Origin of the sequence: Parabacteroides sp. AF17-3 (assembly GCF_003635445.1) — a bacterium.
Classification (GTDB): Bacteria; Bacteroidota; Bacteroidia; order Bacteroidales; family Tannerellaceae; genus Parabacteroides; species Parabacteroides goldsteinii.
This window is the reverse complement of record NZ_QTMM01000002.1, coordinates 536,837-594,507: the sequence shown is the minus strand read 5'-3', so window position 1 is coordinate 594,507 and position 57,671 is coordinate 536,837. Positions and strand designations below refer to the sequence as shown.

Annotated in this window: 41 protein-coding genes; 22 read left to right on the top strand and 19 right to left on the bottom strand. The window is 45.1% G+C overall.

Going from position 1 to position 57,671, the window contains the following annotated elements; all coding sequences use genetic code 11:
- Window positions 1–105: 105 nt before the first annotated feature.
- From DWW91_RS04465 to DWW91_RS04450, 4 genes are all read left to right on the top strand, one after another.
- Window positions 106–1,047, top strand: a complete 942-nt coding sequence (locus DWW91_RS04465) for an endonuclease/exonuclease/phosphatase family protein (RefSeq protein WP_009860352.1) — start codon at window positions 106–108, stop codon at window positions 1,045–1,047.
- A 40-nt stretch (window positions 1,048–1,087) separates the two neighbouring features.
- Window positions 1,088–3,565, top strand: coding sequence for a PQQ-binding-like beta-propeller repeat protein (locus tag DWW91_RS04460; RefSeq protein WP_122327064.1), 2,478 nt, complete (start codon window positions 1,088–1,090; stop codon window positions 3,563–3,565).
- 134 nt (window positions 3,566–3,699) lie between these two features.
- Entirely contained in the window at window positions 3,700–4,014 is a 315-nt protein-coding gene (locus tag DWW91_RS04455) for a nucleotidyltransferase domain-containing protein (protein ID WP_046145927.1), read from the top strand.
- The gene (locus DWW91_RS04450; RefSeq protein ID WP_046145928.1) at window positions 4,011–4,418 is read left to right on the top strand and encodes a HEPN domain-containing protein; all 408 of its coding nucleotides are present in this window, start codon (window positions 4,011–4,013) and stop codon (window positions 4,416–4,418) included. Before DWW91_RS04455 ends, DWW91_RS04450 begins: the two co-directional genes overlap by 4 nt.
- A 37-nt stretch (window positions 4,419–4,455) precedes the next feature.
- Here the strand turns inward: DWW91_RS04450 and DWW91_RS04445 are convergent, their stop codons facing one another.
- The 8 genes from DWW91_RS04445 to DWW91_RS04410 all read right to left on the bottom strand — a co-directional run bounded on the left by DWW91_RS04445 (window position 4,456) and on the right by DWW91_RS04410 (window position 21,384).
- Window positions 4,456–6,693, bottom strand: a complete 2,238-nt coding sequence (locus tag DWW91_RS04445) for a glycoside hydrolase family 3 C-terminal domain-containing protein (protein ID WP_122327063.1) — start codon at window positions 6,691–6,693, stop codon at window positions 4,456–4,458.
- Window positions 6,694–6,697: 4 nt separating this feature from the next.
- On the bottom strand, window positions 6,698–7,963 hold the full coding sequence (locus tag DWW91_RS04440) for a glycoside hydrolase family 5 protein (RefSeq protein WP_122327062.1): 1,266 nt from the start codon (window positions 7,961–7,963) through the stop codon (window positions 6,698–6,700).
- Window positions 7,964–7,968: 5 nt separating this feature from the next.
- Window positions 7,969–10,209, bottom strand: a complete 2,241-nt coding sequence (locus DWW91_RS04435; protein WP_122327061.1) for a glycoside hydrolase family 3 N-terminal domain-containing protein — start codon at window positions 10,207–10,209, stop codon at window positions 7,969–7,971.
- Between the two features lie 81 nt (window positions 10,210–10,290).
- Window positions 10,291–12,006 carry a RagB/SusD family nutrient uptake outer membrane protein gene (locus tag DWW91_RS04430; protein ID WP_122327060.1) on the bottom strand — a complete coding sequence of 572 codons (1,716 nt, stop codon included), beginning with the start codon at window positions 12,004–12,006 and terminating at the stop codon, window positions 10,291–10,293.
- Window positions 12,007–12,027: 21 nt separating this feature from the next.
- Window positions 12,028–15,243, bottom strand: a complete 3,216-nt coding sequence (locus DWW91_RS04425) for a TonB-dependent receptor (protein WP_010801081.1) — start codon at window positions 15,241–15,243, stop codon at window positions 12,028–12,030.
- A 217-nt stretch (window positions 15,244–15,460) separates the two neighbouring features.
- Window positions 15,461–17,215, bottom strand: a complete 1,755-nt coding sequence (locus DWW91_RS04420; protein ID WP_122327059.1) for a DUF6377 domain-containing protein — start codon at window positions 17,213–17,215, stop codon at window positions 15,461–15,463.
- Window positions 17,212–18,336 (bottom strand): Fic family protein, encoded by a 1,125-nt coding sequence (locus DWW91_RS04415; RefSeq protein ID WP_044215059.1) that lies wholly within the window; start codon window positions 18,334–18,336, stop codon window positions 17,212–17,214. The genes DWW91_RS04420 and DWW91_RS04415 overlap by 4 nt, the downstream gene beginning before the upstream one ends.
- 234 nt (window positions 18,337–18,570) lie before the next feature.
- Complete coding sequence (locus DWW91_RS04410) at window positions 18,571–21,384, bottom strand: pitrilysin family protein (protein WP_122327057.1); 2,814 nt, start codon at window positions 21,382–21,384, stop codon at window positions 18,571–18,573.
- A gap of 274 nt (window positions 21,385–21,658) precedes the next feature.
- On the opposite strand from DWW91_RS04410, the gene DWW91_RS04405 reads away from it, so the two are divergent.
- A complete protein-coding gene (locus tag DWW91_RS04405; RefSeq protein ID WP_122327056.1) occupies window positions 21,659–22,546 on the top strand; it encodes a Fic family protein in 888 nt (295 codons plus the stop codon).
- A gap of 232 nt (window positions 22,547–22,778) precedes the next feature.
- On the opposite strand, the gene DWW91_RS04400 is transcribed toward DWW91_RS04405, so the two are convergent.
- Window positions 22,779–23,057, bottom strand: a complete 279-nt coding sequence (locus tag DWW91_RS04400; RefSeq protein ID WP_010801076.1) for a Fic family protein — start codon at window positions 23,055–23,057, stop codon at window positions 22,779–22,781.
- 236 nt (window positions 23,058–23,293) lie between these two features.
- Here DWW91_RS04400 and DWW91_RS04395 point away from each other — a divergent pair, with 236 nt between their 5' ends.
- From DWW91_RS04395 to DWW91_RS04335, 13 genes are all read left to right on the top strand, one after another.
- The gene (locus DWW91_RS04395) at window positions 23,294–25,081 is read left to right on the top strand and encodes a tetratricopeptide repeat protein (RefSeq protein ID WP_233584403.1); all 1,788 of its coding nucleotides are present in this window, start codon (window positions 23,294–23,296) and stop codon (window positions 25,079–25,081) included.
- A 162-nt stretch (window positions 25,082–25,243) separates the two neighbouring features.
- Window positions 25,244–25,630: a DUF3244 domain-containing protein gene (locus DWW91_RS04390; RefSeq protein ID WP_122327054.1), complete on the top strand. Its 387-nt coding sequence runs from the start codon at window positions 25,244–25,246 to the stop codon at window positions 25,628–25,630.
- Window positions 25,631–25,743: 113 nt separating this feature from the next.
- The gene (locus tag DWW91_RS04385; protein WP_122327053.1) at window positions 25,744–27,048 is read left to right on the top strand and encodes a hypothetical protein; all 1,305 of its coding nucleotides are present in this window, start codon (window positions 25,744–25,746) and stop codon (window positions 27,046–27,048) included.
- 40 nt (window positions 27,049–27,088) lie between these two features.
- The gene (locus tag DWW91_RS04380) at window positions 27,089–28,771 is read left to right on the top strand and encodes an MAC/perforin domain-containing protein (RefSeq protein WP_122327052.1); all 1,683 of its coding nucleotides are present in this window, start codon (window positions 27,089–27,091) and stop codon (window positions 28,769–28,771) included.
- 16 nt (window positions 28,772–28,787) lie between these two features.
- Window positions 28,788–29,216 (top strand): hypothetical protein, encoded by a 429-nt coding sequence (locus DWW91_RS04375; protein ID WP_122327051.1) that lies wholly within the window; start codon window positions 28,788–28,790, stop codon window positions 29,214–29,216.
- A gap of 162 nt (window positions 29,217–29,378) precedes the next feature.
- Window positions 29,379–30,260 (top strand): hypothetical protein, encoded by an 882-nt coding sequence (locus DWW91_RS04370; protein WP_122327050.1) that lies wholly within the window; start codon window positions 29,379–29,381, stop codon window positions 30,258–30,260.
- Between the two features lie 344 nt (window positions 30,261–30,604).
- On the top strand, window positions 30,605–31,315 hold the full coding sequence (locus tag DWW91_RS04365) for a hypothetical protein (protein ID WP_122327049.1): 711 nt from the start codon (window positions 30,605–30,607) through the stop codon (window positions 31,313–31,315).
- A gap of 295 nt (window positions 31,316–31,610) precedes the next feature.
- Entirely contained in the window at window positions 31,611–32,879 is a 1,269-nt protein-coding gene (locus DWW91_RS04360) for an ATP-binding protein (RefSeq protein ID WP_122327048.1), read from the top strand.
- 228 nt (window positions 32,880–33,107) lie between these two features.
- Window positions 33,108–36,353, top strand: a complete 3,246-nt coding sequence (locus DWW91_RS04355; RefSeq protein WP_122327047.1) for a DUF2723 domain-containing protein — start codon at window positions 33,108–33,110, stop codon at window positions 36,351–36,353.
- A gap of 3 nt (window positions 36,354–36,356) precedes the next feature.
- The gene (locus tag DWW91_RS04350) at window positions 36,357–36,968 is read left to right on the top strand and encodes a polysaccharide deacetylase family protein (protein ID WP_009860329.1); all 612 of its coding nucleotides are present in this window, start codon (window positions 36,357–36,359) and stop codon (window positions 36,966–36,968) included.
- Window positions 36,969–37,016: 48 nt separating this feature from the next.
- A complete protein-coding gene (queG, locus tag DWW91_RS04345) occupies window positions 37,017–38,036 on the top strand; it encodes a tRNA epoxyqueuosine(34) reductase QueG (protein ID WP_122327046.1) in 1,020 nt (339 codons plus the stop codon).
- A gap of 3 nt (window positions 38,037–38,039) precedes the next feature.
- A complete protein-coding gene (locus tag DWW91_RS04340; RefSeq protein ID WP_122327045.1) occupies window positions 38,040–39,329 on the top strand; it encodes a S28 family serine protease in 1,290 nt (429 codons plus the stop codon).
- A 48-nt stretch (window positions 39,330–39,377) separates the two neighbouring features.
- Window positions 39,378–40,094 carry a DUF5036 family protein gene (locus DWW91_RS04335; protein ID WP_009860326.1) on the top strand — a complete coding sequence of 239 codons (717 nt, stop codon included), beginning with the start codon at window positions 39,378–39,380 and terminating at the stop codon, window positions 40,092–40,094.
- A gap of 15 nt (window positions 40,095–40,109) precedes the next feature.
- Here DWW91_RS04335 and DWW91_RS04330 read toward each other — a convergent pair whose 3' ends face one another.
- Genes DWW91_RS04330 through DWW91_RS04295 form a run of 8 tightly spaced genes read right to left on the bottom strand, consistent with a single transcriptional unit; the run spans window position 40,110 to window position 48,633 of the window.
- The gene (locus tag DWW91_RS04330) at window positions 40,110–40,559 is read right to left on the bottom strand and encodes a YqaA family protein (RefSeq protein WP_122327044.1); all 450 of its coding nucleotides are present in this window, start codon (window positions 40,557–40,559) and stop codon (window positions 40,110–40,112) included.
- Window positions 40,544–41,554 carry a hypothetical protein gene (locus tag DWW91_RS04325; protein WP_010801063.1) on the bottom strand — a complete coding sequence of 337 codons (1,011 nt, stop codon included), beginning with the start codon at window positions 41,552–41,554 and terminating at the stop codon, window positions 40,544–40,546. The genes DWW91_RS04330 and DWW91_RS04325 overlap by 16 nt, the downstream gene beginning before the upstream one ends.
- Window positions 41,555–42,823, bottom strand: coding sequence for a phosphoribosylamine--glycine ligase (gene purD, locus DWW91_RS04320; protein ID WP_009860323.1), 1,269 nt, complete (start codon window positions 42,821–42,823; stop codon window positions 41,555–41,557).
- A 60-nt stretch (window positions 42,824–42,883) separates the two neighbouring features.
- A complete protein-coding gene (locus DWW91_RS04315) occupies window positions 42,884–45,100 on the bottom strand; it encodes a DPP IV N-terminal domain-containing protein (RefSeq protein ID WP_122327043.1) in 2,217 nt (738 codons plus the stop codon).
- Window positions 45,084–46,682, bottom strand: coding sequence for a class I SAM-dependent RNA methyltransferase (locus DWW91_RS04310; RefSeq protein WP_009860321.1), 1,599 nt, complete (start codon window positions 46,680–46,682; stop codon window positions 45,084–45,086). The genes DWW91_RS04315 and DWW91_RS04310 overlap by 17 nt, the downstream gene beginning before the upstream one ends.
- A 25-nt stretch (window positions 46,683–46,707) precedes the next feature.
- The gene (locus DWW91_RS04305; protein WP_122327042.1) at window positions 46,708–47,607 is read right to left on the bottom strand and encodes a serine O-acetyltransferase; all 900 of its coding nucleotides are present in this window, start codon (window positions 47,605–47,607) and stop codon (window positions 46,708–46,710) included.
- A gap of 58 nt (window positions 47,608–47,665) precedes the next feature.
- Window positions 47,666–48,136 carry a hypothetical protein gene (locus DWW91_RS04300; protein WP_009860319.1) on the bottom strand — a complete coding sequence of 157 codons (471 nt, stop codon included), beginning with the start codon at window positions 48,134–48,136 and terminating at the stop codon, window positions 47,666–47,668.
- 20 nt (window positions 48,137–48,156) lie between these two features.
- On the bottom strand, window positions 48,157–48,633 hold the full coding sequence (locus DWW91_RS04295) for a pyridoxamine 5'-phosphate oxidase family protein (RefSeq protein WP_009860318.1): 477 nt from the start codon (window positions 48,631–48,633) through the stop codon (window positions 48,157–48,159).
- A 730-nt stretch (window positions 48,634–49,363) separates the two neighbouring features.
- Between DWW91_RS04295 and DWW91_RS04290 the strand changes: the two genes are divergently transcribed.
- Entirely contained in the window at window positions 49,364–51,187 is a 1,824-nt protein-coding gene (locus DWW91_RS04290) for a heparinase II/III family protein (RefSeq protein WP_122327041.1), read from the top strand.
- Between the two features lie 3 nt (window positions 51,188–51,190).
- Here DWW91_RS04290 and DWW91_RS04285 read toward each other — a convergent pair whose 3' ends face one another.
- Complete coding sequence (locus DWW91_RS04285) at window positions 51,191–52,588, bottom strand: phosphatase PAP2 family protein (RefSeq protein ID WP_122327040.1); 1,398 nt, start codon at window positions 52,586–52,588, stop codon at window positions 51,191–51,193.
- A 238-nt stretch (window positions 52,589–52,826) separates the two neighbouring features.
- On the opposite strand from DWW91_RS04285, the gene DWW91_RS04280 reads away from it, so the two are divergent.
- The 3 genes from DWW91_RS04280 to DWW91_RS04270 are packed head-to-tail and all read left to right on the top strand — an operon-like array spanning window position 52,827 to window position 56,312.
- On the top strand, window positions 52,827–53,552 hold the full coding sequence (locus DWW91_RS04280; RefSeq protein WP_009860315.1) for a succinate dehydrogenase/fumarate reductase cytochrome b subunit: 726 nt from the start codon (window positions 52,827–52,829) through the stop codon (window positions 53,550–53,552).
- A gap of 33 nt (window positions 53,553–53,585) precedes the next feature.
- Window positions 53,586–55,529 (top strand): fumarate reductase/succinate dehydrogenase flavoprotein subunit, encoded by a 1,944-nt coding sequence (locus DWW91_RS04275; RefSeq protein ID WP_009860314.1) that lies wholly within the window; start codon window positions 53,586–53,588, stop codon window positions 55,527–55,529.
- Between the two features lie 27 nt (window positions 55,530–55,556).
- Window positions 55,557–56,312, top strand: a complete 756-nt coding sequence (locus DWW91_RS04270) for a succinate dehydrogenase/fumarate reductase iron-sulfur subunit (RefSeq protein ID WP_009860313.1) — start codon at window positions 55,557–55,559, stop codon at window positions 56,310–56,312.
- A 298-nt stretch (window positions 56,313–56,610) separates the two neighbouring features.
- On the opposite strand, the gene DWW91_RS04265 is transcribed toward DWW91_RS04270, so the two are convergent.
- The gene (locus DWW91_RS04265) at window positions 56,611–57,456 is read right to left on the bottom strand and encodes a helix-turn-helix domain-containing protein (RefSeq protein WP_122327039.1); all 846 of its coding nucleotides are present in this window, start codon (window positions 57,454–57,456) and stop codon (window positions 56,611–56,613) included.
- Between the last annotated feature and the right edge of the window lie 215 nt (window positions 57,457–57,671).

Genomic DNA, 57,671 nt, shown 5'->3' with positions numbered 1-57,671 from the left:
TTACATCTTTTATTTTAGGTGTGAACTTTTGGGATATATTTTTGAATCATTTTTATCTTTCTATCTTTGCGGTTGAATTACATTTAATATTGATAAATTATATACATGAAAACACAAAGTTTTGTTAGTATTACCTTGGTAGTACTTGTTTTGAGTGTTTTTATTTCTTGCTCTGAACAGAAAAAAGAACAACAACTCACTGTCCTTGCCTGGAACGTTTGGCATGCAGGGCATTCCAAAGCTTATGGACAGCAAGCCTGTGATGGGACGATCGGTATCCTGAAAAAAAGTCAGGCTGATGTCATCTTGATGGTGGAAACATATGGAGCCGCTCCTATGATTGCTGATTCGCTCGGTTATGATTATTATTTGATATCCAGTAATCTTTGTATCTTCAGCCGTTATCCGATCATAAAGAAATATACATTTCCGGATGTGATAGATACCTTCAATTTCGGAGGTGTAGAGATTGATATGGACGGGACTCCTGTCCGTCTGTTCGATACTTGGATTCACTATTTGCCGGATATGCGCCTTGTTCCGACCGATAAATCAGAAGAAGAAATATTGGCTTGGGATGATGCCGGAACACGCGATGAAGAAATCCGAAAGATACTCGGGGCTTTGAAACCAATGATTGCCGAATCAGATAGTATCCCTATCGTCATGGGCGGCGATTTCAACAGCCACTCGCATCTGGACTGGACAGAGGCGACCAAAGATATGTATAATCACGGTGGTGCCGTCGTGAACTGGACTGTCTCCAAAGAAATGCAGGCTGCTAACTTCAAGGATAGCTTCCGTGAGATTAATCCCGACCCGGTGAAGAATATCGGGACGACCTGGTTGACGGATGCCGATTCGCTGGAAACAGTCAATCGCCAGGATCGTATCGACTTCATTTATTACCAAGGAAAGACGATACAGGCAGTAGAGTCCCAATGCTATGACAATATTCTGGGTGAAACATTTTCTTTCAAAGGGGAAGACTTCTTTTATGCTTCTGATCACGGGTTTGTGTTGACAACCTTTACGATTAGAAAATAGAAAACTTACTACTAATATTCTAAATAAACACATTAATAACATGAAGAAAACAATCTTGAGCATCGCCCTGCTGAGCGGCATCGCTTCTTTTGCCAATGCAGCCTACACTGGGCATGTCTTTGTCGATAAAAACAACAATGGAGTATTTGATAAAGGCGAGAAAGCTATGGCAGGTGTTCTCGTTTCTGACGGTCTGAACGTCGTAAAGACGGCTGGCGACGGCTCTTTCACCCTACCCGGCCACGAACGGGAACGCTTCATCTTTATCACCACCCCTTCCGGCTATAAAACAAACAATAAGCATTATCACCGTATTGATGGCGACCAAATCTCGTACGATTTCGGGCTGCAACCCTATAGCGGAGGTATAAAATCCGACGGCAGTCATAAATATGTGCATATCGCCGATACGGAGATATTCAACACCGACAATCATGGTGACTGGGTATCCAACGTACGCGATTATACCTCCAACGAGGAGGCCGCCTTTATTATCCATACCGGCGATATCTGTTATGAGAACGGTCTGAAAGCCCATATCAAATTGATGAATACGGCCAATATGAACTGCCCTATCTTCTACTGTGTCGGCAATCACGACCTGGTAAAAGGAAAATACGGTGAGGAACTGTTCGAAAGCATCTACGGTCCGGTCTTTTATTCATTTGATGCCGGTAGCGTGCATTATATTGTGACTCCGATGGCGGGCGGCGATTATCAGCCGGGCTATACGAAGGAAGATGTCTATCGCTGGCTGAAGAACGATCTGGCGCAAATCCCGCAAGGCAAGCCCATTGTCGTATTCAATCATGACTTGCTGACTTACGGCGACCAGTTTATCTTCGGTATCAACGACCAGGAACAAATTAACTTGAATGACCATAACCTGAAAGCCTGGGTATACGGTCACTGGCATATCAATTACATAAAGAAACAGGGTAACGTCTATTCTGTCTCTACTGCTACCCTGGACAAGGGAGGTATCGACCATTCTACCAGCGCTTTCCGCGTGCTGCACGTGGACAAGAAAGGTGATTTCACCTCTGAATTGCGTTACACTTATCTTGATAAAAGTATCCAAATCTCTACTCCGGCCGAAGGACAAGTTCCGGTATTGGCTTCGGGTGCTGTGCCTGTGACAGTGAATGTCTATTCGTCAGTCTCTCCCGTGAAAGAGGTTTCTTATTCTTGTCAGATAGATGGAAAGACATTTGTCAGCAATCGTAAGTTGAGCCAGGCTACGGACTGGTGCTGGAACTCCGAAGTACCCTTTACGGCTGCTCAACGTGGGAAGATGGCTACCCTGAAAGTAAGAGCACTCTTCAACAATGGCGAAGTGGCGGAAACCGAAACGGTATTCACCTATCAACCAACAAATGTAAAACCGGATTTGTCAGCCGACTGGAATAACCTGTTAGGAACTCCCGAGCATGTTGCGACTGCTTCTTCGAGCGTAAACCCGCCTCTCGAAATGGCCTGGGTGAAGAATATTGGAGCCAATATCTATATGACTTCCCCATTGGTTTACAACGGTATGATTTATGTTGCCTCTGTCGATGAGAACCTGCAAGGTGATGCTCATATTTATGCCCTGAACGGACAAACGGGCGAGTTGCTTTGGAAATACCAGACACGTAATTCCATCAAAAACACTATCGCCATTGACAATGGTCGTGTGTTGGCACAAGACGCCCAGGGATATCTGTATGCCGTAGATGCCCAAAGCGGTAAATTAAGCTGGGAGAAACAACTGCCGGTAGCCGGCCTGCCTTCTTTGATCGAAGGTCTGGTTGCCTCCGACGGTGTTGTGTATGCCGGGACAGGCAAAGGTCTTTGTGCCATCGACACTAAAGACGGACGTGAGATCTGGCGCAATAAAGACTGGGGGCAGGGCGAAGGCACCACCACCACCTTCTCCGTAGGAAAGAATATGCTGATCGCCTCTTCCCAATGGCGTGCCCTCTACGGCAACGACCTGAAGACCGGTGAGTTGAAATGGACAGCCGACACTAACGGTCTGCGTAACCGCGGCGCATCGGCAGCCGTTCATGGTGACCTGCTCTACCTTATCTCCGACAAGTCTTTCTTTATCCTCGATGCCAATACAGGCCGTGTGATTGTTCGCAAGGAACTGCCTTTCAGTGTCGATGTAACCTCAACACCGTTACTGACAGATAAGGAGATCATCTTCGGCTCCGCAAAAGACGGTTTGGTCGCATTGGATAGCGAGACGCTAGAGATTAAATGGAAGTTTAATACCGGAGATGCATTGGTATATACTTCCCCTTACTCCCGTAAAGTATCTGCAACTATCGAGACAAGTCCTGTCTTATCAGGCAATACGGTTTATGTAGGAGCTTCCGACGGTACTATCTATGGCGTGAATAAGGAGACCGGAAGGTTTGCCTGGAAGCATGCGACAGGCGCTCCGGTATTCGGTTCGGTAGCCGTTTCGGGAAATACGTTGATAGCTGTTGATTTCGGAGGAAACGTGTATACGTTTGTTGCCGCCGAATAAAAGCTTGATACTAAGCTTTGAATAGAGAGGTGCGTTTCCAAAACGGAGGCGCACCTTTTGTTTGTATATGACTGGAGGATTCTATATCTTTGCATTATTACTGATTATAACTGTATTAAAGAAACCATTGAGATATGAAACGTTCTGAAGTTGTAGAGTTAATAAAAGAGACTATACGTCGTATTGCTCCCGGTGCAAAGACTATCTTGTATGGTTCGGAAGCACGGGGTGATGCCCGTCCCGACAGCGATATCGATCTTCTTATTCTGGTTGACGGTGATACAATGACACTGGCACAGGAAGAAGAAATAACGCTTCCTCTCTATGAGTTGGAGTTACGAACAGGCGTCTCTATCAGTCCAATGATCGTTTTAAAAAAGTTATGGGATAACCGTCCTTTCAAAACTCCTTTTTATGTCAACATTATAAATGAAGGGATTGTATTATGAAAGAAATATTGGATGAAGAAAGCCGGAAAGCTTTGATAGCTTACAGGCTTCAACGGGCTTATGAGACGTTGAAAGAGGCAGAGGTCATGATACGGGAATCATTTTATAATGCAGCCGTTAACCGTATGTATTATGCATGTTATTATGCAGCTGTAGCTTTATTACTGAAATATGATATTCAGACTCAGACTCATAATGGTGTGAAAACAATGCTTGGGTTGCATTTTATTTCTACAGGAAAGCTGTCATTAAAAATAGGCAAGACTTTCTCTACTCTCTTTGAAAAGAGGCAGAGTGGTGACTATGATGACTTTGTCTATTGCGACCAAAGCATGGTCGAAGAATTATACCCACAGGCCAGCCTGTTCATAGATTCTGTAAAAGAGATACTTACCAAACCTTAAGTCGGATAAGCATCTCTTAGGGAAAGTTTGGGGGAATTTATTTCAATTTAAATGCTACTTTATTGCGAATATCTGTTGAGGAAGCGCCGATCCATGCTTCGAACTTACCCGGTTCGGCTACCCATTCATGGCGGGCGTCATCGAAGAAACTCAACGCCTCTTTTCCAATGGTGAAGGTTACCTCCCGGGTCTCTCCCGGAGCCAGTTTTACCTTGCTGAAGCCTTTCAGTTCCTTTACAGGACGGGGCAGGGATGATTTCAAATCACTGATATATAGCTGTATTACTTCCGATCCTTCACGACTGCCAGTATTGGTGACAGGTAGGGTAATGGTAAGCGTTTCATCCTGTCCCATCACTTTCTTGTCGGCTATGGCCTTCCCATAGGCAAAAGTAGTATAGCTCAGGCCATGACCGAAGGAGAACAGCGGTTTTGTCTTTTCCTTGTCCGCCCAGCGATAGCCGACGAAGATTCCTTCGTTGTACTTCTGATCCACGATAGGGCTGCCGTAGTTGCGGGGAGTACCCGGATATTCGCCCAGCTTATGCGCACCTACATCCTGCAAAGAAGCGGGGAAAGTGAACGGCAACTTGCCGGACGGATTGACATCGCCCGTCAATACCGAAGCAATGGCACTGCCTGCTTCCGACCCCAGATACCATGCCTGCACGATGGCGGGGACTTCTTTCACCCACGGCATGGCGATGGCATTGCCTGAGATATTTACTACAATCAGGTTCTTGTTAGCCTTTGCCAGGGCGGTTATTACCTTATCCTGGCCGTAAGACAGACCGAGTTCCTTACGGTCTGCATCCTCGCAGTCCTGATGCGCGCTCTTATTCAGGCCGCCGATAAAGATGACGTAATCGGCCTCTTTGGCAACGGCAACGGCTTCGGCTATCAATTCTTCCGGCGAACGGCTGTCCTCCAGGTCCTGACCGGATTTCACACCATTGTATTCACCGCTCGGGTCGCCTACATAACCACGTGCATAAATGACTTCCGCCTGGTCGCCCACCCGTTTCCGGATGCCGTCCAGCGGGGAGAGTTCGTATTTTACTTTCAGGGAAGAAGAACCGCCGCCTACAGTCATCATCTTGATGGCATTCTCGCCGATGACGGCTATTCTTTTTGCCCGGTTCAGGTCGATAGGGAGCAGGTTATTCCGGTTCTGCAACAACACGATGCCCTCTTCACCGATACGGCGGGCTGCGGCAAAATGGGCTTCCGAGCAGAGCGAGCCGTACGGACGGTTTCTATCCATCGTAGTGCGGTAGGCGAGGCGCAGGATGCGTCTTACCTTGTCGTCCAGTTCTTTTGTTCCGACTTTGCCTTCACGAATCAGTTTCAGGTAAGGATCTGCCAGGTAATAATTGTCGTAAGCGTTGCTTGCTCCGTTGGACAATCCGTTGGTCCAGCTTCCGAACTCCATATCGAGTCCGTTGGTGATGGCTTCCTGCGTGTTATGAACCCCTCCCCAGTCAGAGACGACAACACCGTCGAAACCCCATTCGCCTTTCAGTATGTCGTTCAGGAGGTACTGGTTATGGCAACCGTGCTGATTCTTGTACAGGTTGTAGGAACCCATGATGGCCCAGGCATTTCCTTCCTGGACGGCTGCTTTGAAGGCGGGGAGGTAGATTTCGTAGAGGGCACGGTCGTCTACGATGACGTTGGTCGTATGGCGGTTTACTTCCTGATTGTTAAGTGCATAATGTTTCACACAGGCAGCCACGCCGTTCTGCTGGACGCCTTGCACATAGGGGACTACCATCTTTCCGGCCAGATAAGGGTCTTCGCCCATATACTCGAAATTGCGTCCGTTCAGTGGCGAACGGTAGATGTTTACACCAGGACCCAACAAGACCGTTTTATTCCGGTAGCGGGCTTCTTCACCGATGCTTTTGCCATATAACCTGGCTATTTCCGGGTCCCAGCTGGCAGCCAGGCAGGTCAGAGCCGGGAAGGCTACGCAGGAGTCGTTGGTCCATCCCGCCTGCTCCCATTCATCCCATAAGACTTCGGGACGAATGCCGTGGGGACCGTCGGTCATCCAGAATTCGGGAATGCCCAGGCGTGCGACGCCCGGCGAACAAAACTTGGACTGGGCATGTGTCAGTGCGACCTTTTCTTCCAGTGTGAGGCGTGACAAGGCATCTTCCACACGTTCTTCAATGGGTTTGCTACTGTCCAGATAAGTGAGGACTTCCTGCTGTGCCTGCCCGAAACCGGGTAGTAACAACAGGCTGCAAGCGATGTATTTGATTAATTTCATATTGTTATTGTGTCTTTAAACCTAGTGAGCGGATATATTCGTTTTGTATGACGCATTGCTGTATACGGCTGTTCTCGATAAACTCCGTTAAAGCAGCTTTGGCTGTTTCCTGGTCCGGTCGGGCATCACGGATTTCCTGGTATGTACCCCGGGGAGCTTCGGAGAAGGCAACGACAGTGTCCCAGCCGGCCGGTGCTTTGATGCCGGCAAAGGAGGATTTGTCGATTTTCTTGTACGGCCAGAACGTCCAGCCGATATTGTTCTCTTCCATCACATGGCAGAAAGCGTTCTGCCAGGCTTCTGTGTTATGTCCGATTTCGCCCATATACATGGGGAGGTTTACCCGGTCGCGGAAGTCGATAATCTCCTGGATGGCTGCTTTGGAGGCGTCGCCTCCGTAACGATGGCAGGTGTACATGATTTTATCGTCGAAGGTGGAGTCGGTGAATGGGCTGAAGTTACCGTTCCACTGCGCGCCACCCAGCAGGATGATATGGTTGGTGTCTGCCTCGCGGATGGCGGCTGTGGCTCGTTTATACAACGGTTCCAGCTTGCCGTTCAACTCTTCCATATTGCTGAAATAGGGAGCGATAGGCTCATTTGCCAGTTCGTAGCCGAGGATAACCGGCTCGTTCTTGTAATAGGCTGCAATCTTTTTCCAGATGTTGCAGAATAGCTGCTGGCTGGCTTCGCTCTCGAATAGCCAGGGATACCCGTAGCTGTCGTCGATGTTGTCGCCGGTCTGTCCGCCCGGAGCGTCGTGCATATCGAGAATCAGGTAGAGACCTGTTTCGCGGCACCAACCGACTACACTGTCTATGCGGGCGAAACCGTCCTGATTGGCCGTCAATCCCATATAATCCTCGTCGGTGAAGAGTTTATAATGGAAGGGAAGACGGATGGTATTAGCACCGGTCGCCGCAATGAACCGTATATCGTCGCGGGTAATATAGTTATCTTTGAATGCTTTCCAGAACTTAGCGGTGAAGTCGGGACCGACCAGTTCGCAGAGCATCTGGTTGATGCGTCCCGGCGAATTTGTCTTGTTGAAGCCAAACATATACCCTTCCGGGTTCAGCCAGTTGCCAAGGTTCGTCCCTTTGATAAAGAACTTCTGCCCTTTGGGGGTAATCAGGTCGGTGCCGGAGATACGCATGAATGCTTCCGGCGGCAGGTCGGCCGTATCCGCATCTGTAGTGCCGGTGTGCTGCCGGCATCCGGTAACGGATACCAGCAGGAGCATGAGCATTAAATAGATATTCTTTTTCATGTCTGTTATTTTACTGTGAATGTTGTTTGTAATCCTTCGGCGCTGTTAGGGCCGACCCAGAGGTTAAATTCGCCCGGTTCGACTACTCTTTGCCGGTCGATGTTCCAGAAGGCCAGTTCTTCGACGGGGAGTGAGAAAGAGACTGTCTTTGTCTCACCCTGCTTCAGAGGAATCCGCCGGAAGCCTTTTAGCTCTTTGACTGGGCGGGTGATGGAACCGGCTTTGTCCTGTACGTACAGTTGCACGACTTCCGTACCGTCATACTTACCGGTATTTGTCAGGTCGAAGCTGATTTCCAGTGTTCCGTCGACAGCCAACAGATTCGTTGCCAGTTGCAGGTTGTCATAGCCGAAGGTGGTGTAAGACAATCCGTAACCGAACGGGAACAAAGGGTCGAAACCGGCATCCATGTAGAAGGAAGTACAGCCCAGGGAGGTCTGTCCGGCTTCCTGCGGGATATCGTCTATCAATGTTTCCTGGCGGGAGGCAGGGCGGCCCGTATTGTTATGTGCATAGTAGACAGGTATCTGACCTACCATCTTCGGGAAGGTAACGGGTGTTTTTCCGCTTGGTATCGCTTTTCCGAAGAGCAGGTCGGCAAGGGCCGGTCCGCCCATTGTTTCCGGATGGAAAGCATAGAGAACGGCGTCGGACTGTTCGACTTCCTGCCCGATTGTCAGCGGACGGCCTGCCATAACCACCGTCACAAGTGGTTTCCCTGTCTTTGCCAGGGCGGCTATCAGTTCGCTCTGCGCTCCCTGTAAATGCAGGTCGGCCAGTGAGTGTGCTTCGCCTGAGAGGATAGATTCTTCTCCGACGCATACCAGTACGGCATCGGCACGCATAGCGGCATTCACGGCTTTGGCGATGCCGGCTGTATGCTTGTCGCGGCTATAACCTAATCCGGGTTCGTAGATGATTCGTACTTTATCGCCATACATCTCTTTCAAAGCAGTCAGAACCGTTTGCGTATGTGCTTTTTCTCCGTCGAATACCCAGGTTCCCATCTGGTCGTGGGCGGCATCGGCCAACGGGCCTATTATGGCAAGGGTACGTATCTTATCGGTAAAAGGTAAGGTTTCGCGGTCGTTCTTTAATAAGATAACCGATTGTTCTGCCGCCTCTTTGGCTTTTGCCAGGTGGGCGGGCGCATATTTTACTTGTTGGTCTGTGTCTGTATATGGATTATCAAACAGTCCCAGGCGGAATTTAAGACGGAGGATGTTACGGACTGCTTCATCAATCGCTGCTTCCGATACTTTCTTCTCCTTGACAAGTTCTTCCAGGTTGCGGATAAACGTGCCGCTTACCATTTCCATGTCGATGCCGGCATTCACGGACTTCGTGGCTGCTTCTTTCTCGTCTTTGCAGAAACCGTGGGAAATCATTTCGGCCGAGGATGCCCAGTCTGTTACCACCAGTCCGTCGTAATTCCATTCACCGCGCAGCACATCTTTCAGGATGAAACTGTTCCCTGTCGAGGGAATTCCGTCGTTATCATTGAAAGAAGTCATGAACGTGGCGCATCCGGCTTTGGCGGCTGCTTCGAACGGAGGAAAATAGACGTTGCGCAGCTGGCGTTCGGGAATAAAGGTGGAATTGTAATCGCGTCCTCCTTCCGATGCACCGTAGCCTACAAAATGTTTGGCACAGGCTGCAACAGCCGTCGGATTGTTCAGGGAATCGCCCTGGAAACCTTTCACCATGGCTACCCCCATCACGGAGCTCAGATACGGGTCTTCACCGCAGCTCTCGGCGATGCGTCCCCACCGTGGGTCGCGCGATATATCGATCATTGGGGCAAAGGTCCAGCGGATGCCGTCGGCCGATGCTTCGACAGCCGCCACACGGGCACCGTCTTCCACCAGTTGCGGGTTGAAAGTCGCCGCCTGTCCCAATGGGATGGGGAAGATGGTTTTATAACCGTGGATGACGTCGCGCGACATAAGCAGGGGAATACCCAGGCGGGATTCTTCCACTGCAATTCTTTGCGCTTTGTTTACCAGCTCCGGGTCGGTCAGGTTCAACAGCGAACCGACATTCCCTTCCCGGATTAACCCGGCCATTTCTTCCAAGCCGCCGAAAGGGCTTAACTGGTTCATTTGGCCAATCTTTTCCTGCAAGGTCATTTGCCCTAACAAGGCATTCACCCGGCTTTCAATATCTCCTTCTTGGGTTCCCTGGGGTTCTGCGCACGATAAGAATGGCAAAAGCAGCAGGTAGACAGATAATCGTTTTATTTTCATGGCATAGTAAGATAAACAGGGATATCCTCCGGGATGAAACAGCTTATTTCATTCTTTGGATATCCCCTATTTAATAATCAATTAATATGGATTCTGAACAGTAGCTCCATGAGATGATTCAATTTCAATCTGGGGAATCGGAAGATACTTTTTGTTCTCGGTCCACTGCGGACGTTGCGGAATAGCAGCTCCTTTCCCTGTCCATTTCAGTTCGCCGTTGATAACCAGATTGAGAGGTTTTCCGTCTGCATTGGTTTTAACTTCGCCTTTCGGTTTGTCCTGCGTAACGGTACCATCCGTACAGACAAAACGATGGGCATCCTTTGTCACATAAATAGCACCGCCACCCGGTTTCAGGACTTCAGCGGCTTTATCGAAACGAACCAGGTCGAAATAACGTTTTCCTTCACCCAGTAATTCTACCCGGCGTTCCTGCATGATGGCTTCTTCGGAAATCACTTTGGAACTCAGACCGGCACGTTCGCGTACCTGATCGAAATAACCTTGTGCTTCTCCCGAATTGGTGCGCCATGCCAGTTCTGCTGCAACCAGCAGAGTTTCTGCATAACGATACAGGTGGAAGTTGTTTTCCCAGTTCAGGTCCGCATCGCCAGCCTGGTCGGCCTTACCGCCCGGACGGCCTAGATATTTGCGCAGGAAATAACCGGTGTTCTGGTAACGTCCCGTATAATTCACGGCGATTCCCCTGTTCATCATTTCTTCCTGGTACGTATCTAGATTCAGGACTGCTACATCCCGACGGATATCTCCCGGTTCGAAGGCTTCATATGCATCCCGAGTAATCACACAGAAACCCCAGCCACCTTCAAATTCGGTATACGGGCCATGTCCCGTTTCCTGACCGCCGACGTAAGTCAAACCATCCACACCAATCATAGCAGGGATGACAGTACCCCCACAGGCCCCAGCATCGCCCCAGCCGCGTTTACCACCGGCTGAGATGTAGTTGATATCGAGGATGATTTCATCGGACCATTCCGTAGCATAAGTGAACAGGTCGTCGTAGTCCGTAACCAGTTTATATTGTCCCGAAGCGATAACCTCTTTTACATAACCCAACGCTTTAGGGTAACGGCTTTCGTCTTTCTGATACATGACATAATCGGCATAGATCATGGCAGCGGCTGCCTGAGTCATTCGTCCGGCCCATGTTAGTTCACGTTTCATCGGAAGAATTTTGGAATCCAGCACCTCTTCCAGGTCGGTTACCATGTTATTGTATACTTCGTCTGCTTTCAACTGCTCTGCGATATACGGGAAAGTCAGGTTCTCCGTATAAAATGGAACATTCCCCCAGGTTTTCCACAATACCAGGTAATACCAGTCGCGCAATACCCGTCCTTCTGCGTTGTAAGACTTTTTATCTGCTTCGGAGATGTTTGCCTCTTCAGCATTGTCCATTAAGCGGATGGAGCGGTTGATGCCGGAGTAGGCAACGGTCCATGCTCCTTTTATGTCATTGGTAGGGCTACAGCCATACCAGGAGATTTCGTGAAGATAACCCTGGTCGGATGTATCGCTGCCACCCGGGTAAATATCATCGCTTGCAGCATCCCAGGCGAGGTTCAGAGGGAACCAGCCGTTATAGTAATCGAACCACTGCATCGGGTCGTAAGCGGCTGCCATGGCTTCTATCATTTTGGCATTGTCAGTATAATACCCTGTGATGGGCACACTGCTTGCCGGTTCTTCGGTTAAGAAACTGTCGCCGCACGAAACAAGTCCTGATGCAAGTAGTATGGCTGCGGCGAAAGTATATAGTCTATTCTTTTTCATATCTATTCCGTTATTAAGTGATTAGAAATTAAGATTTAAACCGACTGTGAATGTACGTGCCTGCGGATAATAGCCGCGGTCGATGCCGTTTGATTTATCTCCGGCTACGTCTGTCGCATTTATTTCCGGGTCAAGACCCTTATAGGAGGTCAGTGTCAGCAAGTTCTCGGCGGCGACATAGAGACGAAGTCTGTCGACAAAGAATTTGCGTGTCAGGTTCTTCGGCAAGGTGTAACCTATCTGCATATTTTTAATGCGGGCGAAACTACCGTTGTGGACGTATAAATCGGATACTTTCTTCCAGTTACCGTTCATATCGTCACCCGGGTAACAGAAGCGGGGCATTGTGTTGGAAGTACCTTCTCCATGCCAACGTTTCATAAACTCCTGGGGCACATTTACGGAAGACACATCCAGGCGGCGGGTTACGTCCATAATGTCCTGTCCCAATGAACCGGAAAATAAGACTGAAAAGTCAATGTCTTTATAAGCGGCCGTCAGGTTCAGACCGAAAGTCCAGTCCGGAGTACCTTTACCAATCATGGTTTTATCTTTATCGTCGATTGTACCGTCATTGTCAAAGTCTACGAATTTCACATCTCCGGGAACGGCAAGCGGCTGTAATTTCTCTCCCTTGCTGTTTGTATAAGCGTCGATTTCCGCCTGATTCTGGAAGATACCGGCAGTCTTGTAACCGTAGAAGTAAGGATAAGGCATACCGTTCTCCGCACGGCCGACATTTCCCAGGATATGTACCTGGTCCATCATCTCGAAACCGTCGGCTGTGCCTAAGTCTACCAATTTGTTTTTCAAATAAGAGAGGTTGGCGTTGACGCCGAAACGGAAGTCCTTGTGGCTATATTTATAACCGACTTCAAATTCAACTCCTTCGTTTTTCATCGAACCGACGTTCCCCCAGGGTTTGGATTCGCCCAGATAGTTCGGTATGGCCATTTCTTTCAGCATACCGTTGGTCTTCTTCTGGTAGTAATCGACCGTAAAGGTCAATGCGTTGCCCAGGAAGCCGAAATCAATACCGGCATCATACTGTTCTGATTCTTCCCACATCAAATCGGCATTAGGAGTGCCGGAAGGTTTGGAACCCATTACGATTTGTTGGCCTCTGCCGTAAGCGCCGAAAGGATAGTTATTATTCATCGATACATTCGCCGTGTAGCGGAAGTTACCGATAGCCTCGTTACCGTTCTTACCCCATGAAAGGCGTATTTTTGTATTGGTCAGCCAGTCCGGGCGTTTTTCCATAAACGATTCGTTCGTTAAATTCCATCCTAAAGAAACGGAAGGGAAAGTACCCCACTTGTTATTTTCACCGAAGCGTGATGAACCGTCGCGGCGTACGGTGAGCTGCAACATGTAACGTTCGGCGAAGTTGTAGCTTAAACGTCCGAAATAAGAAGCCAGCGAGTGCGGGTCGGTTAATCCTCCTTCGGTATTCCGGTTTCCGTTGTTCGGAAGGGAGGTCGTAAAGTCTATATTGGCCTTATCACCCATGTAGGCAATCAAATCTTTTGCCATACCGTACAGGCGACGGCCTGTGTTGCGTTCGGCAGATTGTCCTAATACCACATTGAAAGTATGCTGGCTGATTGTTTTGTCGTAAGTCAACACATTTTCAATCTGCCAGGTATAGCCGCGATTCATTTCGGACATCACGCTGGAACGTCCGTCTGCAATGGATTGGTTGCAGTTTCTGCCCAGATAATAAGGGTGGTTCCATTCGTCATATCCCCAGAATGCAAGGTCGGAGCCCCAGGAGAACTTATATTTCAGGTTATCCCAGATACCGAGTTCGGCCGTCAGGTTGGCAATGACTTTGTCTGAATTGTTTTTTCTTCCGGGCTGTGCGGACATGCGGCCCAGCGGATTCGTAATTTCGTTGAAGTTTTCCGGAATCTGCAATACCTGTCCGGTGAGCTGGTCGCGTACAGGGTCGCCGTACTTGCTGCGGATATCTGCCGTATAGCCGTTTACGTGGTCCTCATCCTGTGCATAGACTTCCATTGTCGGGTCCAGGAAAAGAGCATCTCCCAGCGGGGAACCGGTCAGGTTACCGGCGCTTACCCCTATATTGTTTATACGGGAATAAGACATATTGACACCGACGGTCATTTTTCTTAACCAGCTGCGGTTCTTCGTTTCGTCGAATAAGGTATAAAGGGTGTTACTGCGGAATGAAAGGCGTTCGTAGTTGGAACGGTCGTAATTTCCACCGATAATACCTTCCTGGTTATAATAACCGGCGGAGAAATAGTAACTTACTTTCTCGTTTGCCCCGCTGATGCTTAACTGATGGTTCTGTACGGGAGCGCCGTCGTTAAACAATACATCCTGCCAGTCGGTGCCTACACCCAGATTAGTGTTTGAAAAACGGTCGGTGCCGTTGGAATACTGCTGTGCTTCGTTCATCAGGGTCGCGTATTCGGACGCATTCAGCATACTGCGTTTTTTCCAGGCGGATTGCCAGCCATAAGAGAAGTCGTAAGACACTTTCACTTTGCCGATGGCCCCTTGCTTGGTCGTAACCAAAACAACCCCGTTGGCGGCACGTGAACCGTACACAGCTGCCGAAGCGGCATCTTTCAATACTTCGATAGAAGCAATGTCGGCCGGATTGATGTTGTCGATACCTCCGTTGATGGGCATGCCGTCTACGATATAAAGAGGGTCGGCGGTGTTGATGGTGCCTGTTCCGCGTACACGGATAACTGAACCTGTACCCGGTTGGCCGTTCTGTGTGGTCACCTGTACACCGGCTGCCAGACCTTTCAACGCATTATCGACACGGACGGGAGCTGTTTGGGCCAATTCGTCCGCACCTACTTTGGCGATGGAGGCCGTTACCACACTCTTTTTCTGCACACCGTAACCGATAACGACCACTTCATCCAGCGCCTGGTTGTCTTCCGCCAGCGTAACGGATAATGGCGCATTGCCTGAGACAACGATGGATTGGGGTAAATAACCGATAAAAGAAACGACGATGGTAGAGCCTTTTTCTACCTCATTGATGGTGAACATACCGTCCAGGTCCGTCATGGCCCCGTTGGTGGTTCCTTTTACTACTACATTGGCGCCGATGACCGGTTCGCCGAGGGCGTCTTTGACCTGTCCACTGACTGTCAGTTTTTGGGCAAACACAAATGTTGGAAATAACAATAGGCACAACAAAGGTATCATACCTTTAAGAAGCCTCTTTTTTAATAAAATGTTTTTCATAAGACGAATACATTTTTTAAAGTTAACGTACTAATTTGTTCTACACTTTTTGTACTTGCAAAAGTATAGCGCGAATAACCGGTGCCAATGGACTGGTAAACCGGATCGGTAAATCTATAAAATTGTTATATTGTTGATATATAGTGGTTTGAATATGTGGTTTGATACGTAAAAAGTAAGTTTCCGAATGTAGTCTGGGAGGCTTTTTCGAGTGGTTTCAACGCTCTATTTTCCCTAAAGATTTCACAATATCTGCAAAATGTTCTTTAGGAACGATTGCTTTGCTGCGCGTTTTCAGCCGATTATTGTAGACCGTCTGAGGGGAGCAGTGCAGGAACTCGGCAATCTTCACGCTATCGCTGATGCCGAGGCGTACCAGAGCGTAGATACGAAGTTCGGTGTTCAGCAGTTCTCCCTCTTTGGGTATGATTTGTTTGTCGGGTTGTAATAGGGCATTAAAATCCGAGACAAAGTCAGGATAGATATGCAGGAAGATGGCATCGAAATTACTGTAAAACTCTTTTAGTTCGTTGACAGCCAGCGTGGAGGAGTCTGTCATCTTTTTGACTTCGTCGACCATACCGGTCCTGATTTTCCGGTTGATATTTTTTCGGTATTCGTCCAGTTTACTGATATAGCTGGAACAGATATTGAAGACGTAACCGATATATTCTTCCTTTACATAGTTGGATTCCGTCAGCTTGGAGTTCGTGTCGAGTAATTGTTCGTTCAGTGACTGGAGCTGGCTGTTTACTTCTGCCAGTTGCGTATGCGCTTTTTCCAGTTCGCTTACATGCTTGTTCAGGGTCTGGTTGGCATCGTTCAGTTTTCTGCGGGACTCTTTCAGCCGTTTTATCTGTAGTCCGATAAAGAACAGTGCTGCCAGCAGGACCAGCGACAAGGTGCTGACGATGAACAGATACCGGCGCAAGTCGGCTTCCTGCTTTTTGTTTCTTTGTTCGTATGTCTTGTGAATGGCGTCCAGTGCGGACGAAATGCCGACCATACGTATCCTGTTTTTATAGAGTTGTGCACATCCCAGGCAGTAGTTCAGATAAGAATATGCCTGGTCGATGTAACCTCTTTCATACAAGGTTTTTCCGAGTTCTTCCAGCGAAGCGATATCGTGGTTGGCCGACCGTATATCAGCCATGGCTGATAAAATGAGGTAACGAAAATATTCATCTTCGTTACCTTCGTCCCTATACATGATTGCCAGGATATAAGCGTTCATGGCGTCTTTTCTGGAATCGAAGGAGGCGGAAGCAAGTTCTTCTTTCAATTGCTCTTTTACTTCTGCTGCTTGTGGAGTCTTGTTGTATTGCCAGCCTTTGTACCATAAACCATATGGATGGTTGTCGGGAATACTGGCGAAGATCGAATCCCGATAGGTTTGTTCTTTCGCATAGTAGAAGGTACTTTGAGCGGTGTTTTCACCGGAATATTGCCCGTAATGAGAGTAAAGATACATCATTTGTCCATAGTAGTCCGTTCTGTAATAAGGCGACAGGTTTTCGGGGTTTATTTCATTCAGGGCATCCAGTCCCTCTTTCAGAAAACCGGTGGCTGTCAGGATGAACGACTGTTCGATCTTCCACTGTGCAACCCATTGGGGATTGTTCAGTTGTTGTGCTATTTCCAGATTTTTATGGATATAACTAAATGCAGAGTCGCTGTCATAGACCATATATTCTTCATAAAACAGTTTGTTCATCCAGTATTGCTCTTCCTCTGTTGCAACTTTCTGTTCCATTTTCCTCAGGTCCTCGATTCTTTTTTCCTTGGCAATGACAAAAGTCTCATTTTTAGCCAACAACGAGTCCAGGCTGGCCAGCATTTTCTCAGTCTCAGCAGAAATAGTTTGTCCGGATATATTTCCGGATAGTATCAGAAATGGCAACAGATAGAGAATTACTCGTATGTACATTTTATTCAATTTAAGGTTCACAGGAACAAAGATAAAAAATATCATCTGAATATCTCTACATATTTTTTTAAGATATAGATTCGTCCACGTTTTCCACCTGTAATCTCTTTTAAAACATCAAGCTTCTCTAATTCTTCAATAAGTTTGTAAGAGGATGCCTGACTTATACCTGTTATAGTTGAAACCTGGGCTGCATCTATAATCGGTTTTTTATACAGTTCGGTTATTACTTTTAAAGCGTTGGCTGATCGGCTGCCTAATTGTTTTATACACTCTTCATATTCTTTTTGTAGAAGTAATATTTCCTCAAATGTTTTTACTCCGTTTTCTGCTGTTTCAATAACTCCCTGGAGGAAGAATTTAAGCCAACCTTCAATATCATTTTCAAATCTAACTTTCATCAGATTAGAATAATATGAACTTCTATGCCTTTCCAGATAATCGGATAAATATAAAATAGGACGCTTTAATATACCTTTACTTACAAGGTACAGGGTAATTAGTAATCTCCCTGTTCGGCCATTACCATCTAAAAAAGGGTGAATCGTTTCAAACTGATAATGTATCAGGGCTATCTTTAATAGTTCAGGAAAGAAAATAGAATTATTATGTACAAATTTCTCTATATCTTCCATTAATTCAGGGATTGAAGTACAAACCGGAGGAATAAAAATGGCATCGTTAATAGAAGAACCTCCAATCCAGTTTTGACTTTTCCGAAATTCTCCTGGTTGTTTATATTCACCTCTGACCCCGGCAAGTAATACTTTATGTACATTTCTTATAAGCCTTGCAGAAAAAGGCAATGTCTCGAGCATTTTAATAGCTTCATTCATCGCAGATATATAGTTATGAACTTCGGTCCAATCGTCTCTTTTATCCAATGGCAAATCTTCTTTAGACATGAGTACTTCTTCCATATTTGTTTGAGTACCTTCTATCTTAGAAGATTGAGTCGCTTCTTTCATTATGTGCATGCTAATGAAAAGATCGATATTGGGTATATGTTCTGAATACATGTCTAGTCTGCCAAGCATTCTGTCCGCTTTGCTTAACAATGTTACTATCTCCATGTTTTCAATTACCCAAGGGTTGTTAATTAAGTTCGGTTGAAAACTCTTGTAGTAACCTTGGTTTATGTATGTGCCTGATTTAAAGTTTTTCATGATAATATCGGGGGAATAAACTAATTTTAGGATTTACCATCTAATTGAAATAAGCTGATGCGTTATTTTAATTTTCGGTACAAAAGTAAAATAAGCTAATACGTTATTTTAGTTTTCGGTACAAAAGTAAAATAAGCCGAGTGATATTCCAATAAAATCGCCAAATTTAAAATAAGATAGTATCTCATACGAGTTTTGTCATATTTTAAATTTGGCGTATATGTTATATCGTTATTATGGCTCCATCACCACCTCGATACTGTTTCCCTGGCTGAGTAACTTTTTGGCGAAGGCCTGTATTTTGGCAGGAGTGATGCTGTTGACTGTTTCGACGTATTTGGTCGAACCGTCGAAGCCTTTGTAATAATAGTTATCCAGCGTGTTTAACCAGTAACCGTTCTCCTGAAGGCTTTCTGCGTGACGTTTCAGGATGTTGTCCTGCGTCTTTTTGAAATCTTCCGGGGTCGGGCCGATGTCGGAGATGCGTTTCAGTTCGTTGCGGACGATCGTGTTCATCTTTTCCCGCTTATCCGGATCGGTGTCGAAATAGGCTTGCAGGAATGTTTGTCCTTCCGGGAAGGAAGAGATGCGGGCGGATGTCTGTACGCCGTACGTTCCGCCTTCGTCTTCGCGGACCTTTTCGGTGTAAATAAGGTCGAGCACCTGCTTCAACATGGTGGCTGTAACGATATTTTCCAGGTTATAGTCCATTTGCCCGGAATAGAAATTCACGACGGAGGCTTTCGGCGTCTCCATCTGGCGTTTGAAACGGTTTACGTAGTCGCCTTTGCGGATGGCGGGTACTTCTTTCGGGTTGCCCTGCTCTATCTTGCCGTTTGCAGGTAATGTAGCCAGGTATTGTTCTACCAGTGGACGGATACTGTCGGTGTCGATGTTTCCTACGAAGGTAAAGACGAAACCGGAGGCGTCGCCGAAACGTTCCTTATACATTTCCATGATACGCGGATAGCTGATATTTTTGAAATCGGCCGGATCGATGCGCATCGCACGCGGATTGTTGTTGTAAATGGCTTTCGTCAGCGAGTCGCTGAAGGCAACCATCGGATTCAGTTCCAGGTTCTTCAGCTGCGCTTTCATACGGTTTTCGAAGGAAGCGTATGCTTCTTCGTCCATGCGCGGAGCGGTGAAACTGAGGTAGATCAGTTCGAACAGGGTCTTCAGGTCGGACGGGGTGGAGGAGCCGTTCACATTTTCGCTGTCCAGTCCCAGGGAAGTGGAGCAGGATACTTTCTTTCCGGCCAGCATCTTGCCCAGGTCGGTAGCCGAGAAATTGCCCAGGCCGCCCAGTTCGATTACCTCATTGAACACTTTCAGATTGTCGATGTCTTTGTTGCCGAACAGTGTGCTTCCTCCCGGGCTGGTAGCCGTCATTTGTATTTCATCCTTTTTGAAGTCCGTGTGTTTCAACACGACTTTGATGCCGTTGCTCAATGTCAGGACGGTAGCGCCGAAGAGCGGATCTTCCTTGCTTTCCGTGATCTTGCCGGGTGCCGGCAATGAGGGGATCAACGGTTCGTCCGATAAGGTCTCCCGGTAAGGTTCGACAGGGATCTGCTGTGCTTTCATAAAGTCGCGGAGCAGTTCTTCGTCGGTAGGATAGGAGAGGCCTTCCTTTTCCGGACCGGTCAGGCTGATCACGATGTTGGTATCGCCGATCATATCCTGGATATACTTGTTGACCTGTTCTACCGGTACAGCCTGTGCAACCTGGCTGATCAGGGCGTATTCTGTTTCGATTCCGGGGATGTAACCGCCTTCGGTAAAGTGGCGTACGTATTCCTTGGTGAATGTGCTGTTCCTTTGTTTGTCGCGGTCGTTGTAAAGGGATTCATATTGTTTCAACACATTGATGCGGGCGCGATCGTATTCCGATGGGGTGAAACCGAATTGTTTCACACGTTGCGTCTCCGTTACCAGCGCATTCATGGCCGAATCCACTTCGTTATCTTTTACCAGTGCGGCTACCGACCAGGCACCTTTCGTTTTCGAGATCATAAAATCGCCGTCGGAAGCCTGGGCGGCAACGAACGGAGGATTGGCTTTCTGTACCATCTCGTTGAAGCGTTCGTTCATCATCGTGGCTGCTACGCTCTGGATATAATCTTTCACCAATCCGGCAATCGTTCCGTACATATCCTGCGGCATCTTGTCGTGTTTATAGGAGATGGACAGGATCGTGTTCGAAGCCTCTTTGTCCGTAGCCACGGAGATCAGCGGCATGTCATTGTCGGGCACTTCAAACAGAGGTCGCGGAGCCGCGTTTACCGGTGCCGGGATGTCGGCAAAAATCCGTTTGACGGCTGTTTCTACCTGGTCGACATTGATGTCGCCTACAATGATGATCGCCTGCAGGTCGGGGCGGTACCATTTGTGATAATAATCGCGCAGTTCATCCGGTTTGAAATTGTCGATCACGTCGATTGTGCCGATCGGCATCCGGTGGGCATAACGGCTGTCCGGATAGATTTTCGGAAGCTGTTGTTCCCATATGCGGGCCTGTGCGTCCTGGCGTGTGCGCCATTCCTCGCGGATCACGCCGCGTTCCTTGTCGATCGCAGAATCGGCAAGCGTGATGAAGCCAGACCAGTCATGCAGGATCAGCAGGCAGGAATCGACCACGCTTTCGCGTGTCACCGGGGCATTCATGATCATATAGACCGTTTCGTCGAAACTGGTATAGGCATTGAAATTTTCACCCATACGCATGCCGATGCTTTGGGTAAATTCGTCCATTCCTTTGTCCGGGAAGTTTTTCGAGCCGTTGAAGGCCATATGTTCCAGGAAGTGTGCCAGTCCGCGCTGGTTCTCTTCTTCCAGCATGGAGCCTACGTTTTGGGCGATATAAAAGTCAGCCCGTTCTTTCGGTTGTTCATTATGACGGATGTAATAGGTTAATCCGTTCGGCAACTTTCCATAACGAACCTGCGGGTCGATAGGTAACGGTTGCAATTCCTGTTGCTGGGCAGCCAGCTGGAAAAGGCAGAAGAAGCTCAACAGGAATAAACTTAAAAATCTTTTTTGTCTCATTTGGGATATTTATTTATTTTGTTTTATACTGGTGTACCTGAAAAAACAGCACGTAGCCTTCCCGTTTTCCTGCCGACGGAATTGCCTGTCGACAATTATCGGCAGGAAAAAAGGTTGAGGGCAAATATACGATGCAATAGCAGGAATTGTACTCAGGGTAGGTATAATTATGGAATATTTATACTATACCTTATTTCTATATCTTGCCGATATCGGCAAGATGTGCTATCTTTGAAGTGAAAATCGGTGTAAAACTTGCCGATAGAATTTGAATATGAAATATATTTCAGTCGGAGAATTTGCAGGAAAGTACGGTGTTTCAGAGCGTACGGCACGTAATTATTGCGCTGTCGGAAAAATCGAGGGTGCATTCCTTACTGGCAAGACATGGAACATACCGGAAGATGCGGAATTGCCTTCACAGAAAAAGTCGAAAGTGAAGATTATGCCTTTGCTTGCCGTGTTGCGCGAACAAAAGCAGATGAAATTGAAAGGCGGTATCTATCACAAAACGCAGATCGATCTTACATATAACTCGAATCACATCGAAGGCAGTCGTCTGACTCATGACCAAACCCGTTATATTTTTGAGACCAATACCATCGGAGTAACTGATGAAAGCATCAATGTGGACGATATTATCGAGGCCACCAATCATTTTCGGTGTATTGATCTTATCCTTGACAGGGCTGAGGAGAATTTATCTGAGACTTTCATTAAAGAATTGCACAATATTCTGAAATCCGGCACATCGGATAGCCGGAAAGATTGGTTTGCCGTAGGCGATTATAAACGTTTGCCAAATGAGGTTGGCGGTGCTGATACAACACTGCCGGAGAACGTTCATAAGGAGATGAAGGCACTGCTGAAAGCCTATAATTCGAAAAAACAGAAATCTTTTGATGACATTTTGGACTGGCACTATTGTTTTGAGGCGATTCACCCTTTTCAGGATGGTAATGGACGTGTCGGTCGCCTGATCCTGTTTAAAGAATGCCTTGCAAACGGATATGTCCCCTTTATTATCACCGAAGAGTTGAAAATGTTCTATTATCGGGGATTACAACAGTGGAATCATATCAAAGACTATTTGCGGGATACTTGTTTGACTGCGCAGGATAATTATAAAGAGGTATTGGATAAGTATAGGATTAAGTATTGAGATTCGAATATTTTATGGAATACCGGATGGCGTAAAGTCCCTTTTCGCTATATTTCTTACAAATGACAATATGATTATTATTTAAGTGTTTTGTAAACGGATTGATATGTTAAAAAATATTACCCGCTGGGGTGTTTTTATTTACCCGGTATATTAATCCAATTTACCTGGTAGAGTAGTGACATTTTGATAATGGAGGGAATCTTTTATAAGAATTACGATTAGTTGCGATTTATGTTGTTTTGTTTGAATTAAAAACAGTCAGCCCCTTCGCCGTTAACAGGTACTTTTGTCGAGGATGCTTGGAATTATTAGGATAAAGAGGAGTAACAAAGCCCCCTTGAATAGCCGGTGTCAGATAATTAGCAATAAAAGTGGGACGATGCTTTAATTCCATTTTCTCCATTAATGTTTTTAAAGAATGTTGTTCTGTTCCAATAGCTTTTACGATTACTGAAATTTGTGTGCTAAGTTGTTCGGTTAGCTTGTTCGGTACTTGTTCGGTCAACATGCTGAGAGGGATTGATAATCATAGTTCTATTTTTCAATTCGTTATTTTCTCCCATCATCAGATTCCTGAAAAACAAAACTAAGAAACTCATATCCGGTTCAACGCCTTTTCGTATAAAAAATTGATTATTAATAGCTTTGGATTGAATTGTTTCATTATCTTTGAGGCTATAACAATTATGCCATGCAGCGATGAGATACCTATCTTACATAGTATTCTGTCTGTTCTCTTTCGCGATGTGTACTGAACAACCCAAAGAGTTATTGCCGGAACTGTCTTATGCAGAGTCGCTTATGCAACGTTGCCCGAACAGTGCCCTGGTGGTATTGGATTCAATGGAAGTACCCTCTCCGTCAGATAAATTTCAATATGCTACGTGGTGTTTGTTGATTACTCAGGCACGTGATAAAAACTATGTAAAGCATACTTCTGATTCCTTGATCAATATAGCATTGGCTTATTTTGAAAAACAGGATGATCCGGTGAGGAAAGCGACAGCGTTATATTATGAAGGACGGGTTAACCATGATATGAATAATGCGGAAGAGGCAACTGATTATTACTTACAGGCTAGGGATGTGGCGAAGAATACGACGGATTATAAACTGCTTTATTTGATAAATATTCATTTGGGGACATTATATGCTTATCGTAATTTGACTGATCTGGCTTTGGATGCCTATGTGAATGCACAGAATTATTCAATTCAATTAAAGGACAGTGCGCTCATCTCAAATTCTTATTCCTATTTAGGGCGTGTTTCAATGCTTAACAATAATCCGCAAGAGGCGTTGGATTATTATAAAAAAGCGATAGAGATTGCGGAGCAGTCAGGGAGTTTAAATGCTTTAACATTGGCTTATGGGGAAATATCGACGGTATATCAAGCCTTATCTATGCTTGATTCTTCTATGTACTATCTACAGAAATCAAAGGAGATAAAAGAGATATATAATGTTTCTGCTTTATCACAAACCTATTTGGGAATCGGAGAAACCTATTATTATATGGGATTATCTGATTCTGCTTACTGTTATTTGGAAAAAGCATTAAATACTATTAATCCTTATACAAAGCAAGATGCAGTACATATTTTGTATTATTTATGTAGGGACTTAGGAAAATATGAGGATGCGATTAAGTATAATGAGCAATATTGGGTTTATAAGGATTCTATAGATAACATAAATCGTACTTCTGAAATTGCAAAAATTCAGGCAAAGTATGATCAGGAGAAACTATTGAATATAAATAATCAATTAGAGAACAGTATATTATGGGGAGTGATTGCATTATTAATAATAATATGTGTACTGATATATAGTTATCAGCAAAAATTGGTAAAGAAAGAACGTATAATTAAAGAACATAAAGATCTGTTACAGGTGCGTTTAACACAATTACATGAAAATGAATTTATAATTCATGAGAATGAAAATCTTATAGGAGTCTTATCTTCTCAAATAGAGGAGAATATAGGTTCGCAGGAACATATAAATGATCAAATGGCGGAAATGGAACGAATCCGCCAGAATAATGCAACATTACAGACTCAAAATGAAATATTGCAGAATGATATAAAGAAATATATTTCCAGTTTGAAGGAAAAAGGAGAGGTGCTAAAAACGTATGAACGGCTGACTGCAGAAAATACTTATTTATTTGAACGACAAAGATACCTGTGCTTTCAATTAATTAAGCATATAAATATACTCGATTGTTTAAAGTCTGATCCAAAATATATAGAGGAATCTCAATGGCCTGAAATTTTTGAGTCAATAAATATCGTTTATCCGAATCTGATTGGGCGTTTGAGGAATGACTTTTCTTTAACAGATAGTGATCTCCTAATGTGTTGCTTGATAAAGTTGCAATTGAATAATTCTACTATAGCTGCATTGACTGCCATTTCTCCCTCTTCCGTAACCAAACGCAAGCAACGTTTGAAAGAACGGATCAATCAGCATCTAAAGACTCCGCTAGGGGTTGAAACATCCATTGATACTTATCTTTGGAAGTACTGAGAAAATCCTTGTCCACATTTTACCTTTGCCCCATGTTTTTAAAGTGCTTATTATTAAGCTTTAGAGTGTTTTTGCCTGTCCACCTTGTTGTCCATTAGTTTTTACCCGTATCTATTATAAACCGCATACCTTTGTAGGGTAGAAATTTATAAAATTATTGTTATGAAAAAGATCTTCAAAAAGCTTGCGTGGGCATTATGCGTATTTTTTGTTTTCAGTAGTCTATTACTGCAGAGTGTTTCGGCGGAGGGAAACAATAGTGTTTCATTTTATGGAAGATGGGAAGAATGTGCACGTTCCATTTCTTCTTCAATTCCAATCTCCGCTTTTGTTAATGATGGTGTTTTATCCATTCATAGTAGTACTCAACGTTCCGATATAACTATATGTATATTGAAAGACGGAAAGGTACTTTATGAAGAAATGATTCCGGCATCGGAGACGGATTGTGTTACAATTGATTTGAGTGAATTTGAACCTGGAACTTATTCTGTTGAGTTGAAAAATCAATGGGATGATTGCCTTGGGGGTGAATTTATTCTTGGATGAATTGATACTAAAACCATGGGATAAAATATTCCAAAGGAAAATCGCTAAATAAAATTAGTGAGTGAAAGTATTGTATAACGCTTTTTAGTAAAAAGCATAATAATATCAAAGGTATGAAAAAGAGTTTTTATTATTTTTTCGTAGTAGCCGTACTTCTTGGAATGTTTGCCTGTTCACAAGATGAAGTTGAAATCTTCCACGAGAATGATGTATCCAAAATAGAAACAAAAGTTCTGAATGGTGAGGATTCATTATCTGTTATCATTCCACTAGTTATTGATTCTAATCTAATTGAAATGGCTAAAGCAAAAAAGGCAACTGTCTATTATAATGCGGATGATCCTGATTATTCCTCCAATATGTATGCAATCAGAGAAATGCCAATATATATTCGGGCTAGAGGGAATGAAGGTTTTTTATCATCAAATGGTATAGGTAAAGAAATCACTTTATCTTCTAGGATAAACTTCCGTACTTGCCGGTTCTATTTAAAGGTGTTACCAAGTTCGTCTGGTATACCTTATCTAATTTATTCGAATGATACAGGTACACCTTTATCTGTCGGACAGTACGAAAATGACCCCAATAATAAAGTTTTATTTGCAAGATCAAATAATACCGGATCTCTAATGTCAGCCGATTGGGACCTTATTCCTTCATCGTCATATAAGGGATATTTTGTAATTGAAAGTCAATCTTATTTAGGGCAGGCAGATCCCAATAATCCATGGTCAATTTTTAATTATGTGCTTGAAACAAAGAGTGATGTAAAGCTAGGTTTTGGTCAGTATACAAAAAAACCAGAACAAGAGTTTTCTATTTCACCTGTTGATGATTTTACATTACATCACATAGAGTTTCACAAAGATGGCTCTACTGTAACAAAACGTGCTCCAATGAAACTGATTACATATGGTAAAAATCAAACAGACGAAAAGAGACCTTTTACTATTAAGGGAGCTCTTTATGCAAAAGATGAATATTCTTTTACTGAAAACAGTGCTTTAAAAATCATTCCGAATAACGCTAGTGATATGTATTATCGTCCAACAGTAGAAGCTGAGAGCCTAGTTTTACCTCTTCCTGTTGCTCCGAAGGATGACCCAGACCCTATTCGTGAAAAAACGGATATGCTTTATTCTACTACAACCCAAATAATAGAAAGAACTTTATCTTTTGATATCGAAGGTTTAGCCCCGGCTAACTGTAAAATAGAAGCAACGAGTTTTTTAGAGAACTACAATGTATCAGCTAAATATACAGCATATATGACATGTAATTATGGTGGAGGTGAAAGACTGGTTAAGATTAACGGAACATGGCGTGGAGTCATCTGTACAACATTAAGAGACGATAAATATCCGAAAGACCTTTTTAGATTCTTAGACTTGGATACAGGCGAAGAAATAAAACCCTGAAATCAGTTTTATCACGAATAATTTTTTAAGTAAATAAAGTATGAAAAATATTATTATTTCTCTGACAATATTAATGACAGCGATATTAGTATCCTGTTCTGATGAATTAGATAAAAGTAGTAATGTTCCCGGAAATCAGTCTTCGGAGAAAGAAGGGAACGTTATTATTCAGCCTAGAAACCCTAATTTACCTAAGATAAAACCTTTTGATATCAATAAATTACAGACTAAAGGAGATATATCTGGTGAAACAGGAAACTCTGACGCATTTCTTGGGCGAGCTTATAATCTTAAAAATGGAAATTACATTTTGGGAGATTTTAGTAATGTCAGTCATCCGGTGATTGACCTGAATGCTGTAAAAGCATACGACCCGAATTATGTTGATGGCATAAAATTAAATATTACCGAGACAAAGAGTTTTGCTTATGATACGTTTGAAAGATACCAGTATAATTCGACAATCACGAAAAAAATAACATCTGGTTTTTCTCTTAACTTGAAGATTTTCACATTAGGTAAAACGAAAACAACTACTGATGTCTTCAAAACGGTAATAGATAATACGAAGGAAGCAACGTATGGTGAACTTAGTATTAATTTCACGAATAGCCAGTTTTCATTACAAAATTCAGAAGCTACGAGAAAATTATTTGCCAGACAGTTTTTAACAAAATCATTTATTAGAAGTTTGTATAATTCTCCTATATCGTCAACACTTGATAGTTATGGTGATTTTGTTTTGACTGGTTATTTAACCGGTGGAAAAGCTTATGCTATTTATGCAGGTAATGCAACATCAGAAGACCGTACGGATGTTAAAGAAAAAGATATGGATAAGTCGATGAATGCATCACTGAATTATAAAGGTAATAGTACAAGTGGTAACTTGGGGATTACGGGATCTAATCATAATGATGAGACAAATACTTTTAAAAGTAACAATACCTATGTTAGTATAAAAACATACGGAGGAGTACGAGATGGAGGAGAGGCGGTTGTGAATGTTAAAGCCATTAAAGACCTGAATGTAGATTTAACATCATGGATGCGCTCGCTTAATAATGTATCAAATCATACAATGATAGATGTAAAAGATAATAGTTTATATCCATTATCGGATTTTGTGCTGGAGAAAAACTTCAAACAACGTTTTGATGATACTTTTAATGAAGTGTTGCCAACCTATACAAGTTTAGTATATCCTTATATTGAAATTGTTAGAGTAATGGTTCGAGCAACATCTTCATACGAGGCTGTATATGATGTTGCTGCCGTTTTGGTAACAAGACAAGCTGATAGGATTATACTTAGTGATGGTTTAGCAGCCACCGCTACAGATGAAGAATTAAGAAAGAATGAAGATGATGCGGTATTCATGAAAAAAGTCGAGAAGATTTCTGCTGAGAAATCTCAATTATTTAGCTCTGATATAGAAATCGGATATAATAAAAGAACGAGGTTGAATCCTAATTTGAGATCACCTCTTTGTATTAATCTTGCAGGATTCAAAGAGAAAAACTTTTACAAGTTTTATTATGAAAAGACGAGTATGCAATATATTTATGATCCGTCTACTCGTATTTGTTTTTCTTATTTTGTAGATGAAGGTGATGATGAAGTGCTTGATATATATGGGATAAGAAATTGGGTGGAATCATTGCCGGATAAAAATATCTCGATAGCGTCTTTAGCTAATTCATATAATATTATTGGGTTATAAATTAAAAAATTTCAGTATGAGACTTGTTCAGATTTTATTGTTTTTCTCATTGAATTTATTTTTATCTGGTTGCGATAGCGATGATCATAAAAATAGTCTTAACTTTAGTGCGGCCTCTCTAAAACAAACACAGTGGAAAGGTACATTCGATGAATCTTACATAGCATCGTTTGGGGAGCCTGTATCAACAACTGCAAATGCTGGGATTTTCTTTGAGTCAGAAACCAAGGGACGATATAGTCTGAAATGGGAAACTATGGATCAACCGACTGAGAGTACCTTCGAGTATCGCATTGAGGAAAAAGTTTTAATTGTTGAAAATGGAGGGGTTTTAAACGGTCATTGGTTGCTGATTCAATCAGATAAGGATACAATGGGATTGGAAAAAGGAACAAATGGAGAGGGGGCTTATAAAGGTATTTTGACTTTGAAGAGAGTTTCTTAAATCTCTAATCGGATCATAATGTGTCTGATTTGTATGTAAATAACATAATTTTAAAAGTGTAAATCAAATAATGAAATTGATCCTACTGTTATTACAGTTTATCTCGTATAATCTATAAGATTAATACATTTTATTCTAATGTAATTATAAATATCTACAATTATGAAGAGAGGCTTAATTTATTTATCGGTAGCATTAATAGGACTCCTTATGTGCCAATGCGAGTTTAATACAACTGAATCTCCTAAAACAGAAAATTCAGAAGTAACAACAGAGATCAATGCGGAAATATTGACGATTGATCAGAAAAAAAATGATGATATAAACCAGAAAAACCAAGAATCATGGCGGGAAGCTAAGAAACTCCAGTTTGCTGATTCTGACTTTTTACAAACAAAACAACTGATGTCAGATGATGCCATTGCACCCTATGATTACCATACTGGTCTTGTTGGAGATAAAGCATATAATAATATTGTTTATATGAAGGCTTTGGAAAGAGTAAAAAAACATTTGTCAGTAGTGGATGGCCGGCTTGTTCCAAAGTTGAAATCAGGGGCGGAAATCAGAATAGCAGAAGATTTGTATAAATTTATACTCAATGTTATTGATTCTTGGAATCAATGGATAAAAGAAGGTAAATTTGAAATTATAAAAACAGATAATGGATATGATATAGCGCCTGTTATTGATGATAAAATGCAGCCTTTATCTTATGCAAAAGATCTTACACGAATGGGACATAGTGAACGCTGGACTGCCATAAAAGAAGTTGTCGATAGGGCTCCGGCAGGAACATATATACATGAACATTTTTTATTAAACTTTGGAACAAGCACCCTTTATGGAGAGTATACTGGAACAGATTCTAAAAAAAGAAGATACTCTGTTTCCGATGGCTGTGGTACATGGGGAGAATCAGATCCTAATTGTATATATAACTATATTGCATATGATGCTGATATTAATGATTCGCAATTTTATATTTATAGCTTAAGAAACTCAAATCATCAAAGCCTTGCAAGTTATCAATTACAAAAATAGTATAATCGTACAATTATTCCATAGAAAGATAGGGCGTCTGGTTTTCGACGCCCTTCTTTTGCCTCAGTTATGGTTTACTACTAGATATGCCATAAACTGGAGGCAGATATCGTCCTGATTGTTATGTCATCTTTTTTTTTTGTCATTCTTGAATAATAAAATGTTTATAGATGATGACCTGCTGTATTACCGGATGAGAATATCTTAAAAATGCGAAACGTTCTCATAATTCGGGCATTATCTGTTCGGGAATTCTAACATTGGTGTATCTTTGCTCCGGAACGAATGAAAGATAAGGTTTGTGGGTGGAAGTAAGAAAAGTATTAATTAAAGAAAATACGATTATGGATACTCTGAATTTAAAATTTCGTTTATTGCTTTTATTGGTTACGGTAGGTACTGTTTTAGCTTCGTGCGCATATGATGACGATGAAAAGATGTACTCTTCGAGGAGTTATGATGAGACTTATACATTGCTGCGTCCTTATATAATCGTGAATGAATATGATGAGTTTGAGCTTAATGCAACCAAGGAGGTTACCGATCCGTTGAGAATTTATCCGGGGCATATTGCAAGACTAAAAGGTGATTTGCATAGTATAAATCTACAAACGAAAAAAGCATTGAACGATTACCAATGTTCGCAGGTTCTGATGGTTACGGAACTCCAGGGCGTCCTGGTTAAGAAAACAGCTTTTAACCTTGCATATGAGATTGGTTCGAATGATCCGGGTCTGATAGCCACGCGGGCCGATGCTTCTATGGTTATTGATTCCGAAGAGGGGGGAAGTGCCTCTTTCACCGGTGGAACTCAGGTAAGGACAGATATTTCCATTTTTCCGGGTCGGAATTCTCCCTATGTGTTGATTTTTGATTGCAGTACCGGGAAGTTAAGTAATGATCAGGATTATATTTATTGGGTGGGTACAGTCGGTACAACACTTACAAACTGGTGGCATGCCAACAACCCCAACGGGAATAATACTCAATGGCGTTTCAGTGCGAATGGTTTAAGCAATGGGACTCGCGGACATGTCTCTTTCCAATCGCGATAAAATCGCACTCACCCCGGTCTTTGTAATAGAATATGTTGTATCATTATTAGGTTATCAAACATAACTTATACAGGATGATATTTTCTGATGTTTATAAGTTATGACTTATAAAATTATGAAGATAATTGAACGACCTGTTTATAGCAAACGGATAAAACCTTTTATCGGATTTTTTGAAGAAAAAGGATTTATAAAATAGTCTAATTAAAAGAGTAAGACCGAAAATGTGATTTTAGTAGTGCGAAATTTTCGAGTGTGGAAGAATATTCTTACATTTGAAGAAATATTTTCGAGTATGGAAGAAAATTTTGCATTGTTGGTAAAGTATAATTTTTGGAATGGGAATGTTCCTGAATTAGGTTTTATACGGGTTGGTTATACAGATAAAATTTTTGATTATATAGGAAACAGGTTAGTCAAAGTGCTTGTCGGTCAACGTCGTGCTGGTAAAAGCTATATACTTAGGCAAATTGCTTACAGATTGGTTCAGGACGGTATTAATCCTCAGAATATATTTTATATCAATAAAGAGTTTACGGATTTTGATTGCGTAAAAGATTATCATGATCTGGAAATCTTGTTGAAACAATATAAAGAAGCATTAAAACCTGTAGGAAAAGTCTGGTTGTTTATTGATGAGATACAAAATGTTACAGGATGGGAGCATTTTGTGAATTCTTATTCTCAGAATTTTGCTGATAATTATGAAATCTTTATAAGTGGTTCTAATTCAAAGATGTTATCAGGAGAACTTGCCACTCTTTTGTCCGGACGATATGTGAATTTTGAGATATTTCCGTTTAGTTATCAGGAATATATCGGGATAACCGGAAAAGACGATCACAGGCAAAGTTATTTAGACTATATGGAAAGTGGGGCGTTACCTGAATTATTTATCTTACCTAACAATGAGACGAGGCGTAATTATGTTGCGGCAATTAAAGATACCGTATTATTAAGGGATATTATACAACGAAATAGCATAAAGGACCCTAAGTTATTGGAAGATATTTTTATATATCTTGTGAACAATGCCTCTAACCTGATTTCGATAACCAATATTTTGAATTTCTTTAAAAGCAAGAAGCGGAAAACAACCTATGATACTATTTCTAACTATATTGGCTATATAGAAGATACGTTTCTTATTCATAAAGTTGAACGTTATGATATAAGAGGAAAGGAGACGATTTCCGGCAATTGCAAATATTACATTAATGACCTTGCTTATAAAAATTATCTTTATCCGGGTTTTGCCTACGGAATCGGTTATAAGCTGGAAAATCTTGTCTATTTACAATTGCGGCGTTCCGGATATGATGTGTATGTCGGTGCTATGCGGGATAAAGAAGTTGATTTTGTCGCTATGAAAGGGGATCATATTCTTTATTTGCAAAGTACCTACTTGTTGTCAGATGAGCAAACGGTCCGTCGTGAATATGCGCCTTTGGAAGCAATTCAGGATAATTATGATAAGTATGTAGTTTCTTTTGATGAGATTTCGTATCCTTCCAATAAGGGCATAAAACATATTCAAGCCTGGAAACTGGCAGAGGTAATCTGATCAAAGTAACCGATGAAAAGGCGGTTTTTGCTATATGACATCCGTGTCATATTATTGTCATCTTCAGTCAGCTAAAAATCAGACTTTTTTTAATATAATTCTAATCTCTTCAATACAATTTATGGAGTATTAAGGCGTTGGTATTAAACGTAAATGCTTACCTTTGCGGCCGACTGTCCGTGTGAGGATGGCGTAATTTGACAACTAATTATCACACTTTATACAAACATGAGAAAGTATAAACTAATCAACAACGTGTTGGGATGGATCGTTTTTCTGATCGCTTCAACCGTTTATTTGATGACTATCGAACCCACTGCCAGTTTCTGGGATTGTGGTGAGTTCATCTCTTCTGCTTTTAAACTGGAAGTTGGGCATCCGCCCGGAGCACCGTTCTTTATGTTGACGGCCAACCTGTTCACGCAGCTGGCGTCGGATACTTCCACAGTGGCTAAAATGGTCAATTCGATGTCGGCACTCTTTAGCGGGCTGACAATCCTGTTCCTGTTCTGGAGTATCACACACCTGGCCCGTAAGATCATGGTGGACGATGAGAGTGAAATCTCATTGGGTCAGATGATCACAATTATGGGTAGCGGTCTGGTAGGAGCATTGGCCTATACATTTAGCGATACATTCTGGTTCAGTGCCGTGGAAGGTGAAGTATATGCTTATTCTTCTCTGTTTACTGCATTGGTTTTCTGGCTGATCCTGAAGTGGGAAGAGGCGGCTGACCGTCCGCATGCCGACCGATGGATCGTACTGATCGCTTATCTGATGGGGTTGAGTATCGGTGTCCACCTGTTGAACTTGCTTTGTATCCCGGCTATCGTGCTGGTTTATTACTATAAGAAATTCCCGAATCCTACGATGAAGGGAACTATTTATGCGTTGTTGGTTTCGTTCGCGATCGTCGGACTGATGATGTATGGTGTCGTACAGGGACTGGTTGAAGTCTGCGGTTATTTCGAACTGTTGTTTGTCAATGTGTTGGGAATGCCTTACAATTCAGGTGTATTTGCCTATGTGATTGTATTGGCCGCCGTGCTGATCTGGTCTATCTGGGAAACGATGCGCGATGAAATTAATCCGGTGCGCATGAAGGTGGCGTTTATCCTGTCTATCGTATTGGTAGGTGTGCCGTTTATCGGAAGCGGCTATGTGCTGGCGGTTATTCTGACAGGTGCCCTGACTGCTTATTTGTTTATGAGCAAGAAGGTGAATATCAAGATGCTGAATACCGTATTGGTTTGCCTGATGGTGATCGTTGTCGGTTATTCTTCTTATGCACTGACGATGATCCGTGCGACGGCCGATACGCCGATGAACCAGAATGCACCGAGCGATATTTTCACTTTGCGTTCTTATCTGGCTCGTGAACAATATGGTAAAACACCGTTGTTGTACGGACAGACGTTTGCTTCGGAAGTACAGCGCGAGAACCAGGGCGGTAACTGCGCTCCTGTAACCAAGGAAGGTGAAGCTGTATGGAGCCGCGTCATCAAGAAAGATCCGAGTGAAAAAGACAAATATTTTGTTTCGCGCCACGATGTGGAATATGAATATGTAGACGAACTGAATATGCTTTTCCCACGTATGTACAGCAATGTGGATGCGCATGTGGGAGCTTATAAGGAATGGTCTCAGTTCAAGGGAGAACCTGTGAAGTTCAACCGTTGCGGTGAGAACGTGACGGTGATGAAGCCGACGTTTGCCGAAAACCTGCGTTATTTCTTTGCCTATCAGCTGAACTTCATGTACTGGCGTTACTTTATGTGGAACTTCTCCGGCCGTCAGAATGATATCCAGGGAAATGGTGAAGTGATGAACGGTAACTGGATTACCGGTATCAAGGCAATCGACGAGGTGCTTGTAGGTCCGCAGGACAACATGCCTTCCGATATAGCTGACAATAAAGGACATAATGTATATTATATGTTACCGCTCCTGCTCGGTATCCTGGGACTTTTGTATCAGGCTTATTCCGGACAGCGTGGTATCCAGAGTTTCTGGATCACTTTCTTCCTGTTCTTCATGACAGGTATCGCTATCGTGCTCTATCTGAACCAGGCGCCCTATCAACCGCGTGAACGAGACTATGCGTATGCAGGCTCCTTCTATGCCTTCTGTATCTGGATCGGGTTCGGTGTCGCGGCCCTGGCGAAGCTGATGCAGAAGTACGGCAAGTTGTCTCCGGTGGTGGCAGGTTCTGTTGCGACAGTACTGTGCCTGTTCGTGCCTATCCAGATGGCGGGGCAGAACTGGGACGACCATGATCGCTCGGGACGTTATGTTTGCCGTGATTTCGGTGCTAACTACCTGGAATCGTGCGAACCGAATGCCGTGATCTTTACCAATGGCGATAACGATACTTTCCCGTTGTGGTATGCGCAGGAAGTGGAGGGTATCCGTACCGATGTCCGCGTATGTAACACCAGTTATTTGCAGACAGACTGGTATATCGACCAGATGAAGAAACAGGCGTACGAATCGGCTCCGCTGCCTATTTCATGGGACCGTGCCGATTACATACAGGGTACGCGTGATGCTGCCTATATTGTCCCGATGATGGATAAACCTATCGACCTGAGTACCGGGCTGAACTTTGTACGTAGCAATGATCCGAAATTCAAGAAGATACCTGGTTTCAATCAGGAACTCGACTATATCCCTTCGGAAACGCTTATCTATAAGGTGGATTCGGCGACAGCCGTTGCTAAAGGCCTGGCTACCGATTCGACCGGTTTATTGAAGGAAATGACAATCAGCCTGAAAGGTAAGACTGCTTTGGGCAAACAGGAACTGATGATTCTGGATATGTTGCAGACCAATAACTGGGAACGTCCTATTTATTATGCGATCACCGTAAATCCTGACCAGTTTGTCGGTCTGGACGGTTACTTCGAACAGACCGGTCTGGCTTACCAGATCGTTCCGAAGCAGGCGAACAAAGGCACCAACACGGAAAAGATGTACGACAACGTGATGAACAAGTTCAAATGGGGTGGCGTAGACAAACCGGGCGTTTACATCGATGAAAACGTGATGCGTATGTGCAAGAGCTACCGTGGAGCATTGTTCAATAAACTGGCTGAAGACCTGTTGAAGGAAGGTAAGAAGGAGAAGGCGTTGAATGTACTGAACAAATGTATGGAAGTACTGCCACCGGAAAATGTACCGTTGGATTGGACTGCTCTTTCTACCGGAGAGTTGTATTATGCACTCGATGAGACGGAAAAGGCAGAAGAGGTCTTTACCGGAATTGCAGAGAATGCAATGCGCAATATCGACTGGTTCTTCCGTCTGAGACCTTCTCAGCTGGCTTCTGTAACGAGAGAGTTGGAACATAACCTGGCTGTCATGAATCAAGTGCTGACAGTCAGCAAACATTATAATCCCGAATTCGCTGCTAAGTATCAGGAAGAGTTTGACAACTACCGGATGGCTTGGGGTTCGGTGCGTGGAAATAAATAACGTATGTTTATAGAACAACCGCCCTGGTTTTACAGGGTCCTGTTCCCGGGGGTAATCTGGCGGATACCGGCTAAGGAGAAGTGTGTATATCTCACCTTCGACGACGGCCCAATTCCCGAGGTTACCCCTTGGGTTTTGGATATACTCGATAAATATGGAGTGAAGGCTACCTTCTTCTGTGTGGGGGATAATGTCCGCAAACATCCGGATATCTATCAGATGGTGCTCGATCGCGGCCACCGGGTAGGGAACCATACTTACAATCATATCCAGGGACTTCAATACTGGACGAAGAATTATCTGGATAACATAGAGAAGGCTGCCGAATATATTCAGAGCGATTTATATCGTCCTCCCCACGGGCATATGCGTTTTCCGCAGGTTGTCGCCTTGCGCCGGAAGTACAAGATCATCATGTGGGACGTGGTGACCCGCGATTACAGTCCTCACATGACCCCGAACGGTGTCTTCAATGTGGTAAAGAACTATACCCGTAACGGCTCCGTTATTGTCTTCCACGACTCCCTGAAAGCCGAAACGAACATGCGCGAAGCCATGCCCCGCGCTATCGAGTGGTTGCAGCAGGAAGGGTATGTGTTTAAGGTGTTTGAATAATCTGTCAAGCCCGTCATGACAGAATGTTGAGGTTCCCATTTAGTTGAGATGCATAGTTTATCCATATTAATAAAGAACAAAGCGAAGGAATTAGGCTTCGATGCCTGCGGAATAGCTGAAGTGGCTTCCGCAGACACCGAAGCTTTGTTTTTTGACCGGTGGATAGCCGAAGGATGTCATGCCGGCATGAAATATATGGAGAACTACCGTGATATCCGGCTTGATCCTGCAGGGCTGGTGGAAGGTGCCCGTTCCGTTATTTCCGTGGCTCTTAATTACTATCCGCCACAGAAGCAATCTCCCGGTTCCCCGCGCATTTCCTATTATGCTTATGGAAAGGACTATCATATCGTTGTGAAAGACAAACTCCGGCAGCTCTGGGAGTACATAACAAGCCTTGTCCCCGTGCTTGACACGGGGCCGCAAGTGAGCAGGCCGCTTCGACCGGAAAATGAGGAGATCAGTTCCTCGGCGACCCCATGTCAAGCACGGGGACAGGCTGACTTCATCCTTCCTGCCGCCCGCCTCTTCACCGACTCCGCTCCCATCCTGGAGCGTTACTGGGCCTGGAAAGCCGGCCTTGGCTGGATCGGGAAGAATACCAACCTGATCATCCCCGGCAAAGGTTCCTTTTTCTTTCTCGGAGAGATCGTCACCACCCTGGAACTGGATTATGACACCCCTCAGAAGAACCGTTGCGGTGCTTGCCGCCGTTGCCTCGATGCCTGTCCGACAGGTGCCCTGGAACGTCCCGGCCACCTGAACGCAAACAAGTGCATCTCTTACCTTACGATCGAGCATAAAGGCGATATCCCTTCCGAACAGGCTTCCCGCCTGGGCGACCGCCTCTACGGTTGCGACACCTGCCAGGAGGTCTGTCCCTGGAACCGCTTTGCCAGTCCTACCCGTGAAGCGGCTTTTTCTCCTTCCCCGGCTTTCCTGTCTTTGAAAAAAGAAGACCTTCGCTGCTTTACCCGCGACGATTATAATCGTATCTTTGCGGGGTCGGCTGTGAAACGAGCCAAATATGAAGGACTGATAAGAACAATAAATAACAAAAAAGAATAAGCCATGAGAAGAACATTCAATCTTCTGCTTCTCTCTTTTCTCTGTACCCTGGCTGCCTTTGCCGCGCCGGGCGAACTGAAGGAGAAGCTTGCCGCCCTGAAAGGGATCACCAGTGTCGAACAACTGGAATCGGACGTTTATCCCGAAAAGTATCTTGTACGTATCACCCAGCTTGTCGACCCTAAGAATCCGGAGGCCGGCACTTTCACGCAGCGCGTTGTTGTTGGCCATGTCGGTTTCGACCGTCCGACCGTTATTGTCACCGAAGGATATGGCGGCGCTTATGCCCTGAATCCCAAATACGAGGAGGAACTGACCAAGCTGCTGAATGCCAACCTGGTCTTTGTGGAGTATCGTTATTTCCTGGAATCCACACCCGAACCTTGCAACTGGGATTATCTGACTGCCGAAAATTCCGCTTACGACCTGCATAACGTCAACCAGACTTTCAAGCAGCTTTATACCGGCAAATGGATCAGCACCGGTATCAGCAAAGGCGGCCAGACTACCATGCTTTACCGTGCCTTTTTCCCGGACGACGTGGACATCTCCGTCCCTTATGTCGGTCCGCTGTGCAAAGGGGTTGAAGACGGTCGCCACGAACCGTTCCTCCGTAAGGTCGGTACAAAACAGGAGCGCCGCAAGATAGAAGCGTTCCAGAAGGAGGTCTTGAAACGCAAAGAAGAGATTATCCCTTTGCTGGAGGCTTTTTCCAAAGAAAAGAACCTGGAATACCGTATCCCGATGCCCGAAGTGCTCGATTATTGCGTGCTGGAGTATCCTTTTGCCTTATGGCAGTGGGGAACGTCCGTATCTGTTATTCCTTCTCTCCATTCCGATACCCCGACGCTGTTCAAACACCTGATGGATATCAGCAGTCCCGACTATTTTGCGGAGAACCAACCTACTATTTCTTTCTTTGTTCAGGCCGCCCGCGAGTTGGGTTATTACGGATATGACACGAAGCCGTTCAAGAAATACCTCACCATCGACAGTAGCAAAGGTTATCTGAACCGCATCATGTTGCCCAAAGAGCTGGTCGGCAAGGTCGAGTTCCGCCCCGCCCTTTACCATAAGATTTATGATTTTCTGAAGGACAATGATCCGAAGATGATCTTTATTTACGGTGAAATCGACCCGTGGAGTGCAGCCCATGCTCCGGTTTTCAAAGGAAAGAAGAATGAACAGGTCTACTTCCAGCCCCGCGGTAGCCATCGTGCCCGCATCGGTAATATGCCTGAAGATATGAAGGAAAAGATCTTGACGCAGCTGAATCAGTGGCTGGCGGAATAACATAAATACTTTGTGTGTGTTTCCTATTGTAAAACTATTAATTAAGAAATGATGAAAAAGAAGCTATTATTTCAACTTCTGTTTGTTGCGAATGTATTTTTCGCAACATCTTGTTCCGATGATGATTCAGTAGAATTGGAGGATGTCACCACATTGAATATGCTCAATGAGGATAACGGAAAAACGTATCTGGGCAATTCGGACATTTATATCACGGATGAAAACAATTTCAGTGGCTCGTCGTGCCTGCTTGTGGAACTCGGTGGTGCAAACGGGATTGGAAAGGTTGTTCCTCCCAGGGTCGGAGACGGACTCGTGCGGAAGGCGGCCGTGTTACCGGGATGCCTTTATCAGGCCTTCAATCGCAATTCGATACTCGAATTTCCTTCCGGAAAACCTGCGATTGCTCTCGAAGCCTCTTATTACCAGTTTTATGTTGAATCTGAAATCGTGAAGGATATAGCGAATACGGGAACGGCAGTCAATGTGGGAGCCGTAGTTAAATATGCCCCCGTCTATCCCGATCCGCAAGGCTTGCCGGAATACGGCAGCGTGATCGGTGAGGTGAGTAACAGCGGTGATGTGGTGGAAATGGATTTTCCGAAAGATGTCGAGTTCTTATACTCAACATCCAATGGATTCGAGATAACGACCGATGGTGGTAAATTGACTGTTACCTATTATTATTGGACCGATTCGAAAGAATACTCCATCTATGTGCGCCGCGGTAGTATCTTTACGGAAGTCATCATTCAGGTAGTATAATAAGGGAAAGAAAGTTTAAAACATTCCCTGTACCTTATAAACAAACTCCATCCATACCCAATAGCGGATGGCTTTGCCCAGGAACATGGAGATGGCGACGATCCAGACGTTGGCGCGCAGGAAACCGAGCGCTACCGCGATAAAGTCGCCGATGCCGGGGAGGAAGACGAAGAAACCGATCCAGGAGCCTTTACCGGCAATCCAGTCCTGTACCTTTTGCAGCTTTTTGGCATCCAGTTTGAGGTATTTCTCGATCCATTCCACTTTTCCCAGCATGCCGAGCCAGTAACAACTCATGCCGCCCAGGAAGTTGCCCAGTGTGGCGGCGACCATGCAGGGCCAGTAGGCAGAACCAGCCAGTAAAACACCGGTCAGGACGACTTCGCTGCTGAAAGGCAGGATCGTCGCTGCGAGGAAAGAGGCGATGAACACCCCGATATATCCGTATTCTATAAGAAATTCCATAGGCGTAGAAACAAGAGAGCGATAAATAGAACAATGGTGGAATAGAAGGTCCAGAAAACGATCTTACCCCGCATGACGGTGAAGAAATGGGCGATCAGTATGGCAGAGGGGATACAAGCTGTCTCCAGAAACTCTTCCGATGCCTGCTCGTACAGGAAATAGAGTGCAAAGGCCCACACCGACATGCAGATCAGGAAGGACAGGAACTGGCGTGTACGCAGCACATCTTCGTATTCGTGCGTGATGATGTTGATAGCGGATACAGCCGTCAGTATGGCGATGGCGATGATTCCGACCCAGTCGAGCAACCCGATGCCGGCAGCGGCCAGGATGCGTATCTTGAACAGCGTGGCAAACGGAATCGTGAACGGCGTGAAGTCGCGGAACCAGATACACCAACCCAGCAGGAACCAGTAGACGGTACCTACACCGAGCAGGGAGGCTAGAAAGGTACGGATACTCAAGCTCCTGAAGTTATACATCCCTATCCAGAACAGAGGAATGAACCAGAGGATATGTACCCATAGCAGGCTTCCGATCCCGATCAGCAGGGAGGCATTGTAGGCTTTGCTCTTGGCACCGGGGTCGTGGTAAGAGGTGAATAGCTGATAGATGGCCAGAATCAGGCAGAATACGCCGACTGAGGTGGATTTCAGCGGCAGAAAATCCGGGTTGGTACTGATGAACAGTACATAAAACAGGAAAGGCAACAACGTCTTCTCGCGGATCAGCACCAGGACATAATTGGCACGGTGGAGCAGGAAGGCGCCCCCGAACATCAGCAGCATGCCGATGGCATAGGTGAAAGCCTTGCCGGGCAATACCTGACAGATAGCATTCCATAGGGGCGGTGCCGTCACTTCTCCATACACCGGATAGCCGACCGAGTTCAGGTAACTCACGATCCAGCAGGCGACACAGGCCATCAGGGTACAGGCAAAAGTTGCCGGTCCCGAAATGGTGTGTCTGCGAGAATAGCTGTATGTATTGTTCATTTACAAATCGAACCCGATGTCGCTTCGGAAATATTTCTTGTCGAACATGATGGTCTTTGCTCCGGCGAATGATTTGGCCAGGGCTTCTTCCTTATTGGCTCCGTAAGAGCTGACAGCGATGACGCGTCCGCCGTTGGTCATGATCCGGTCGTTGGCGGAGACGGTGCCGGCGTGGAAGATGATGTTGTCGGAGGTGATGTCGTTCAGTCCGTAGATCAGTTTGCCTTTTTCGTAGGCTTCGGGATAACCGCCGCTTACCAGCATGACCGTAACGGCTGCACGCGGGTCTATTGTCAGGGTGCGCTTGTCGAGGTTGCCTTCGGCCACGCCTTCCAGCAGGTCTACCAGGTCGCTCTGGATGCGGAGCATGACTACTTCCGTTTCCGGGTCGCCCATACGGCAGTTGTATTCGATCACCTTGGGATCGTTCTCATTGATAAGGCCCAGGAAGATGAAGCCTTTATAGTCGATACCTTCCGCTTTCAGACCTTCGATGGTCGGACGGATGATCTGTGTTTCCACTTTGGCCATATACCCCTCGTCGGCAAATGGAACAGGGGAAACGGCACCCATACCGCCGGTGTTCAGGCCGGTATTGCCTTCGCCGATCCGTTTGTAGTCTTTGGCTACGGGGAGTACTTTGTAGTTCGTACCGTCGGTCATGACGAATACCGAACATTCGATACCTGTCAGGAACTCTTCGATAACCACTGTCTTGCTGGCATCGCCGAACATACCGTTCAGCATGTCACCCAGTTCTTTTTTCGCTTCTTCCAGCGTTTCGAGGATGAGTACGCCTTTTCCGGCAGCCAGTCCGTCGGCTTTCAGCACGTAAGGGGCAGGCAGCGATTCGAGGAAGGCGTATCCTTCGGCGATATTTTCGGCTGTGATGCTCTTGTAACGGGCGGTCGGTATGTTATGGCGCATCATGAATGCTTTGGCAAAGTCTTTACTGCCTTCCAGCTGCGCTCCGGCTTTGGACGGACCGATCACGGGGATGCCGGCCAGCGAGGCGTCGTTTTTGAAGAAGTCGTAAACACCTTTTACCAGCGGATCTTCCGGACCGACAACAACCATGTTCACATCGTTAGCCAGTACAAAATCTTTGATGGCGGCGAAATCGTCCGCCTTGATATATGCATTGGTTCCCACCTGTGCAGTACCTGCGTTGCCGGGGGCAATGAATAACTTATCCACTTTCGGACTTTGGGAAATCTTCCAGGCTATTGCATGTTCGCGGCCGCCGGAGCCTAATAATAGAATGTTCATATCGTTATGTTTATTATATTATCTGATGGTAACTGTTTCCCCTCTCAAGAGGGGAAACAGTTACTCTTTGTTCGTATTCTTCAAGTAGTCATCGAAATACCGTGTTATCTTCTCGTAGAGATGCGGGCGGTCTTTGCCTGTCACGTTGTGCTCGTGGCGGGGGTAGACGAAATAATCGGGATAGGTATCTGCATCCACGCAGGCTTTCAGGAAGCCCAGGCTATGTTGCCATACTACTACCGGGTCGATGTCGCCGTGTATCTGGAGGAGATGGCCTTTCAGGTTGCCTGCCTTCAGCTTCAGGTTGGCGTTCTTATACCCTTCCGGATTATCCTGCGGACGGTCCATATAACGCTCTCCATACATGATCTCGTAGTTGCTCCAGTCGATCACCGGACCGCCGGCAACACCGACTTTGAAAACATCGGGATGCGTCAGGATCAGGTTGGTCGTCATGAAGCCGCCGTAGCTCCATCCGTGCACACCGATACGGTCGGCATCCACGTAAGGAAGCGATTTCAGGTATTCCACGCCTTTCATCTGGTCGGCCATCTCGTTGACACCCAAGTTGCGGTGGATCACGCTTTCGAAAGCGAATCCCCGGTTAGATGTGCCGCGGTTGTCGACCGTGAAAACCACGTAGCCGCGTTGTGCCATATAGATATCCCAGCCTCTTACGCCGTTCTGCCAGCCACCCGTTACCAGTTGTGAGTGGGGGCCGCCGTAGACGTAGACGATGGTCGGGTATTTCTTGTTCTCATCCAGTCCGACAGGTTTGACCAGGCGGAAATGCAGGTCGGTTGTACCGTCGGCAGATTTTATGGTACCAGCTTCTATTTCCGGCAGTGTGTAGCCTTTGTATGGGTCCCGGGCGGTCAGGAGGTTTTTGATCTCCTTGCCGTCTTTGGTCCGGATCAGGTTGATGATGCGCGGGATTTTCGGAGCGTCGTAACTGTCGATCGCATATTTGCCGGAGGCGCTGACCGAAAGGTTATGTACACTTTCCAGGGCGGCATTCGGTGTCAGCAGGGATGTCTCCCCCTTCTTCAGATTCAGCTTCCAGCCGTTTACATTCATCGGAGTGCCGTAATTGAACGAACTCCGTATGTGCGGTTGGGTGGAAGTGATAAACAGGTTCTCGCCTTTGGCATCGAAACCGATTACCTGGGTGACTACCCATTCTCCCTGTGTCAGTTGCTTTAGTTGTTTGCCGGTGGTGTCATACAGAAACAGGTGGTTGTATCCGTCTTTCTGGCTTTGCCAGATGAATTTGCCGGGATCGTTCGGGAGGAAGAGTACCGGATATTGCGGTTCAACGTAATGTTCGTTCGTTTCTGTGAAAAGAACGGCTTCTTTCTTGCCGGTCAGGGCAGAATAGCGAACCAGGTTCATCTCATTCTGTTCGCGGTTCAGTTCGGCAATATAGATACTCTTTTCATCCGGGCTCCAGGCGATGTTGGTAAGAAACTTTTCTTTGGGGGTTCCGGTTTCCAGCCAGACGGTTTCGCCTGTCGAGAGGTTGTACACACCGACTGTTACCTCATGGCTCTTCATGCCGGCCATCGGATATTTAACCGGTTCGGCTTTTGCCTGGCGGGCGTCGATATTGACGATAGGATAGTCTGTGACCATGCTCTCGTCCATCCGGTAGAAAGCCAGGGCGGAACCTGCCGGTGACCAGAACAGTCCTTTGCTGATGCCGAATTCACGTTGATGGACTGCCTGTCCGCATACGATTCCGTCTTTTGTTTCACGTGTAACAATACTCGTCTGATTCTCCGGTGAAAGAATCTGTATGTTGTTCCCCACCGTGAATGCCAGGCAGTTATTGGCCGGACAGAAGTTATAGTTCGATCCTTTGTTGTCCAGCTGATAATTGCCAATTATCTTGTTTTCGGCAAAATTGTAATGCAGGCGGTGGCCTTTACTGGTAAAAGCCAGTACCGGCTGGTCCTTATAGGGAACAGAAAATCCGGGCAGACTGCCTACCGTCGGAAGTCCGGCTGCCGAAAGCGCCTCATTGAGTCGGCTGCGTGTAAAGGCAACCTGCTCTTTCTTTTCGGGTACGCCGCATATCATACTGTCTCCTTTGACATACAGGTAAGTGTCCCCACACCATTGTAGCTGTTTGAGACTGGCCGGGACGAACTTATTGTGTGTCTTCCCTCCCGGAAGCAGGTCGTGTAATGTGAGTTGTTTGTCCTGTGCCATCAGCGTCATGGATGTAGATAAAGCGAACACGCAAAGAACCAGGAAGTGTTTAATCTTCAAAGTCATCGTTGTCTTCTCTTCTGAATGGTTTCTTGAATGGACGGCCTTCTCCGCGTTTTCTGTCTCCGAAGTTCTTTCTGTTTTTAGAGAACCTGTCGTCTTCGTCTTTGTAACGCATTTTGACGGGACGTTTTTCACCGGCTTTGTGCAGAATCGGGCGAACCGGGCGTTCACCACGTTCGCCTCCGAACTGTTTGCGGGCAGGACGGCCGTCACCGCGTTCTTCGCCGAAGAAACGTTTTCCCGGTGCTGCGGATGTACGTTCGTTTTCGTCTTCACTGTGAGCCGCGGCAAAACGACGGTCGGGGCGATCCATGCGATCGGTCTTGAAGTTCGGGCGACCTGCAGGACGGGTGTCATATCTTTTTTCAGGGAATGAGGGTCTCGGACGTGAGGCGGAATCTTCCGTTCTTTCCGCGCCTTCCTCGTTCAATGCTTTCTTATAGTCTTTGTTCTTTCCTTCAAATATTTCGTAACAACGGTATTCGCAGTCGAGCGAGCCGTTGATCAACTTCATCCGTTCGCTGGGACGCAGGCCGATCTTGTCGAAGCATTCGTCTTTGTAGCTGAGTATCCATACTTTATATCCGGTAAACACATGTTTGACGCGTTCGCCGATCATATTATAAAGTCCCAGCAGGTCGCGGGAGGAGATACGTTCGCCATAAGGCGGGTTGGTTACCAGGATACCCGGTTGCGGTGCTTCCGTATATTGCTGGAAAGGCATCGTTTTCAGTTCGACGTATTTGGCCAGGCCTGCGCTACGGATATTCTTCTGGGCGATCTCGATAGCGGCCGGGTTGATATCCGAACCGTAGCATTTGAAAGTGAATTCGCGTTCCTGGCTTTCGTCGTTATAGATGCGGTCGAACAGTTCCTGGTCGAAGTCGATCCATTTCTCGAAAGCGAACTCCTTGCGGTGGATACCCGGGGCGATGTTCAGGGCGATCATAGCCGCTTCGATCAGCAGCGTACCGGAACCGCACATCGGGTCGACGAAATTGGATTCGCCTTTCCAGCCTGTCTTCAGGATCATACCGGCAGCCAGCACTTCGTTCAGCGGTGCTTCGGTCTGTTCCACGCGGTATCCGCGTTTGTGAAGGCTCTCGCCCGAACTGTCGATAGACAAGGTACAATCGTTGTGCGAGATATGTATATTGATGTATAAGTCGGGATTGTTCACACGTACGGAAGGACGTTTGTTGTGCTTCTCCATAAAGTAGTCAACGATCGCATCTTTTGTACGGTAAGCCACGAATTTAGAGTGATTGAAATCTTCTGAATAGATCACGGAGTCGATCGCGAACGTCTTGTCCAGTGACATATAGTTTTCCCATACGACTTTTTTCACTTCCTTATAAACCGTATCGGCATCTTTTGCCTTGAAATGATAGATCGGTTTCAGGATGCGTAAGGCGGTGCGGCAACAGAAGTTGGCTCTGTAAAGCACTTCTTTATCTCCTGTGAAGGATACCATCCGGCGGCCAATTTCTATATCGTTGGCGCCTATAGCTAATAACTCACCGGCCAGTATTTCTTCTAACCCGTACAGGGTTTTGGCCACCATTTCAAATGTCTCGTTATTCATTTGCGTGCGTTGTAAGAAAAGATATTTATTTAGTTACTTTATTTTGTGTAATGACAGCACCGGGGGGAACATCTCCGGTGATCCAGACGTTGCCGCATATCGTGGCACCTTTGCCGACCCGTATTTTCCCCAATAGCGTCGCGTTGGAGTAGACGGTCACATTGTCTTCCAGGATGGGATGGCGGGGGACACCGCGGATCGCGTTCCCGTTCTCATCGGGCGGCAGCTTTTCTCCGGCAAGGCTGACACCCTGGAAGATGCGTACGTTATTCCCGATCACACTGGTTTCGCCGATCACGGTACCCGTGCCGTGGTCGATAGAGAAATAATGTCCTATCTGAGCTCCCGGATGAATGTCGATACCGGTTTCGGAATGAGCCATTTCGGTGATCATCCGGGGTATAAAAGGAACGCCCAACTTATAAAGCTGGTGCGCTATACGATAATTGCCTATTGCCCGGAAGCCCGGGTAACAGAAGATAACTTCATTGATGTTTTGTGCTGCCGGATCACCGTTGTAGGCGGCTTCGGCATCGGTGGCAAGCAGACAGCGCATTTCCGGCAGTGTGGAAATGAACGCTTCGGAAAGTTTTTCTGCCTGGCTGAGGATCTGCTCTTCCGCACAGGAAGTACAGCTGGTGTCGGCCAGGCAAAGGCCCGCATAGATTTGACGGCTGAGCAGCTCGTGCAACTTTTCAATATTGACCCCGGTATGGAAACGGATCGTCTGTGTACTGATCCGCGCATTCCCGTAATAGCCAGGAAACAGGATTGCACGGCACAAGTCAATGATCTCCTCCAGTACTTCACCTGAAGGCAATGCCTCTTCATCGCGGTAGGCATGAAACAGTTGTTTGTATGAACATTCGTCCGAAAGCTTTTCTACTGTTTCATTCAATACCTTGCTATGCTTTTGCAATCCCATTATTTTGAAAGTCTTATTTTGGGCAAAAGTACATTAAATATCTGATATATGTGTACTTTTAATAGGTTATAACTGCTTTGAAATGCGTTTCCGGCGGCCGTTGATCAGTAAAGAAGTCGGAGAATGTCACTTTGAAGATGATGAAACCGTCTTTGGTGTATTCGGCTGCATAGGTTTCCGTCCAGATATTATTCTCTTTATCTATTCGATTGACAGGGTTGGGTAATGCAGTTTGTGCTTCTTTGTCTTCGCCGTGATCCAGATACATGTAACAGGTAATTAAGCCTTCTTTATAAGCATCCTGATATATGTCGAAATCTTTATCGGCAATTCTGTACTCATACATGTAAAAAGGTTCGTTATTACCATTGTCGACTAATTCCCAGTCGCTTGACTTAACTTGTATATCCTTGTCAAATATCCAGTAGGTTATACCGCCATCTTCCCCGTCTCGTCCCGGAGGGCCCATCGGTCCTTCGCATGAAGCGAACAGGAACACCATTAAAAATATTGCTAACAGATTTTTCATATATTCACTCTCTTAAATGTTTAGTATTTCTTGTGCGGTGCCCCGAACTCTTTGCATGTTACTTCATCTAGGTCTACCAGCCATATTTTTACGTTTTTCACAGCCGGGTCGGAATAACGGAATTCCTTGTCCGAATACTGTTTCATAATTATATCCAGCGCTTCCGTTTTCTTGTCGAAGTCTTCTTCAAACCGCACTTTACCCCATGCGATAACGCTTTTGGAACGCATACGGTAGCTGCAAGCCACTTCGGGATGCTGGAATACCAGATCATGGTCGGTGCTGAAGGTGATGCAAACCTTCGGGTTACGTTCCAGGATTGAGATACTTCGGCCTTCCTGCGCTGAATGTAAATAGATAACACCGTTCCGATAGCCAAAGTTCATGGGTATAACGTAAGGCGTACCATCCGTATCAGCCAGTCCGACGAAACAGACATCGCAACTACGGATAATCTCCTCGATATGTTCTTTCTCTGTGTGTACCAGTGTCTTCATTACTATTTTTAATTATGCTCTTGCAAACATAGTAAAAAAGTTCAACTTCTCGGACTTACTTTTGCGACTTTATTATATATGTACTGTTTTCGTTAATGTGTCAAAATGTCAAATAGTCCTTCTGTCAGTGAGCTGTACGTGTCCTAAATCAGGTTTGTTGTTTTTATTCGCTCTACGGGATGATTGCGAATGTCTTTATTTTAATTGTTGATTAATAAATGTAGCTTTATGTTTGATGATGTGTGGTAGTCGTTGATAAATGTCGTAAAGTACATTTGAAATATGTGAATGTGCTGTTGGAATTTGGTCTGGATATTTACTCATTCTGGAGATAAAATGTGTTGTTTAGCATGTGATTTGAGGTCCCAAAGCCTGTTTAAAATAACTTTTCTGGACAGAATTAACAAATTTTTCATCTGCAATAAATCTCCATTTCATTTAAAATGAAAAAAAATTCGTTTTAAACGAGATTACAATTTGTTTAAAATGAAGAGTGAAAATCTATATGAATACGCTAAGTGTTAAATATTGTGTTTTCGGATCTTCTATTTCTACTGTTTTGTGAAATATAGCAGATACGTATATGCGTAAAAAATATACAATATGATCTTTAATCGTTGTAAATTGTAGCAAAATGGTATTTTCTTGTCTGTTAAAAGGATTCCGGATAAGAAAACACTTTTTCAAGCGATTTCCTATATTTGTAACTCCAATTAAATATAATACCTGTATGAATAAAACTATCCTGCTTGTTGTGTTTTGCTTTTCCCTGTTCGTTTCGGGGTATTCACAGGGAATACGCTTTGATTCTTACCCTTCTCATCCCCGGTTGCTGGTAAAGAAAGGAGAGGAGCAAAAGATTAAATCCGATCTGGCTCTTAATCCGGAGATGCTCCGGTTGCATAACTATCTACTTGGGCAATGCGACGATCTGATCACGACGCCTGTGCTGGCATATAAAAAAGAAGGGAAACGGTTGCTGGCCGTATCGCGTGAAGCCTTGCGGCGTATCTTCTATCTTTCATATGCTTACCGGATGACAGGAGAGGATAAGTATCGTTTGCGGGCAGAGCAGGAAATGATTGCCGTGTGTTCGTTTACCGATTGGAACCCGTCCCATTTTCTGGATACGGGCGAAATGACTATGGCGGTTGCAATCGGTTATGACTGGTTGTTCGATCGGTTATCTCCGGATGCCCGGAGGCTGGTGCAGGAGGCGATTCTGAATAAAGGTTTTGCCCCGTCGAGGGATAAAAGATATAACTGGTTTCTGAGAGCGACCAATAACTGGAACCAGGTCTGTAATGCCGGACTGGTTTACGGTGCGCTGGCTGTGTTGGAGGATCATCCGGAAGAGGCCCGTGAAATCATTGAACGTGCTTTGTCTACAGTCGGCTTGACTTTGAAGGGCTATGGTCCCGATGGCGCTTATCCCGAAGGATATAATTATTGGGGATACGGGACTACCTTCCAGGTTCTTTTGAATGCAGCGTTGGAATCCGCCTTGGGGACTGACGGCGGTCTCTCTTCGGCTGAAGGTTTTCTGGCTTCTGCCCGTTTTATGCAGTTTATGACCGGAACGACCGGTAAATGCTTTAACTTCAGCGATTCCCGTGAGACTGTTTTTGCTTTGCCGGCTATGTACTGGTTTGCCGACAAGCTGCAAGACCCTACACTGCTTTGGAATGAAAAGGATATGTTGAGTCGGGCGGAGTTGTCTTTTTCGGATGAGGAGAGCCGTTTCCTTCCGTTGATACCGATTTATGGTTCACAATATAAAATGAATGAACTGGTGCCTCCTGCCATGAAATTGTGGGCGGCTAACGGACAGACGCCTGTCGTGCTGGTCCGTACGGGATGGGAAAATGGAGAAGGTTTCTATCTGGGAATAAAAGGAGGAACGGCTTCGACCAGCCATGCCCATATGGATGCCGGATCGTTTGTGTTCGATGCTTTGGGTGTTCGCTGGGTACAGGACCTGGGGATGCAGGAATATTATTCGCTGGAAAAGGAAAATGTAGATTTATGGAATATGTCGCAGAACGGGCAGCGCTGGAATGTGTTCCGTTATAATAACCAGGCGCATAATACACTGACTGTAAACGGTAAATACCATGATGTAAAAGGTTTTGTACCTGTGACAAATATCTATTCGGAAACGCATAAACTCGGAGCTTCTCTGAATATGACGGACTTGTTCGGCGGAGAATTGGAAAATGCCGTCCGTGAAGTTGCTCTGATCAATGAAAAATATCTGTCGGTGATTGATCGTGTAAAAGCTGGCAGTCAGCCGGCAACTGTCAGATGGACGATTGTAACCGGGGCCATTCCCCGTGTATTGGACAGTCATATGGTGGAACTGACAAAAGACGGCAAATGTATGCAACTGATCGTCGATAGTCCATCCGTAACTTCTGTGTCCGTCCTTGATAATGTATCGAAGAATAGCTATGATGCTTCCAATGAGGGAACCTGCCGTATCGTTTTCGATGTAAGTCTGGAAAGCGGGCAGGAGAGCGATATCAAAGTCCGGCTGGTTCCTGCTGCTGACTGATAATTACCAGAACAGCGCCGTTACGGTTGCCCCTATTGTAAAATAGTGTATTTTGTGCTTGCTTAAATGGCTTTCGCCGTAGACTGGTTGGCTGTCTCTGAGGCTGGTTAAGATTTCGTAAGGTGCTTTCAGGAACGTATAATCGTAATCTACGAACATACGGATACCCAGGTTGCGGCTGACAATCCCGGTCGCTGAAATGCCTGTGCGTAAAACATAGTTGCTGCTGCCGTTGCCTTTCATAAAAGCAATATTATTTATGGTTCCGTATGGGGGGTGCTTTTCCTGTAAGTCCATTTCCACTTCATTTTTCACCAGATAGGAATATCCGGCCTGGAACTTTGTTCCTAAAAGCAATTTACTAGCTACAGGTAACGAGAAATAAGGCCCTGCCGTAAAAGTAAAAACACCGGTCGGATCGGCATGGACGCGGGTGATGTCATATTTGGTTGAAGGGGTTGTTCCTGTATAAAGCGACATGTCGAATGCTATCGGGCTTGCCAGCGCTGTTATTTCGCCGCCGATACCGAAATAAGGATTGAAGAAGTAACCGCCTTTTACGCTGACATTGGTTGCTCCCGGCGAGCTCAGGCGTATATTTTTACCTACCTCGATACTTCCGTTGATGATACTGTATCCTACGGCGAACTCCAGGAAAGAAGGGCGCCCTCCTTTGGGGGCAGACTCCCTGAGCTTGTCAGGGAGATTCAAGCCTTTGTCCTTGAAGATCAGGTCTACCAGAAAATACCCTAACTCTGTGGATAAGATGCCGATACCGGCCCCGGCCAGTACGTCGCTCAGCCAGTGGCGGTTGTTCAGTTGCCGGCTGAAAGCGGTGGCTGTGGCGACTGTATATCCCCCGATACTATATAACGGGCTGCGGGTCAGACCATATTCCCGGTGCATGATGGTAGCAGCCATGAAAGCGGTTGCCGTGTGTCCCGAAGGGAATGAGTTGTTCTTTGAGCCGTCGGGGCGTTCGCGTTTGATCGTATATTTCATGCTGTTGACGGTAGCGGCCATGATCGTTGCCGAAAAAGCGTTCGATACGATCATCCGGGGCCATGAACTACGACTTTCCACACCGCCGAGCTTCATCCCGTAAACAGCAAGCAACGGAGTATATTGCAGAAAATCATCGTATCTGTAATGGAAGTTGGGCGTATGCGTATTGCGCAATGTCCGGAATTTATCACCCTGCCCATATGTTATGGCTGAAATGGCGAAAAGAGGAACAGGGACACGTAGCATCTGGTATACCTTATTCTCTGATATTTTGTTGTAAGTGGTTTCAAATTCATGTTCTTTATTTATGAATCTCGTACTATCTTTCCACTGAGCACGAACAGACGGTATAAAAATCATCATAAATAAGAAGCTCAGCATTTTACGTTGTAACATACGATCCCCTGATTATGCCACGAAGATATAAAAATGCCGGTTAGTACTGGTTACATTTTTGTTAATTTATTTATTGAATAGGATTTACCGTTTGTCCCTCCTGAAATGTATAGGTTTGATTGACGAAATATTTCTTTAATCGTTTGCGTGATACGTGTATTTAGCATACCTTTGCCTGATAATTGAGTATATTGATATGAATTTCTAAAAACAATTAAATAACTTAAATTATTATCTTATGTGGTTACTTAATTCTTCTATCGGGAAGAAGCTGATAATGAGTGTATCAGGCCTTTTTCTTGTTTTGTTCTTATTGTTCCACTTGTCAATGAATGTGGCGGCTGCTTTCTCGGGAGAAGCCTATAACATGATTTGTTCATTGTTGGGAGCAAATTGGTATGCCGTGGCAGCAACATTGGTGCTGGCAGCAGGCGTTGTGATTCACTTTGTGTATGCTGTTCTCCTTACACTGCAAAACCGTAAGGCTCGCGGTAACGACCGTTATGCAATTAACGCTCGTCCGAAAGGTGTGGAATGGGCATCTCAGAACATGCTGGTACTGGGTATTATCATTATCCTGTTCATGGTGTTGCACTTCAGCCAGTTCTGGTATAAGATGATGTTCGCCGAACTCCTAGGCAATCACATGGTAACACTTTGCGACGGAACAACAACCGTATCTCCTCAGGACGGTGCAGCGTTTATCAACTACTATTTCCAGGGTAATATCCTGAATACAGTGCTGTATCTGGTATGGTACGTAGCTTTGTGGTTCCACCTGACTCACGGGTTCTGGAGCGCTATTCAGACTATCGGTTGGAGTAACACGATCTGGATGAACCGTTGGATCTGCATATCCAAGATTGTAGCAACCGTTATTTGCGTAGTGTTTGCTATCATTACTATCGTTTTCTACCTGAATGGTGTAGGTGGTGACTATGTAGCTGTTTGTGCAGGACATTAATTTAAGGTGTAACAATATTGAAAATAAATCATTATGACTCAAATAGATTCTAAAATCCCTCAGGGCCCGTTGGCTGAGAAGTGGAAAAATTATAAAGATCATCAGAAACTGGTGAACCCCGCGAACAAACGTCGTCTGGACGTGATTGTAGTTGGTACTGGTCTGGCCGGTGCTTCTGCTGCTGCCTCTCTGGCAGAAATGGGATTCAACGTATTGAACTTCTGTATCCAGGATTCTCCCCGTCGCGCACACTCAATCGCCGCACAGGGTGGTATCAATGCTGCAAAGAATTATCAGAATGATGGTGACTCTGTTTACCGTCTGTTCTACGATACAATCAAAGGTGGTGACTATCGTGCCCGCGAAGCAAACGTTTATCGTCTGGCTGAAGTTTCCAACTCTATTATCGACCAGTGCGTAGCACAGGGTGTTCCTTTCGCTCGCGAATACGGTGGTCTGCTGGATAACCGTTCATTCGGTGGTGCTCAGGTATCCCGTACGTTCTATGCCCGCGGTCAGACCGGACAGCAGTTGTTGTTGGGTGCTTACTCTGCTTTGAGCCGTATGATCGGTTTGAACAAAGTAAAGATGTATACCCGCCACGAAATGCTGGACGTTGTGAAGGTGGATGGCCGTGCCCGCGGTATCATCGCACGTAACCTGATCACAGGTCAGATCGAACGTTTTTCTGCTCACGCAGTAGTGGTGGCAACAGGTGGTTATGTAAATACTTTCTTCTTGTCTACTAACGCAATGGCTTCCAACGGTTCTGCTGCATGGCAGTGCTACAAGAAAGGTGCTTACTTCGCTAACCCTTGTATGGTGCAGATCCACCCGACTTGTGTACCGGTGAAAGGTGACTATCAGTCTAAGCTGACTTTGATGTCTGAATCATTGCGTAACGACGGTCGTATCTGGGTTCCGAAGAAACTGGAAGATGCAAAAGCATTACAGGCCGGAACTAAGAAAGGGAAAGACATTCCTGAAGCAGACCGCGACTACTATCTGGAACGCCGTTATCCGGCATTCGGTAACCTGGTTCCGCGTGACGTGGCTTCACGTGCCGCTAAAGAACGTTGCGACGCCGGTTTCGGTGTGAACAACACAGGTCTGGCCGTGTTCCTCGACTTCTCCGACGCCATTAACCGTCTGGGTAAAGATGTTGTAAAAGCTAAATATGGTAACTTGTTCGACATGTACGAAGAAATTACCAACGACGATCCATACGAAACTCCGATGATGATTTATCCTGCATTGCACTACTCGATGGGTGGTCTGTGGGTTGACTATGAATTGATGACTTCTATTCCGGGTCTGTTCGCTATCGGTGAAGCTAACTTCTCTGACCACGGAGCTAACCGTCTGGGTGCTTCTGCGTTGATGCAGGGATTGGCCGATGGCTACTTTGTATTGCCTTATACAATCCAGAACTATCTGTCAGACCAGATCCAGGTTCCGCGTTTCAGTACCGACCTGCCTGAGTTTGCAGAAGCTGAAAAGGGGATCAAAGACCGCATCAAGAAATTGATGAGTATCAAGGGTAAAGAGTCGGTAGATTCTATTCATAAGAAACTGGGTCATATCATGTGGGAACATGTAGGTATGGCACGTGATGCAAAAGGTTTGCAGGAAGCGATCCAGATGTTGAAAGAGCTGAAGAAAGAGTTCTGGAGTAATGTATATATTCCGGGTGAAGCCGATAACCTGAACGTAGAGTTGGATAAGGCATTGCGTTTGGCTGACTTTATTGAGATTGGTACATTGATGGCACACGATGCATTGGACCGTGCCGAATCTTGTGGAGGACACTTCCGTACAGAGCACCAGACCGAGGAAGGCGAAGCCCTGCGTCATGACGATAAGTTCATGTACGTATCTTGTTGGGAATACCAGGGTGAAGACAAAGATCCGGTTATGCTGAAGGAAGATTTGAACTATCAGTTCGTTGTTCCTCAAACACGTAACTACAAGAAGTAATAATCATCAATCACAAAAATTAGAATCATGGATAAAGATATAAAAGTAACACTTAAAGTTTGGCGTCAGAAAAGTCCGAAAGATAAAGGACAATTTGAGACTTACCAAATAGACAAAATCAATCAGAGTGTTTCTTTCCTGGAAATGTTAGACATTTTGAATGAACGTTTGGTCAGTGAAGGTAAAGAGCCGATCGTATTCGATCACGACTGTCGTGAAGGTATCTGCGGTATGTGTTCTTTGTATGTAAACGGACATCCGCACGGACCTGCAACCGGCGCAACTACTTGCCAGCTTTATATGCGTCGCTTCAATGATGGCGAAACTATTACAATCGAACCGTGGCGTTCTGCCGGTTTCCCGGTAATCCGCGACTTGATGGTAGACCGTTATGCTTACGATAAAATTATCCAGGCAGGTGGTTTCGTATCAGTGAACACAGGTGGTGTACCTGATGCCAATTCAATCGCTATTCCTCGTGCAGATGCTGAAATGGCTATGGATGCTGCTGCATGTATCGGTTGCGGTGCTTGTGCTGCTGCTTGTAAGAACGGTTCGGCTATGTTGTTCGTTTCTGCAAAGGTTAGCCAGTTGGCTCTGTTGCCTCAGGGTAAGGTAGAAGCTGCTCGTCGTGCGAAAGCAATGGTTGCCAAGATGGACGAACTGGGCTTCGGTAACTGTACCAACACGCGTGCTTGCGAAATGGAATGTCCGAAGAACATCTCTGTCAGCAACATCGCTCGTTTGAACCGCGAGTTCATTTGTGCTAAATTGCAAGACTAATATACATTATATATGTATGTCCGGAGAGGCGTTGCTTATGGCAGCGCCTCTTCTTTTTTGCCCCTATTTTAACATTTCTGAAGTCATAGATAAATATCTTGAATGTTGTTAGTGTTTCTTATATGCTATACAACACTAATTAGCATTTTAACTATTGACAAGTTGGAGAATACCTGTATCTTTGTACTGTGGTTTTTTCATAATAGTATTAGATTTAAGGTTAACAAAGTTGGTTAGGGCTTGTCGTGAGACAGGCTTTAATTGTTTATAGGGGTTTGCGTCCGGCATATCCCTTTTTTTAGCTCTCCCTGTATTCCTGCGGGGTCATTCCTACATGTTGCCGGAAATATTTGTTGAAGAACGAAAGGTTGTCGAAACCCAGGGCGAATGCAATCTTCTTGACCGGCATATCGGTCGATTTAAGCTGCGCTTTGGCATCCATAATGATGATATTGCTCAGGATATCCAATGCAGTCCGTCCGCTGACCTTTTTTATCACATAACAGAAATGCTGCAAGGTGATGTTGAGCCTTTTGGCGTAATAAGACACGCTATGCTCTTTCGTGTAGTTTTCCATCGCCAGTTGTACGAACTCCCGGCATATTTCCATGTTACGCGTCATGGGAGCATTGCTATATGGCGTATGATTCCTGTATAATTCAATAACCCCTTGCATGAAGATAGTAAAGATTGCCTTGATAATCTCCTTGTTCTCGATGGTTTTAGGCATGGAATAAGCATTGATCAGCAAGTCGAAAGCCTGTTGGTAGAGTAAGGATATATGTTCCGGCAGAGGCATGATCGGACTGTCGAATATGACAGGCAGATAGTTCGTAATCGTCTTTATATAATTGATATGGCTGACGAATACGGAAGAAAAGCCTGCAAAACACAGTTTTACATCATCGGAAACCTCATGTATCTGAATGAAGCAACCCGGGGGTAAGGTGATAAAGTCGTTCTTCCGGATGGTAAACTCAGTTAAGTTTACAGTCGTGTGGACTGTCCCTTGTACGCAAAGCACGAATATGCCAGCCTTGATCTTGCACGGGAAACGTCCGTACTGGTTCAGTATTTCACCTGTAATACTGTTTCCTACAATAAAATCTACGGGGAGGTCGAATTTAGGAATATTGTCTTCCATACTTTTATATACACTTAATTGAATGTACAAAGATAGTTTTTTTGAGACAAGTTAGTCGATAATCTTAAATATAGAACATCGAATCCCACAAATGGAGATTGTTTTGTGCTGTATAATAGTTGAAATTTGCGAATGTTTTCAAGTCTTGCTGATAGATTTGTTGGGATGGTATATATTTGTCTATCTGCTAAATAAGATATGGGAGCTAATACTAA

Excerpts from the sequence above, each read along its gene's own strand:
- DWW91_RS04455 (WP_046145927.1), top strand. The coding sequence starts at position 3,700 with ATGAAACGTTCTGAAGTTGTAGAGTTAATAAAAGAGACTATACGTCGT.
- DWW91_RS04460 (WP_122327064.1), top strand. The coding sequence starts at position 1,088 with ATGAAGAAAACAATCTTGAGCATCGCCCTGCTGAGCGGCATCGCTTCT.
- DWW91_RS04440 (WP_122327062.1), bottom strand. The coding sequence starts at position 7,963 with ATGAAAAAGAATATCTATTTAATGCTCATGCTCCTGCTGGTATCCGTT.
- DWW91_RS04400 (WP_010801076.1), bottom strand. The coding sequence starts at position 23,057 with ATGTTGACCGAACAAGTACCGAACAAGCTAACCGAACAACTTAGCACA.
- DWW91_RS04330 (WP_122327044.1), bottom strand. The coding sequence starts at position 40,559 with ATGGAATTTCTTATAGAATACGGATATATCGGGGTGTTCATCGCCTCT.
- DWW91_RS04315 (WP_122327043.1), bottom strand. The coding sequence starts at position 45,100 with ATGACTTTGAAGATTAAACACTTCCTGGTTCTTTGCGTGTTCGCTTTA.
- DWW91_RS04300 (WP_009860319.1), bottom strand. The coding sequence starts at position 48,136 with ATGAAAAATCTGTTAGCAATATTTTTAATGGTGTTCCTGTTCGCTTCA.
- queG (WP_122327046.1), top strand. The coding sequence starts at position 37,017 with ATGCATAGTTTATCCATATTAATAAAGAACAAAGCGAAGGAATTAGGC.
- DWW91_RS04380 (WP_122327052.1), top strand. The coding sequence starts at position 27,089 with ATGAAAAATATTATTATTTCTCTGACAATATTAATGACAGCGATATTA.
- DWW91_RS04390 (WP_122327054.1), top strand. The coding sequence starts at position 25,244 with ATGAAAAAGATCTTCAAAAAGCTTGCGTGGGCATTATGCGTATTTTTT.
- DWW91_RS04365 (WP_122327049.1), top strand. The coding sequence starts at position 30,605 with ATGGATACTCTGAATTTAAAATTTCGTTTATTGCTTTTATTGGTTACG.
- DWW91_RS04305 (WP_122327042.1), bottom strand. The coding sequence starts at position 47,607 with ATGGGATTGCAAAAGCATAGCAAGGTATTGAATGAAACAGTAGAAAAG.
- DWW91_RS04445 (WP_122327063.1), bottom strand. The coding sequence starts at position 6,693 with ATGAAATTAATCAAATACATCGCTTGCAGCCTGTTGTTACTACCCGGT.
- DWW91_RS04430 (WP_122327060.1), bottom strand. The coding sequence starts at position 12,006 with ATGAAAAAGAATAGACTATATACTTTCGCCGCAGCCATACTACTTGCA.
- DWW91_RS04295 (WP_009860318.1), bottom strand. The coding sequence starts at position 48,633 with ATGAAGACACTGGTACACACAGAGAAAGAACATATCGAGGAGATTATC.
- DWW91_RS04310 (WP_009860321.1), bottom strand. The coding sequence starts at position 46,682 with ATGAATAACGAGACATTTGAAATGGTGGCCAAAACCCTGTACGGGTTA.
- purD (WP_009860323.1), bottom strand. The coding sequence starts at position 42,823 with ATGAACATTCTATTATTAGGCTCCGGCGGCCGCGAACATGCAATAGCC.
- DWW91_RS04285 (WP_122327040.1), bottom strand. The coding sequence starts at position 52,588 with ATGTTACAACGTAAAATGCTGAGCTTCTTATTTATGATGATTTTTATA.
- DWW91_RS04265 (WP_122327039.1), bottom strand. The coding sequence starts at position 57,456 with ATGGAAGACAATATTCCTAAATTCGACCTCCCCGTAGATTTTATTGTA.
- DWW91_RS04325 (WP_010801063.1), bottom strand. The coding sequence starts at position 41,554 with ATGAACAATACATACAGCTATTCTCGCAGACACACCATTTCGGGACCG.
- DWW91_RS04355 (WP_122327047.1), top strand. The coding sequence starts at position 33,108 with ATGAGAAAGTATAAACTAATCAACAACGTGTTGGGATGGATCGTTTTT.
- DWW91_RS04420 (WP_122327059.1), bottom strand. The coding sequence starts at position 17,215 with ATGATATTTTTTATCTTTGTTCCTGTGAACCTTAAATTGAATAAAATG.
- DWW91_RS04415 (WP_044215059.1), bottom strand. The coding sequence starts at position 18,336 with ATGAAAAACTTTAAATCAGGCACATACATAAACCAAGGTTACTACAAG.
- DWW91_RS04280 (WP_009860315.1), top strand. The coding sequence starts at position 52,827 with ATGTGGTTACTTAATTCTTCTATCGGGAAGAAGCTGATAATGAGTGTA.
- DWW91_RS04435 (WP_122327061.1), bottom strand. The coding sequence starts at position 10,209 with ATGAAAATAAAACGATTATCTGTCTACCTGCTGCTTTTGCCATTCTTA.
- DWW91_RS04450 (WP_046145928.1), top strand. The coding sequence starts at position 4,011 with ATGAAAGAAATATTGGATGAAGAAAGCCGGAAAGCTTTGATAGCTTAC.
- DWW91_RS04410 (WP_122327057.1), bottom strand. The coding sequence starts at position 21,384 with ATGAGACAAAAAAGATTTTTAAGTTTATTCCTGTTGAGCTTCTTCTGC.
- DWW91_RS04290 (WP_122327041.1), top strand. The coding sequence starts at position 49,364 with ATGAATAAAACTATCCTGCTTGTTGTGTTTTGCTTTTCCCTGTTCGTT.
- DWW91_RS04405 (WP_122327056.1), top strand. The coding sequence starts at position 21,659 with ATGAAATATATTTCAGTCGGAGAATTTGCAGGAAAGTACGGTGTTTCA.
- DWW91_RS04375 (WP_122327051.1), top strand. The coding sequence starts at position 28,788 with ATGAGACTTGTTCAGATTTTATTGTTTTTCTCATTGAATTTATTTTTA.
- DWW91_RS04465 (WP_009860352.1), top strand. The coding sequence starts at position 106 with ATGAAAACACAAAGTTTTGTTAGTATTACCTTGGTAGTACTTGTTTTG.
- DWW91_RS04395 (WP_233584403.1), top strand. The coding sequence starts at position 23,294 with ATGTGTACTGAACAACCCAAAGAGTTATTGCCGGAACTGTCTTATGCA.
- DWW91_RS04385 (WP_122327053.1), top strand. The coding sequence starts at position 25,744 with ATGAAAAAGAGTTTTTATTATTTTTTCGTAGTAGCCGTACTTCTTGGA.
- DWW91_RS04275 (WP_009860314.1), top strand. The coding sequence starts at position 53,586 with ATGACTCAAATAGATTCTAAAATCCCTCAGGGCCCGTTGGCTGAGAAG.
- DWW91_RS04370 (WP_122327050.1), top strand. The coding sequence starts at position 29,379 with ATGAAGAGAGGCTTAATTTATTTATCGGTAGCATTAATAGGACTCCTT.
- DWW91_RS04335 (WP_009860326.1), top strand. The coding sequence starts at position 39,378 with ATGATGAAAAAGAAGCTATTATTTCAACTTCTGTTTGTTGCGAATGTA.
- DWW91_RS04425 (WP_010801081.1), bottom strand. The coding sequence starts at position 15,243 with ATGAAAAACATTTTATTAAAAAAGAGGCTTCTTAAAGGTATGATACCT.
- DWW91_RS04270 (WP_009860313.1), top strand. The coding sequence starts at position 55,557 with ATGGATAAAGATATAAAAGTAACACTTAAAGTTTGGCGTCAGAAAAGT.
- DWW91_RS04350 (WP_009860329.1), top strand. The coding sequence starts at position 36,357 with ATGTTTATAGAACAACCGCCCTGGTTTTACAGGGTCCTGTTCCCGGGG.
- DWW91_RS04340 (WP_122327045.1), top strand. The coding sequence starts at position 38,040 with ATGAGAAGAACATTCAATCTTCTGCTTCTCTCTTTTCTCTGTACCCTG.
- DWW91_RS04360 (WP_122327048.1), top strand. The coding sequence starts at position 31,611 with ATGGAAGAAAATTTTGCATTGTTGGTAAAGTATAATTTTTGGAATGGG.